We start from the raw sequence: 57,671 nt of genomic DNA on the forward strand, positions 1-57,671 counted from the left end.
TGGAGAAAAGGACAATCGCAGAAGCCAAAATTCTCTCCGTGGATCTCTCCCTAGCTAATTGCTTTTTGTTGTCGGATTTATTGGGAATCTTTTGTGGCACTGTCATCAGCCTTCTTACTAATCTGAATTTCGCAAACACTTTTTGGACCAGTTTCAATGGGAATTAGTTGAGAAATCACTTGGAAGCCATCGCTTGCTTCGAAATCTTGTCAGTATGAGTTCATTTACATCCGTAACAGTACTAAAATCTGCAAATATTTACTATGATGGTAAGGTCACAAGCCGCACCGTTTTATTCCCTAATGGAGAGAAAAAAACCCTTGGGATCATGATGCCTGGAGAGTATGAATTTGGAGCGGACCAGAAAGAGATTATGGAAATCCAATCTGGTAAATTGTCTGTGTTATTACCAGGATCCGAAACATGGCTTCAAATTAACGGTCAAGCTACCTTTGAAGTCCCTGCTGGATCCAAGTTCAAATTAAAAATTGAAACAGTAACAGATTATTGCTGTTCTTACGTTTGATCGTCGATTCCTGCATCTGCGGCATTCTTTTTTACAGAATTAATGCCGTTCTCACATGCTTGTTTCGATGAGTATCCTTCACTAGAAGCTATGATTTCACCATTGGCTGCTTTGAGTCGGAATCGGAATTCCCCTGCTTTGTCTTTGTAGATTTCAAACTTTGCTGACATGTACGTATCTCCTTGGAAAAGCAATGGTATCAGATTTTGAAAAATTCTGGCAATGAAGTTTTATTTCGAATTTTTGAATCATCTCCTGCTAAATTTTTTCATCCAATGTAAAAGGAAAGAGTAAGGGCCATCATATGATCCGAAGGGTTTTGAAAAACAATCTATGGCTATTTCTTGCTTTTGTTTCCATCACAAGTTGTACTGCCAAATTACCAGAAAGGCCAATCATCCAATATAGTTTTCAGAATTTAACCTTAGAGCAAGTGCTAAACGAAGAAGTCGATTGGTCCAAACCAGAGAAAATGAAGTATAACTTTGGTTACTGGAAACGATTTGTTTGGGTTAAGTTTGAGCTGATCAATCGTTCTGAATTTCCTTCTCAGCACATTTTAGATATCGAATCACCATGGGTGGATGAAGTGGTGTTGGCATGGAAGTCCAGCGGTAAAGTGGAAACAACTGTCTTTAAGGGAGCCGATTCTCATACACTCAAAGAAATCCCACACAGAAACCCAGTCTTTTCACTTGATTTGTCACCAAACGAAAAACGGATTGTTTACTTAAAAATATCGAATGTTGGTATCCTATCGGCACCTCTTAGGTTATGGACACGAAATTCATTCCTGGACCGAGTGGAAAGGGATTACATTGCCAATGGAATTTATTTCGGAATCATTTCTGCGCTTTTACTCTATAACCTTCTCATTTTTGTGAGCGTAAGAGAGAAGGCTTATCTCTTCTATTGTCTGTACCTCACAACACTCCTTGTCAATTATGCATTGCTTGGTGGATTCTTCAAACAGCTACTCATTCCAGAAGTCGATCTAAATGTGAAACCTTATTTATATACTTCCGTAAATGCATCTCTCTTGTTTGTTGGCCTCTTTTCTCTTACCTTCCTCAATCTAAAAACAGTCCATCCTAAATTGGATCGATTGATTTTAGGAAGTGCTGTGGTAATAGGAGTGTATTCCGTTTTTTCTTTTTTCATTCCTTACCATTGGATGGAAATTTCCTTCATTTATACATTCCCTTATTTTATGCTATTGTTAGTCTCTTCTGGGATTTACTCCTATTGGAAAGGAGTGAAGTCTTCACTCTTTTTTGTTTCAGCTTGGGTGATGTTGTTTGTGGGAGTGATTGTAGATTCCTTAACAAAGGCTTCCATCCTACCAACCACAACGTTTGGAAGGTATGGTGTTCAAATTGGCACAGCTTTTGAAGTAATTTTGTTTTCCTTAGCTCTCGGGAGAAGGTTACGATTTTTATTAGAGGAAAACTTATCGACTCAAAATCAGTTATCAGCAATTCGTAAAGATTTTGAAATTGCTCGCCGGATCCAAATGCGAATTTTACCTGCAGAAGTACCAAAGTCGGAGTATGTATCTGCAATTATTTCTTATCTTCCTCTCTATGATATCGGAGGTGATTTCTATGATTACTTCGAGACAAATGGAAACGAATTGGGAATTGTCATCGCCGATGTGACTGGCCATGGAGTGAGTGCTGCACTTGATTCTTCGACAGTGAAAATTGCCTTTCGGAACGCAAAAGGATTCATACATTCTCCAAAAGAATTGATGGGTGAGATGAATCAATTTTTATGCACAAGCCTACATGCACGTTTTGTGAGTGCTGCTTACTTTTACTTTGATTTTGAACAGATGAAACTAACGTTTACTTCTGCTGGTAATCCCCCTTTGATTTTCATTCGAGATGGTGAAGTCAAGTCAGCTGAATGCCCTGGACTCCTTTTAGGTGTAAGGCCCGATTTTTTGTATGAACAAAAGGAAGTGTATCTCAAGAAAGGGGATCGGTTATTGATTTTTACAGATGGATTGTATGAAAATTTGAAACCTAACGAAGATTTGTATTCCATCTTATACCCTGAAATTCGACCTATTGTAGGGCTTCCTCAAAATGAGTTTCACCAAAAATTATTAGATAGGCTCTCTTCTATTAGAACAGTTCTAAAGGATGACATTACTTTTATCTCACTCGATATTGTATGATTCCCTAATATATCTGTTTACTTTTTTAGAACATAAGTTTTAAAACTTGAATTTTCGCTAACGATCTGTTAGTATTCACATTTAAAACATGCGTATTTATAACTCATTTCTCGGCTTGAAACAAATCCAATTTTATGGGCTGATCCTGCTTTTTTGTATCGTCCCTATGGCATGTATCTTGTTATTTCCGGATGTATTCTACAAAGAATATCCCCTTGAATCATTTGTTGTATTTCATAATATCACAGAAATCTTTAGTATCATTGTTTCGTTTTCTATTTTTGGACTGGGGTATTCTTCTTACTCCCAAAGCCGAAATACACAAACATACTTTTTGAGTATTGGATTTTTGGTGATTGGGCTCATCGATTTTATGCATACCTTGGGATACAAAGGGATGCCTGATTTTGTGACTCCCAACACAGGTAATAAATCCACTCAATTATGGCTGATCTCAAGGTTTGTCACGGCTCTTGTTTTTATTCTGGCGATTTATGTAAAACCTAACAGGCGATACAGTGCCTTCAGGGCGAACCTCTATGTCGTTGTTGCCTTTGTTCTTGTGGGATTGGTTTACGAGTTAGTGATTTTTAATTCGTATCTCATCCCTGATACATATGTCCATGGTGTTGGTCTCACTCCATTCAAAAAGAATGCAGAGTTAGTGATCATGTTTATGTTGGTTGTGGCCATCATATTGTATTCGTTTTCCAAGTCCTTACACTCCGATAAACAAAAACAATATTTTTTGGGAGCATTTATCATATGCTTTTTTAGTGAACTCGTATTTGCAGTGTATACAAGTGTGTTCGATGTATTCAATGTGTTAGGCCATGTTTTTAAAGTAGTTGCCTTTCAGTTGATTTATCGGGCAGTGTTTGTGTCTGCGATTAACGAACCGTATGAGAAACTGATCCATTCGAATGTTTTACTTTCCAAGGAGATACAAGAAAACGAAGAGTATGCAAAACTAATCAAGAAGTCATTAAAAGAAAAAGAGAATTTAATTGGTGAGATCTTCCATCGAACAAAAAACTCGATGGAACTGGTTAGGTCACTCTTAATGATTCAGTCATCCGATTTTCCCGATGACCAAAATATACGGACAATCGTAGAGAATACATCTCTTAAAATCCAATCCATGTCCCTCGTACATGATCATTTGTACCAAAACAAAGACTTAAGTGAAATCCAAGTATCAGATTACCTTTTATCACTGACGGAAATGGTAAAATCGATGTTTCCAAACTTGGGGAAAGGAGTTGAGATCCAACTCGAAGCGAACCAAGGTGTACTTTTGTTAGATACTGCTGTTCCATTAGGATTAATTTTTACTGAACTTCTCTCCAATAGTTTAAAATATGCATTCAAAGATGTAACCAATGCTAAGATTTCAATCAAGTTTAGAATTGATGGGGACAGGTCTCATTTTGAATACAAAGACAATGGGATTGGTCTGCCTGCTTCGTATGATACAGCTAATCATAAAAAATTGGGTTTGAGTTTGCTTAAGATCATGGCTGAGAAACAAATGGGAGGAAACTTGAAGATTGATGGTAGCCAAGGGTTTTCGATGCAATTTGATTTTCCAAATAATTTGTATAAAAAACGAGTTTAGTTTTTAATCTAAACTCGGTTCCATCCATTTCATTTCAGACTAGAGTTGCATTGATTGATAACAATGTTATGTTATGGAATCTGGATTCCTGTATACCGTTTGCGGAATGATTGTAATCCAAATTCCCATGTTTGGAAATCTCCAAATAGGATTACTCTTTCTTTCGCACGAGTGATCGCTGTGTATAATATCCTTCGGTTGAGAATGGAAAGATTGTTTTCTTTATCTACATCCAATGCTGTTTTGGGAGGAAGGTAAAGGTAAATTGATTTGTATTCAGAACCTTGGCTTTTGTGAATCGTGAGAAAGAATGCTGGTTCATGGTCAGGTAATGTATCCAGTGCAAAGGAATACAAGCGATCTTCGATGGGGAATACTGCTCTTAACTCAGAATTGATGGATACCACAAGGCCAATATCACCATTAAACAATTTTCTCATTTGGTCATTTGATTGGATGATGATGGGCATCCCTTCAAAGTAAAAGGACTTGGATAATTGTCTGTATCTAAGATTCGTTTGGTTTTTAGGGTTTGATATTTGTTTTTTCACATAACTTAAGATTTGGTTTTGGATGGCTTCGATTCCAAAGTATCCATTTCGTAAGATCGTGAGGCATCTGTATTCATTCACGATGGACTCAAAAATCGATTTGTTGGTTGGGTCTTTCAGTGCATTTGGTTCCCAATGGAGTTTGGATGTGGCATTGGCAGTTTGCAGATACAATGTTTCCCACAAAAAGGGAACCAAACTTTCTAAGTTCCAATCGAGAATCTCAAGATGGTTTGCATTTGGTGACTTTGTTTTTTTGTCACCTTGGATCCAAACAAAATCCTTTTCCGAATTGAGTTCTGATTTTGTGATGATGTTTGGTTTTGGGAATGGTTTTGGTCCACTATTTTCACCAAAGGATTGTTTGACGACTTCAGCAAAAATACTAAATTCGGAAACATCTGAAAAACGGTGGTTACTGGTAAGTTCTGATAAAAATTCTTTTTTATTTTTTAACGTAGTGATGAGATCGGTTAACACCTCACCTTGGCCCACAGAAGGGAGTTGGTTTGGATCCCCTAGCAAAATGATATGGGTATCAAAATGGATCGCTGCGAAAAATAAATTCATCAATTTTAAATCCACCATGGACGTTTCATCCATGATGATCAAATCATATGGTAAAGTGCGCTTCTCACCGAATTTGGCTTGGTTCGTTGTTGGGTTGATTTTTAATAAATTGTGAATGGTTTGTCCGCGGAACTTGGAAGACTCAGAAGGATTCTCTGCAAATCTTTCTAAATTCCTTTGGATGGATTCTGTTAATCTTTGTGATGCTCTTCCTGTTGGTGCGACAAGCGCAATCCGTTCTACGTTGGGGAGTAATTCCAATCGATCTAATGCGATTAAGAGAAAGGAAACGACAGTTGTTTTCCCGGTCCCTGGGCCACCAGAGATCACTCGGAAGTTGGATGCGATAACATCTCTGATCGTTTCCCTTTGTTCCTTCGCAAGTGTGATCTTTGATTCTGTTTCTAAACTTATTACGATCTTTGTGATTTGTTCCTCTGTGATCGTTGTATTCTTTTTTTGGTTTGTTTTATGGGTTAAGAATGCCTGTAGTAAGGTTTCAAATTTGATTTTTTCCGAATGGCTTTTCTGCAGATACAACCTGTTTTCTGTTCCCGCTTTCTCGATCACAAACGGGAAGTAGGTTTTCAGTTTGTCGATTGTGTTATCATCCGTGATGGGAATGTACAAATCTCCGCTTTGGGATTGGACCAGTAAACTTGCAATTGTATCCTTAAGTGACGAGTTCCAATCGGGGAAAAGATTGTATAAGGAATTCACAAAGGTTTGGATTTTTTCATCGATCACTTTCATGAATATACCTTTTCCAATTGGTCAGAGGCACTACGGATATAGGCCATTACTTCTTTTTTGATCCCTTCAAACTGCTCGAGAGTCCATTCGGAATCGGAATGTTTTAAATCAGAGTAGATTCCAGTTTGTTTGTCACCTGACATCCCTCTTAAAAACAAATAATAAACTCCGCCAAACTTGTCCAAGGCTACATCGGGTCCAAAGAGAGACTTTAGGTATTCAAATAGAATAAAGGAATACACTGACTTTTGGAAGAGATACCCTTTGTCTCGGACGGCATTGGCGACTGCTTCACTACTATAATCGTTGTTTGGTAATAAATTGGATTTATAATCAACAATATAAAATTTCTGATCCTTTACAAAAACCAAATCGATGGCTCCTTTTAAGTAGTGTTCGAAACCATCAGTCAATGAAGCTCCACTTTCTTTCAGTAAGTTTTGTAAGAATAAATGGAATTTTAATTCTGCAGACTTTTCTTCTTCCTTTAATTCACTTAAGGATATGGAATTGCCAGTTGCAAGGTTGATCTTTGCAGTCATTGCATTTTTTAATAGGGAAGCAACAGTCTCTTCTATTTTAAGTTCCTTACCTTCGACTTCAACGGGATACCGCGAATAGGATTTTTGGTAAGCCCACTTCCATACGGAACTTTGTAGGATCGCTTCCACTTCCAATTGGAAAATAGAGAAATCACATAATTCAAGAATGTTATGTAAAAAATTTCCGATCTTCGCACTGGAAGGCAATTCAAAAGTCGAACTCACTTCCACATCAGGAGTTTCTTCTAATTCTTTTTTCTTTTCTTCTTGGGTGACATTTAAGTTTTTTTCATTGGCTTGCAAACTTGTATAACTATGTTGCAAGAGCACTCTACCAATTTTGATTTCGGATGGGTATAGAATCGGGGATGTTGGTTTCTTCGATTGGGTGTCATTCGCGGGAAGAGAATTTGTTTTTGTTACTTCTGAAATTTCGTTTGGATCTCGGAATACAAAACTCGAGGCAAGTGATGGATTCTGGTTTCGCAACGATTGGATTCTTTCTAATTCTTGGTAGAGGATTTGGCTATACCCAGAATTGGGAAGTTTATTGGCTCCGCCCCAATTGAGTTTGGGAAGGTAAAGCCTAAGGTTAGGCCTTGTGAGAGCAACATATAACAGACGTTTTTGTTCATTCAGGAAATGATTTTGTTCGTCTTCTTTGTCTGGATTTAGATCCCATAAGTCAAGAATCCATTTTCGTTTTTTGCCTTCCGGTGTTTCGATTTCGATTGGGTATTCTTTATTCGTGATACGGTTTCCCCTGTTTCCAAAATAAAATAAGAATACGACTGGCCACTCTAATCCTTTTGATGCATGGATGGTTAAAATTTGCACAGAATCTTCTTCTGTCTCACGATCAAATAACGGCTCTTCTTCGGGGGATTGTTTTCTTTGTTTGAGCTCGCGTAAATGGGAGAGTAACTCTTGCAGGCTACAATTTGACTTCAGTTGTATTTCTAATAATTTTTGAAAGATTTGCCGGAAGTTTGTACGTTTGCGTTCCCATTCGAGTGTGCTTTTGCCTTCTAACCAAAAGAGTTTGGTTTCGTCCATGACAGAACGAAAGAAACTTGCATATCTGTTTTCTTTCACGAGTCTTTGCCATTTGTCGATGAGTGATTTCTCATATGAGTCAATCGAGTGTTCATCAAATTTTTGGATTTCATGTGGGTGGATAGAAAAGATATCAGAGAATAGAATTTTTTTATAACTTTGTGATGAGTTGGAACTCAGTAAACATTCCAAGAGATTTTGAATTTGATCGGCTTCTCTGGATTGGTAAATCCCTCTTTGTTTGTAGATGGAACATGGAATTCCCGCTTTTGAAAGATAAAATTCAACAAGAGCTGATTCTTTTTGATTCCCACAAAGAATGGCTATGTCCTTTAACTTGATCTCTTGGATTTTTCGTTCGCCTTTTTTGTTATAAGAGAGAGTTGTTTCTTTGGTTTGGATTCGTTTGATTTCATTGCGAATTGTTTCCGCCCAAGTATTCCTTACTTTGTATATGTTTTGAAACTGTTCCTTGAAATCAAAAATTTGAATCGCTGACTCATTTGGATTCACATATTGGTACTTGATGGTATCAGGGTCAGGGGAGGATACTTTCTTATATAAGTAGTTTTCTTTACTGGAGCCAGGTTCTTCGATGGGAAAAAAATGTGTTCTACCATATTCTTTTGTTTCATCATGGAAAATGGTATTGAGTCCATGGATTAATTCTTTTGTGGATCGATAATTGGTTTCTAAGGCAGCTTTGGATTCGAAGTCACGAGATGCATCTAGATAAATTCCAATATCGGCTCCGCGAAATCCGTAGATACTTTGTTTCGGGTCTCCAATACAAAAGAGCATTCTTGACTTTGTTTCTTTGTCTAAAAACAAAGTTTTGAAAATTTGGTATTGGTTTTTGTCTGTGTCTTGGAATTCATCTAGGATACAAACTTGGAATCGTTCTTGTAAGGATTGGACCAAGGTTTGGTTGGGGTTACGAACAATCACATCATAGACCTTTAAGATCATTTGATCATACGTCAGGTATTCGCCTTTATCGATAATGGATTTTGTTTTTGAAGTGAGTTCGTTTACTGTATTTTGTAAGAAGATGGATCCTTCATAATCCAATTCATCCAAAGGGAAGATTTCCTTCAGAGAATCGACTACTGATTTTATTTTCCCTTGTAACGCAACGGCGGCTTGGTCTAATTTTTTGACAACTGCATTGCCTTCCAAAAGGAAAAAATCGAATCCTGTAGCGTTGATTCCGTCACCAAGGGAACGTTTTAAATCCGCAAATCGTTGCAATTCTTTGGATAGATATTTTTTATCTTCGTTTCGAATCGCATTTACAAATAACTCGAGTGAGTTCCAATTTTCCATCCACTTTGGGATGCTACCTTTCGCTCCTTGCGCGTAGATGGCTTCACCAGTTGGTCCTTTTAAAGCTTCGCAGATTGTGAGGATGACATCCAAGACATTGTCTTTCTTTGCATTGTGAATACAATCTTCTAAGGATACAAATTTTGGAAATACATAGTCCTTTGTGTCAGCAAGGAGTTTAGAAGTTGTGTTAACAACGAGGTCTTCCTTCGTTTTTAAATTAGAGATAAGAATCTCATTTGCGAGTGACTCTTTGTCTCTACCTTCCCATTGGCTCCTTTTTAATTCGTAAAACGTCTTTCGGATCAATTCTTCATTCGATGTGAGTTTGACATTGGGATTGTTTTGGGTTTCGACTGGGTATTCTGTTAACACCATATTGCAGAAACCATGGATGGTCGAGATCGTAACTTGGTCTAAATCTCGGAGATACTGGTAGTATTCTGGGTGTTTCCCATTCTCATAGAGCTCTAGGATTTTTAATTTTAATCGGGTCTTTAATTCTCCAGCAGCTTTTTCGGTAAAGGTGAGCACTAAAAATTGCAGTAGTCGATTCTCTTTGATATGATGGGTTACATCATGGGCCATCACGTCCCCTAACATTTGCATGATGAGGTGTGTTTTTCCGGTTCCAGCAGATGCTTCGATAAAATTGGGATGGTTACGTAAAGGATGGTCCATGTTTAAAATCCTTTTCTCAGTAGGGGTAAGAGTAGGCGATAGACCTTCTTGAACGAAAACTGGTGCAATAAATCCTTCCCATAAGGCGATAGTTTCATATGCTCAGACTCGAATTCTAAAATTTGGTCTGCCTCTTCTTCCAAAAATTCCTTCCAAGCAGTTTCTAATTCATCAACTTTCTTTTCCGAGTGATCCGTTCCCATCTCCGCAAAAAACAAATTGAGTCCAGGATTTGGTACATACATAGGTGGTGATTCATTGATGAGGTTGACAACGCTACGAATGTAATCTGCCGATTCCTTTTCTGGTAAATGGTCCAATGGAAGGATCATATCCTTTTCTTTTTGTTTTGATAAGATGGGAATGATGACTAATTTTTTTCCAATCGTTCGGAAGAGACAGGCACTGAGGAATAGAAGTATCATCTTACCAAAATAATCTTTTAAGTATTCATTTCCTTTCTCAGGTTTTGGTACAAAACTCCTTGGATAAAACCAATAGTAAGTATCACCGATCGCAATGAGATTCTCCCACTCGCCCGTGATGGATTGGTTTTCATCCAAAGGAAAGGAAGGCAATTGAATTCCGTCACGTAAGCCAGTATCACCAATCGAGAGGGAACTCAAATAGACCATTCCATTCGCATTCGAAAAGAGTTCTGTTTTTAATGTTTTATACACTTCTGCAATGGCAGTGAGTTCCTCTAATAAGGTTTCTGTTGTGACTAAATGAAAAGCACCATAGGGAAACTCAGCTTTTTTCTCTGCGATTTGACTGAACTCATTTATTTTTTGTGCAATCGTATCTTTGTCCCAAGACCAAACTTCTTCCTTTGCCAATGATTCTGTAAAGAGAGGTACAAATTTTGATTTGAATAGGTATGTTTCCAATGCATTGAAATAAAATGGTTCTTCCGCCGACGTTTCCTCTTCATCGTCTATATAACCTAAGTTTTCTTTGATGTAAGGGAGAATCGGATTTTTAAAGGCAGAAGCAATGGATGTAATTGAAATTTCTTTTTTGGATTTTAATTCTGAACTTGGCAAAACCAAATCTTCTAAGGAAGTAAAACTTGGTTTTGGCAATTCTGTCTCTAAACTTCTGTATTGTTTTAAATTTCGAGCATAATCATAAGAATGTAAAATTTCCTTTTCATAAAATCGACTATAGGGTGTTAGCGGGATTTCCGTTGCTCTATCGATCCCAAGTGAATTCATAATCTCAAATAAACTCGAACAAGGCTCAAATTCCTTATCTTCTAATGTGTTTTTTCCAACATAGGAAAAGGTGATGCTATCTTCTGCCGATAGAATGGTTTCCCACAACAAAGATTCTTGGATTTCAACTCGATTCAAATCCCAAGGTTTTGCATCATTTTTTCTAAGATTAAACCTTGATAGATCTTTGGAACCTGGAAACTTCCCTTCACCTAACCCAACGATATAGATATGGGAAAAGGGAATGGGTCGCATCGGTTGCAAAAGAGAAATGGTAATCCCTTCCGTTAGGTAATTTCCTTTCTGAGTCGCAATGTTAGAAAAGATTTCATCTGTTTGTAAAGTTATGAATTGTAAAAAATCATTTACGTTGTTCCATTCGGTATCACACCATTTCGCAATGGTTTCTAACCATGTTGTCAAATAGATCCTTTCGTTTTCTGTTTCCTCACTAAACTTGAAGAATTGATTCCATTTGGATTCGAAAGACTTAAATCGTTCACTGGTAGGCAACTGTAAAAATTCAGATGTAAAAAACGATTGTAAGGATTTGATTTGTTCCCAAACCAAATTCAAATGCAAAACAGAATCTTCTTCTGCCAAAGGATCAGTGATCATACCCATCTTGTCCCAAGTGGTTTTTTCATCACTGATCACAGATAGAACTGCGCGTTTCACTCCAAAGGAAATGGTATACGGGTTCTCTTCTTTGTTTTCCTCATAGAGGGAACCAAGTGAATTGAGTAGTTGGCTTACGGAATTTGTTTGGTCAGAGGATTCGGTTTTATTTTTGCCAGTAACGAGAGGATTTTCAAGCAATTGAATGAAATCCTCTTTTTCAATGCGTTGGTTTAAAAACGATGCGAAGAGAATTGAAAATACTTTGTATAACAAAGAAGAATCTTTTGCCACTAAATCCGAAAGAGAATAATTCAATCGGTGAAGAGTAGGGGTCTCTTCTAACCTTTGTGTTGTATAAATCCCTCCATGGAAAACCCATTCAATCGCTGCTTTGTAATCATTGGTATTCGGAACAAGGATCGCAAAGTCTAATAGGCTTAAGCTACCTTTGCTTGTACTGATTTTATGAAGGATATCATGTGCGATGGATTCCATCTCACGGTATTCGGAAGGTGCATTCCATACCCGAACAGTTTGGTCGTTTAAGTAGTTCTCTTCCTTCACTTGTTCTTCAAGTAAGATCGACTTGAGTTTTGCGAGCATGCCACCACTTGCATATTTGGATTTTTCTTTTTGTTTATTCCCGTTTGAAAATTCTTTTGCTATATAGGATTGTGGTTTTGCAAATTTAGATAAGTAGTTTTTAGTTTTCTCTGGATTTTGTCCAATGACTTTGCCATTATGAAATTGGTAGATAAAGATATTAAAGTTTGGATTTTTCGAAACCGTTTTCAAAAAATCAATATAAGTCCCAGACAAATTGGACAAACAAAAAAAATGTAAATTCCCATGGAGGGATAATTCTTTTCCTTTCTCGAGGTAATAGAATAAGTTTTTTTGATCGCCTTTGTTTATCCCAAGATAAATTTCTTTTTCCAATGCCCAGTATGGATCCTTTGTGAGTTGGTTTGGAATTTGACTCTTCGTATCTCTTAGCCAGTTATGAATCCAATCTGACCTGTTCAATTCATAATCTTTGAAATACTTTGTCAGAAGATCAGATAAATAGTATAACTTTGGTAAATCGGAGATGTATGTTTTGATCTCTGGATGATTTTGGAATAAGGTTGTTTGGTTTTCATACAGGTAACGAAAACAATCCTTCTGAAAGGAATTGTAATCATAAAAGTTTTCCTCTTCTGCCCAAGGAGGAATTTGTAAGGAAGCAAATATCGTTTTTAAAATCGCTTTTTCTAAGAATGTAAATTCAATGTTGATGGAAAGTTGTGAGTCATTGTACTTCGGTATGTTTAGTTTTAACCAAGGAATTAAATTGGTATTCGGCACAACCACAAGTGGCATGCGAAGTGGATTTTCAATTTGTTCCTTCTTGATTTGTTTGGTTAGTTCCGAAGTGATTTCGTGCAGATGAAGTCCTGCAAAATAATGTATTGGCAAAAAAAATCCCTTATTTCAAAAATCAAAGATAGTTTCACCTCGTAGAATTGGAAACGCAATCATTATCTGTTGTTCCTTTTTGAAAAAGAAAAAATTAGGGCGCCATTTCCGGCTATACGCTCCAATCTTTGCCAAGGGCAAAGGATTTCCGCTGCTATCCGGGGCGCTCCTGAATCGAAAATAAAATAAAAAAGGGAGAGAAGGTCTCTCCCAAATGTCCACCTAGCAAATACTAAGTGATCCGAAATTCATTCACTTTCAAACTTAAGTGTGGATGCAGTGTTTGTGCTGTGTTTAAATGTTGTTGTGTAGAGTGAAATTGGTTTTGGAACCGCATACATTGGGTCAATGTTATCAATCGCCAAACCAATGCGAGATCCAGCAGGGAAGTCATGTGCGACTGCTTGGAGGTCTACATTTAGGTCTACGTCTTTTCCTTTCACATTGAAAAGGGTTGCTGTTCCATGGCTGATGAGTTTTCCCGTTCCCCAAAAGTCGACTTCATAGAGGTAAACAACTACATGAGGCGCGTAGTCAGAACTATTGATACGACCTTTGTAAAATGTTCTCCCGCGAAGTTTGAGTGGGGAAGATAAACTATCAGAGAGATACACCATCGCATTTGTTCGATCGATTAAATTCACATTGGTTGTGACAGGAACTGAAGCTGCACCGTCCAATATCTCTGATAAAAGGGGAACTCCAGTTGTGGCAATGGTTCCGCCAGATAAAATGGTATCATTCCCATTACTTGTGTTTGTCGTTGTTGTGATTTTGCCTGGGGTAAAGAGTCCCATTGGTCGTAAGTGGTAAGTCTTTTCAACTTTCGATGGGTTTGGCCAAGTGGAGTAACTCACACGATCACTTGAGAAACGTTTTTGGATTGTCACTTTTGGTTTTGTCATGATTCCATTTTGGATTCCCTTTAACCAATAATCGAACCAATCATAGGCGTTCGTCCAAACATAATTGTTAATTCCGAGAATCCCACCAATCTCTGCTGTTGCATGGATTCCATTGTTTAAATCCAGTTTTTTAGGAACCGTGAGTTGTTCGAAGTAGGGAAGGATTTGGTTTGGTTGGAATAAATTATCTTGTGAGTTATTGGAGATGTAAACTGGTTTGCCAGATGCATTGAGTTCCGCTACAAAATTGTTAGGTGATCTTTCTCTTGCCCATGATAAAACAGTAGCAACGTCTCTTGTATCCAATAGTTTTTGAAAATTCTCTGCAATGATTGGATCCATCCTTCCTGTGATATAACCTGCAGTCACGAGGAGAAGTCCCCAAACAAGTCTTGGTGTTTGGTTGCCATAAAGCGAATCAGGTAAACTTCCCCAACCACTCATAGCAACAGCGGTTTTGATCCTTGGTTCTTTGCTGAGTCCGAGTAAAGAAATTCCAGCTCCATATGAAATCCCCGCAATACCGATGTTTGCTGCATTCACTGGAGCATTCGCTAAAAGAAAATCAATTCCTTTGGAAAGGTCTTCCATATCTTTCGGGCCTGCTACATTGATGAGTCCACCAGATGTTCCAAACCCTCGTGTGTTGTAACTAAAAACAACATATCCTTTTTTTGCGAGTTTCGCTGCAGGGACAATGTATTCGTATTCATTGAGTGCCCAGCTATTGACAAAAATAATCGCTGGGAATGGACCTGTCCCTGATTTTGGGATGAATAAGTTCCCTGTGATTTTCACTCCGTCGTTCCCTAAAAACGAAATGTTATCATTAAAAGTAAAACTTCCATCGTTTTCATTCTGGAATGCCGTTTGTATGTCTCTAGTGTATGCGGCATTACTTTGTTGTAACATTTCTGGTGTTGCACTTGTGTTTTGCGATCCGCCATTTAACACCGACAAGATGGCACTCGTTTCTTTTCCGTTTTGTTTTCCATTCCCCCACACGTGATCAGTAGGAAGTTCCCTACGATGAGGAGGAGAGTGAGATAGTTTTTTTGCTTTTTCATAATTCGCCTCTGAATTGCCTCAAAAATAACATAAACAAGGGGTGTTTGCGTCTAAAATGGGAATCTTGGACGAAAAAGTAGGTCTAAAATTATGATTTTGTACGTTTTATTCGGACACTTACAATTCCAAACAGTTGACGAATCCGTGCATATTGTCCGACTTTTGTCGTATGTCTGAATTTATGGGGTCTTGGCTCCAATTTGGTGCCTGGTATCATTTTGTTTTAGGAATCGGAATCCTTGTGAAAGAGAAAGGTTCCAAAGGATTTCCCTTCGCAATGATTGCGGCTTTTTCCGGTGGGACACTTATCATTTACGCCTATAGATTGTTTGCTGGATTCGAATTTGAATTCCCACTTCTCAATCATGGGTATGTGCCCATCATCTACTTGATTCCAGGGAGTATGCAGTATACCATTGAACAGTTCTTAAGTACAGAGCCAGTCCCAATCGGCAAACTCAAACGATTGTACCCAACATTCGTTGTGATTGTTCTACTTGTTTCCTTACAAGTCTTCTATCCACAATCCTTAGAACAATCCATGAATGATAGTTTCACGGGTCTTCCCTTTTCCATTCCCGAATACTTTGCCTTACTTGGTTGTTTGTATTGGGTGATCAGTTTCTTATGGATGATTTACCAATACCGACATATCCTTTACAACAATCCAAATGAGGAAGCAAAACTTGGTGTCCGAGTTTTGGGGATGATCTTAAAAGGTAATATTACATTTGCTAGTTTTATTTTTATCAGCACTCTATTCCGTTGGAACTCCGGGATTTATTTTACAGCAGGGATCGCCACACTCATGGCAGTCTTTGCTTTTATAGGAACAGAGATCAATCATGAGTTATTTAAAGATATTTTGCCAGGTCTCAGGCAATCTTATCGTACATCTAGAATCCTAAATCTTAATTTGGAAAAATTACAACAAGACTTAGACCATTTATTAAAACAAGAATTCGTTTACCGAGAAGAAACGATCAATCTATCCAATCTCTCGGAACGATTAGGGATTAAGGACTACCAATTGAGTGAGTACATCAATGCGTATTTAAGAATGAACTTCAATCGATTGGTGAATGAATACCGAATTGCTGAAGTTTGCCAACTGATCGAACAAAACCCAAAAGTCAATTTGTTGTCACTCGCATACCAAGTTGGATTCAATTCAAAAGCAAACTTTAATGTAGCATTTAAGTCATTGAAGAAAATGTCGCCGAGTGATTATGCGAAGTTAGTGGGAAAAGGGTAAAGATTATAGAATCCCCAAAACTTAACATAAAAGATGATGAGGATTGTATTTCGATTTTACTTCTTTCCTTTTGGTTTTTTCTTAGAAACTGTATAACCTAAAGTAAATGCCATTTTCCAAATCATCTCTAAATATTCTCCTGTTTTTGTAATGCTAGATTCTGTTTTGGAATCGGGTAATACAGACTGTAAATGAAACTCATTAGTTCCAAACCGAACTACATCAGGAGTCATATGGATCCAAGTATGCCAACCATACTCTCTTTGTTCTGGATAAAAGGTGAGTAAAATACCGGGTTCTTCTATCTTTGGCATTGTTGGAATTTGATTTTCTAATTTACGTCTGGCTGCCATATCCAACATCGTACGTGTCTCTGAATTTGGTTTTGTTTCTTTCCAAAGTTTTTGGATCAAATCGTCTCCTTTTTTCCCAAACCATCGCAGGAGAAGTGGTAGTCGTAGTCCTAAACATTCTTCATAGATACTGGAATCGTATGATTCATGATTTGTCATATCTAATCGATTTTTGATCACTTGCGAAGTAATTTCAAAAGAAGATTCTCCATCTAACAAAAAAAGTCGAGCCGCAAGTAAATCCTGCCATACATACCATTCAGGACTTGGATTTTTCAATTGTGTTTTAATTGTATTTGAATCCATATTTAAAACCTGATTCCATTTGATCGACTCAGGTTCCATAACTCTCATAAACTGTAATAGGTAAGTTTTCCAAGAAGGAGCTACGTAAGGTAGATTGAAAATTTCTATAAAATATGGATACACGGCTCGACCCTGAATGAAAAGGGCTTTGATGGCTTCCCATCGATCGTAAGAACCCGAATATTTATATTCATCCAAGGAATATCTTAGAGATTCAACAAGCCATGGGCCTCCATAACGCACTACATCCTCGTGTTTATAATTGATTTCTCGAATTTTTTCGAATACATGTTGGATGCTATACTTTTCTGGATGGAGGATTGCCTCTGGTAATAAGGTTTTCTTTTTGGAAAGTGCGGAAGCATACTCATCGGAATCATCAAATTTTGGCGCCTCAGAACCAGTGAGTGTTTCCCAAGCACTCCTAGCCTCAACTTCTATATAACTCCACGAATAATCAACCATAGGATTTGGATCAGCATAGATATGATACCAAAGATAATCTTTGAGTTTGACAATTTTTTTCTTTTTAATGCAACGGATGATTCCATAAACTCGTATCTGATCTCCTTTGTTCCCAAGAATCCTTTCCGCAAAGTTCAAATACTCTTTGTTATCTGGTTCCAAAAACAATAGGCCTGCCAGATAACATGCCTTTAGGTCGATCGCTATTCCAGGATGATTAGATTCATCAACGCCTGTGAAAAATTTGGAGAGTTCTAGTTTTGCTTTTTCTGGCTCCATTGTTGCCCAAGCAATGGCAGCTTCGGAGATATTAATGATTAGACTTAATTCCAAATAGGAGTCCCTATCTCTCCCTTTGATTAGAAAACTCTTTTTTAAATATTCCTCGATGATACCAATATGTTCATTTAAACCTAAATGTGCACATACAGCAAAAGCATTCCCTACACTCATTCCAAAGTATTTAAAATGATCACGATAGGTAAAAAGTTTTTTAATTAATTCAACAGAGACTTCATCTAAAGTTAAAATTCTTTCTTGTAAGGCTTCGTTCAAATGAGTGTAGGCGGTGAACATGTTGTTTAATGTAGGGCCTTCTTTTTGAACCTTTTGTTTGATTTCTTTTACATTGTCTAGGGTCTCGAAAGTACGCCATGCAGCATCAGCTAATACGGATCTGGATTCTTTATGATCACTATTGATTAAAGCCTCTACAACGTATTCCATTCTTGGGTCATCTTGTTTGAGTTTATGGACCGCTTCCCTCAGGGAGATCATCGCTTTGTCATCGTCCAACATGCCGATAGTTTTTGTGATTCCACAGAATGCTTTTTTATTGTCTGCATCATACTTCAGTCCTTGTCTAAAGGCAGCATTGATCACAGTAGAAAGTCGTTTTTCTAATTTTTCTGGATTGTAAGGCCAAGTATTATAAGCACTATCCGTTCGTTCTCTAAAATAGTCTTCAATGATTCTTTTTAGATTAGGATCTTTTTTGGATATTTCTTTTAGAATGATATCATGTGTTGCCACATCATCTGGATAATCTTCTATAATTTGAAAAAGGTCTGAATCTGATTTCATTCTAGATTCTAACTCTTTTTTGGAAATGGTTTTGAGGTTCGATAATCCTAAACTATCATTGTATAACTGGATATTTTTTGGTTCAATTTGTTTTGGATCGGCATTACCAAATGTTTGGGTTCTAATATTTTCTACTTTTTCGGATGGTACATTAAATAGAGTATTTAAGTCTCCATCCAAATACCCAAGTATATGTTTGCTAAGTATTGGGATAATTTTCCCCTTCGATTTAGTTGCAAGTTTGATGGTCTCTCTACATGCATCGTCATTTTTGAGATAGAAGTGGTGGATGATCCAATAAGCAGCCAAGTTTGGATATTTTTTGATTTCTGGTTTTTCCTCTTCCCAAGTTGTATAAGAGGGCGCATCTGCTAATTTTTCGGTAAATGCATAGGCGGGGTCACCATAACTATGCCCGAGTAACCATGCTGATCTTTCAAACATATCCAATGAATTATGATAGATCGGTTTGTTCTCATAAATTTTAATCGCTTCCTTCTCGAAAGATCGAATCAAACTATCTTTAATATTGGATGCTATAATTGGTTCTTTTTCTTTTTTATCTGAATTTATTTCTTCAAATTCCTCATCCTCTTCGTCATCATAACTTTCGTTAGTATCGTTTGTCCAATTCTCTGCAATAAAATGGCTGATCGAAAAATACGGCAAATTTTCTAAAACTCCGATTTCATGGTTGTAATGGTTTACTTCTATGGATTCCTTTTCATTTGGTAGTAGGTTGATCCAACAGGTATCACCACTACCATCAGAAGCAAAAAGATACGAACCATTGAATAAAAACATCAATCCACTATAAGTTCCGACTAACCAATTTAATACTTCTTCCGAATCTTTGAATTTAACCAATTTTTCTATAGAAGAAACTGCATAATCAAAACCGCCGTCTTCATCTTCTTCCAATTCGTCTTCTTCGGCAGAGTGATGATCGATCATATTCCAAACATCCGCTACTTCATACATAATGGATTTATAAGCTTTTTTTAAATTTTCCCATTCTAAAATTTCTTTTCCCGGTTTGAAACCATACATAGATTCGAAGTCTTTTAAAAAACTTTGATCGAATTTGTTTTTTTGTTTGGCCACATTTAAAAATTTATCTTTTAAGGATTGGAAAACCAATATCCGATCCATGATGATTTCTTTTAGTTTCCCTGAGTAAAAATCTGCTTTTTGTAAGTTTAGTTTTGTGTTTTGTTTCATGACGCTAATTCTTGATTGATAATATAAAATGATTCCGAATAGTGATTTCCGAAAATTTTAAACCAGAGGTCTCCTGAATTGTCTTTTTCAAATCTTAGAACATTTAAATCAGGGGTGATTTTATGGTATAAGGGGTGTTGTGTTAAGGTTAGTGTATCTAAATTAAAATTTAATAAGTGTTTTTTTGATGGGGTTTTGTTTCGTTCTTTGAGAAGTAAAGTAAGGTTTGAATAGTCATCTATGGAAATATCTAGAAATTCTAAATAAGATCCAAAATACGATTTCATTTTCTCATCATATAAATCTAATAAATGTTTTAATTTGCCATCTTTGTTTCTTACTTCTAACTTTGAATCGGAATATAGAAAAATTTTGTCTGAGTTAATCTTCACATCCATCGGAGCTCCGCTGGTTGAAAATTCCGATATAAAGTTTCCTTCTAAATTTAGAATGTAAGCTGTATCTAGATTATTTTCAGTAACCAAAATTCTGTCGTTACTGATTTGCTTTAGATTCCTCAGGTTTTGAAATTCTAGTTTTGAATTTAATATTTCCCAATGTGTTCCATTCCATTTATGGATTTGTTTCCTTCCGCTTGTGTTGGCAAATATTACATACGTGTATAATCCTATATTTAATATTTGATAAGGTGCAGGATTTGTTAATTTCGGAGAAGGTACGTTAAAAAATTTATCATCATTGAAATAAATCACCGAATTTGAAGTCCCGAATGAAACGGTATCCGGATTGGAGTGGAAAGGATTATCGCTTGCTAAATAAATTCCAACGGGGAATTCATAACGAGTTATTTCTCCACCATCATTTTTATAAAGGATGGGACTTTGATTCCAGGAACCAATCCAGAGATTACCCAAACAATCTCGTTCGAACAGAATTCTTTCGAATCCCGTAATGATAGAATCTCTATTTAGGTTTTTAGTTATGTTGATTTTGATCTCTTGCATTTTGTTTCTTAAAATCTTTTATGCAAATTGAGAACTATACATCTTTAGGCAATTTATTTTTTATTTAAGTGATTTTGAATTCAAACACCATGAATATCACTACAAGAAAAGGTGTTTCGTCTTAAAATCCACATCGAGAATATTAGGAAATATGAATGTACTAAGTCTCATAGAATTCTTTGAGACAAACTGTGAAATTAATTAGCTCTTATTTGAGAAACAATTCATCCGGAATTGTTATTGTTGCGACCTTAAAGGTGAAGGCTATTTTCTTACGATAATGGAAGGCTGAATTCTTGAATAAACCGAGAAAATAAATCCACAAACAGATTAAAAAATTATAGAAAGCGAAGAACTTAAAAAACTTTGCAGAATAAAATTTTTACATCCAAATCTCTCATTTGTCCCAGGTAACACTTATATTCTGTTCTGTTTGCCAATGAATGACAACCGTTACTTTTTTCCAAAAATTGTGACACTTTCTCCGTTGGCCTTACATCCATTTGTATGAAACAGAACAATTCAAAGAAAATAATTCAGAGTATTACAAATGATGTGATGGAGGCTATCCAGTCAGGCAGTCTTCAGGAGTGGGTCAAACCTTGGCAGAGTTTTGGCTTTCCATGGAATGCATTTACATGCAAAGAATATGGTTTTCTGAATGCCTTTTGGCTCACCAATGTCTTAGTGAAGTTTGGGTTTATTTATCCCATTTGGGCAACAGAGAACCAATGGAAAAAACTTGGTTATTCTTTGAAAGTAGGGGAATCTCCAAAAACAGAAGTTGTATACCCTTACCATGTTCAAATTCCTATCATCCCTCAAAAGAATACTACGGTTGAAGAAGGAGAAGATGAACAAGGTGAACTAGAAATTGAATATAAGTCGTGTTTGGTTCATAGGGTATATCCTGTCTTAAACATCTCCCAAGTCAAAATCCCTGATTGTGAATATGAAATGTTTGTCAAGAAGACAGTACAAAATGCTCCGGAAAGCGTTTCTGAGTTTGTGAAATCAATCAAACACAAGAAGGAAGAGATCGGAAATGATCGAGCAGCTTATGTTGTCCAATCAGATACAATTTTGATGCCAAAAAAGGAGTATTTCAAAACTGAAGCTGACTACTGGGCGGTTTACTTACACGAGTTAGGCCATTGGACTGGGGCATTTCACAGATTGAATCGAGATTTAACTGATGGTATTCGGAATTATGCATTTGAAGAATTAGTCGCTGAACTTTGCTCGGCTATCTTTGCTGGTGAATTTGGTTTTAGCGGAGAGTTGCAACATAAAGAATACATTGGGTCTTGGCTTAGGATCTTGGAAAACAATCCACGAGCGATTGTTAAAGCAGGATATCTTGCCATGGAAGCTGTGGAATATCTGAAGAAGGAAGCGAATAAGGGGGTGGGGGCGAGATGAGGCCCTACCTCATTCATCTTTAAATTTTTTGGCTCATCTGGAGTTCAAAGCGAAGCATGAAAGTTGAATTATGCGGATTTGACTAACTTAAAATTTGGTCCAACAAAAGTGGGAAGGTCACTTCTAGTTTACATATCGCTTGCATCAGAAAAAGTGAGTTACCACTCAATTGATATACGGTTAATCAAAAAATAAACGAAATCTATTTTTAATTAAAATATATATAATAAAGTTGAATTGGAACGCAATTTATAACTCCATCTTTCCTTTCAATACAAGCCTACATTGGTTTTTCGAAACGCTTATTTGTTATTAAAGACTGCTAAAATCGGTTTGACAGTAAAACATCTGTTTGTTTTATATATTTGTTTACTGTTAGGTTAAAATTAGTTGATTAAATTTCCTGGATTGATTCTGTTGTGTAAAAATTAGGAAAAACGAATAAATGAAAAAAACAATATGCTTAATCTTGACTCTTCTGAATTCTATTCTTTATGCAGTTGATACACGTGAATCGGCGGTATACATTCGAGGATACGATCTTACAGTAGATTCAGCAACTTTGAAAAATGGGCTAAGTATTCAAAATTCATTGATCATTAATCGATTGATAGGTGGGACGACTAATTTAACGATGCCTGCTACCAATCAATTTAAAGGGAAGGGTGTTGAGTTTGGAATAAATAAGCGTCATAGTGGGCTTTTTGGGACAGATTTTGGAATTTCCTACGCTACATTGTTTGCCGACTCAAATTACACTGGAGTATATGCAACTTCGTCTCTTAGATCTGGTTCAGGCTCTTCTGCAATTAATTTAGCTTCTGAAAGTTTTACTGCGTATGAATTTACTTCCAATAGACTACGGACGGCAAATATCAAAGTAGCAGAAAACATTTATTTGTTTCATGATTCTGGTCAGAAATTTTTAGAAGGTTTGGCTCTGAGATTAGGTGGAGAAATTTATGGAAATGATATCAAGGCTACATCTCCATATAACATCAATAATTCCAGTATTACAATCAACGGATCGAGAACGCAAGGAAGTGGTTTTGCTGTTGCTCCAATAAATGAGACAACTTACAATGAGGTATATTTGAATGCTATTTTGGGTTTGGGTTACAACTTAAAAATAGCCGAAGGCCATAACCTAACCATCGGATATGAATATTTAAAAAGTGTAGCCAATTCCGGAAATTACAAAAACAAAACGAAATCTTTGCTAGCGCTATCTCCCACACTTGCATTCCCTTCAGAGACGAAATTGAAAGGAAAAGTAGAATCTGAAATGGAAGGGAATCGTATAAGTTTAGGATATCGTTTTATGATTTCAGAAAATGTAAGTTTTGGTTTAAATTACTCTCATTCTGAAGCTACCCATAGAATCGTTGATAGTAAAGTCAAAGAGCCTGGCAATTTTTTCACTTTGCTAACGAGTGGTTCAAGTTTCAACCCAATCCCATTTTTACTTGGTAGTCAGCCCGGATTCGGACCATACCCTGAAAACAAAGATATTCGTAGGCAAATTGGAATTGAATTCGCTCTTAGATATTAATATAAGAGGATAATTAATTAATATTTGATTAACTAGAATCTGCAAATAGCTAGTTTTAGTTAATCAAATATTAAAATCATTCAATTAGGCATTCGGTAGTCGTGTCACTTATTTCAAGCTAATATCATCACTTCGGCATATTGGTTTTTAATAACTGCTTAAAAAAAGAATACTCAAAAGCGCTATCTCACCTTTCGCCAGCGCAAGAAAATTCAATGCATATTTCCCAAGCTGGAAAAAATGTAAGAAAAATCCCTATAGTTTAGGAAAATTGCATAAAAAACAAAAGTCTTTTTGTTAGGTGGCAATTTGATTGAATTTTATACTCTCAACTATCTTCGGCTTTATCCAATTTTTATAAAAGATTTACTGCATATTCTAAAATTCGGTTGATGCATTTTCAATTTAATTGAACAAGTGTTTTGTTTTGCTCATGGGACTGAGGGGGCGAAGCTATGTTTAGGTATTCTCGATTTCCAGGGGAAGAAGCGGTATTTCCAGCAGCTTTGGGTGAATTGGTTGGATTTTTTGAATTTCAAACTTAATAAGGTATTGACATTGATTTATGGGTTTGGTTAGAATCAGATTATAAAATTAACACATGTTATGCGACATAATCTATATTATCGGAAGAATCATATTACCTCAAAATAGATGGTATCTGAAATGACAGTAACATACATATTTTGAAGATTAAAATACTAACAAATGCTAGACTCAAATACATTTTATTAATAAAGCATAAAATTGAATAACAATTAAAAATCGTTATGCGACATGAATTAATCTTATGAGACATACAAAAAAAATTACCACTTATACTTTCTTCGCTTTAATCTCCATAATCATCGCAATAATTCTACCAAAGGGATATTGGGATATTTTCTTTGGAGGAGACCAAGCTGAAATATATCTAAATGCCAAAAGAATAGGTAATCTTCATATTGAGTTATTAGGATTACCAAGCGTTTGGGGTTTTTATCACCCAGGACCTGCATTACGATTTTACTTTAATATAATTTATTTATTCTCTTTTGGATCTATATTTCTTTTTTTCTTATTAGATACTTTAATTAAATTATCAATATTATTCATTTCTTTAAAAATAATTAAAGAAAAAATCAAGTTTCAAACACAAGACATATTATTCTCCATCTTGTTCTGTTTTAGCTCTATTTATATTCTAAGTTTATTCAAAACACCTTGGAGCTACGGAATAATAATAATTCTTCTTCTCCTCGGATCAACATACACTCTTCTCAAGCAGTATTTTAAAGCCTTTTTACTTTTTAACATTTCTATACAAGTCAGTATTATATCAATTATTCCCATTACTATTTTAGTAATTATATTTGCTTCTGAAATCTACTTAGACATAAAAAATAGAATTAAACCGTATTTAATAGGATTTCTATCAATTTGGTCTTTTACAATCTATGAAGCGATAAGAAACAAAGGTGGAAATCTTTTTAGAATAATTAGCCTTGATAAACCATTAAATGAAAATAATATTCAATCTGATATTTTAATCTCATCTAATGTACTTTTTAACTTTAAATTTGAATTCATTTTCCTAGCAATATTGCTTATAACATCAATACTCACATTTAAATATCAGCAAAAAACCTTTAAAAAATTTATAATAGCAACTTATTTCATATTTTCAACCTCTATTTTTCTTCCTTTCATTTTAAAGAAAAACGAATTTTACTACTTTGCATATATTGTTCCATTCCTTTTAATTTTATTACTACTTCTCCTGAAAAGTACAGGCATAAAATTAAAACTATTTATTTATGTAACTTTATTTGTTCCAATAATCATTAACCTATTTTCTTCCAGTGACTACTATATTAGTAGAAAATGGAATCCTTTTCCCTTATCTGAAATTATTCAAGTATCTACAGAAATCAAAAAAAATACATCTGGAAAAATTAACCTATACATTACAGGAGAAAAGGAAGGGGCTCTGGCTTTGCCTTTTTTAATAATCCTTGATATACTAAGTGTTCAAGTTGACAATTACAAACCATCTAATGAAAGAATAACAATTTACACAGACGAAATAAATTGCAAAAGAATTCAGAATAGAGGTAAAAATGGCTCAAAATCGATTTGCTATTCTATCGATTAAAAATTCACGTCGTATAACAGCGACTTACCGCTTCGCTCGGCCTGCGGCAAATTCCCTTTCTGGCATTCGCCTTGCTTACGCAAGCTACATGCAAGTCCCTAACGTCCCGTTTCCGGGACTCAGGGTCAGGAAACTTCGGATAGTCTAGTTCGTTATGCGCAAGTTTGCAAATGTATGCCTCAGGACATGGGTAACACTTTTGTAGCAAGACATAGGTAACACTTTCAGGTTATTCGTCTCTTTAGATCACCTTTTTAGGAGGGTTTTAGGGATGCCTTGGAAGGAGTTTAATACCGTGGATTTAAGATTTCAATTTGTTCTGGATTCGTTCCAGACTGGCGTCAATTTTACTCAGCTCTGTGCTCAGTATAGCATCTCTACTAAGTGTGGGTATAAGTGGAAAGAAAGGTTTCTAAGGGAAGGAAAAGAAGGGCTTCTAGATAAGAAGAAAACTCCTAAGAACTCTCCAGCTAAGATCGCTGAAGAAACAATTCTAGAGATCATCAAGATTAAGAACAATAGAAAGTTCTGGGGTACTAAGAAAACCTTACAACTCACAAGACTCAATTCCCTAATCGCAAAGTTCCTAACAGATATACAATTGAGCGCATTCTTAAGAAAGCGGGACTAAAAGATTCTAAGAGAAAAAGAAGACCAACAAACTCAAGTCAAAGAATCTCTATGCCAGAGAAAGCTACCAAACCTAACCATGTTTGGACTGTTGACTTCAAATGTTGGTGGTACACTCCAGAAAGAGAGAAAGTTAATCCGCTCACTGTTCGTGATGATTTTTCCAAATACATACTCTCTATCAAGACTCTTAAGAAAGGTGACATTGCTTCGGTTAAGGCGGAATTTACTAGGTTATTCTCTATCTAAGGCTTACCTGATGTTATCCGCTCCGACATTGGGCCTCCTTTTGCCTCTATGCAGTCCTTTTGGGGACTCACCAAATTATCTGTTTGGTGGCTCTCTATTGGAATCAAGCTTGATCGCATTCAATCTGGAAAACCTTACCAGAATGGTGCTCATGAGCGCATGCATAGGGACATGGCTCGAGAATTACAACATGAATTCGTTGGAAACATCACCCTCTTCCAAAAGCTCTTCGACAAGTGGAGAATCGATTTTAACAGAAACAGACCTCACGAAGCTTTAGGCATGAAGACTCCTGAACAAGTCTACGTGAAGTCTGACAAACCATTCGATACAAATGCTGATTTACTCATTTCTTATCCTTATGGTTTTAAGCAAAGGCATGTCAATGACAGAGATTATATCAATTACAATGGAAACCTCATCATGATCGAGAATCCATTTAACGGATTTAATGTGGGAATCAAAAAAGAAATCGATTCCGTTTCCATTTACTTCAGTTCTAACAAGTTAGGTTCATCAATCAAAATTTATTCTTGATCATTTCTGATCCTAACTCATACAAAGTTCATAAACCAAGAAAGTTATCTAAAAAGTGTTACCCTTCTCCTGATACCTAATTAAAGATTGAACAATTTCGAACTATATAAGAATAATTTGGAATACAAAATGTTTTATTGACGAAACTACTTTTAAACTTAAAATTCGACCGTGAGGAAAAAAATGTTTCGTAAAAATTCTTTTTTATTAACCTATTCAATTTTATTTTTTGCACTAAACTGTGCATCATTCAGAGAAAACAATCTCCCGATTGCTCAAGAAAGTGAATACAAAACGATCAAAACTGAGAAAATAAAAGTCTTTAGTCGTTGGACTTACGATACCAAAGAACCTGATGGTGTATTATGGGCTGCCGCTCATAAAAGTTGGTTTGATAAAGCAATTCTAGAATCTGGTTGTTGCTCTCTTGTTGAAGGTCCCAAAGAAGCTAATCTGGTTGTAGATGGAACCGCTTTTGATCGCGTCAATCACTTGAGAATAATTCCACTTATATTTAGCGCTTCATCTCTAACTCTAATTCCTTATTGGCAAACTATGACTGTTGATATTAAAGTAACAGCTAATAAAGGAAATAAACAAAATAAATATGAACTTAGAGATTCATTTACCATGTTTCAGTGGTTACCAATGATTTTTCTTATGCCTTTCACTGGCACTCCAGTTACAAACAGAGATTTTCTCTTTTTAAATACGTATCAAAATTTGGTAATTCAAATTAAAAAAGACGGTCTTCTGTAGCATACAGTTACAAAAATAATTAAAGTAACAATTATTAAGCGGGAAATTTCATATTTCCCTGCTTTCAAAGAATTGATTCATCCGGTCCATAAATCGAATGATCAAAAAACGTATTGGATATTTCCCAAAAAACACATGAAAATCTTCAATCAATCCGCATTTCCTATTGAATTGTAATCAAATGGCTATACCAAATACTTTACCTATCATTGAATTTTTGTCAGCAGAATCATTCGAAATTTGGCTTGAGAAGAATCATAAGAGCTCCATCGGAATTTGGATCAAGATATTTAAAAAAGAATCAGGAAAGAGGACAATTTTATATCCAGAAGCACTTGATGTGGCACTATGTTATGGCTGGATTGATAGCCAAAAACAATCGATTGACGAACAAGCATGGTTACAAAAATTTTCTCCAAGAACAGCGAAAAGTATTTGGTCAAAAATAAATATAGGACATGTTGAAAGACTGTTCCAAGAAGGGAAAATGAAACCAGAAGGTTTAGAAGCTGTCGAAAAAGCAAAAGCCGATGGTAGATGGGAAAAAGCATATGATTCGCCAAGCAAAATATCTGTTCCTGAAGACTTTCTGAAAGAACTTAGTAAGAACAAAAAAGCAAAAGAGTTTTACAAAGGCCTCAAGAAATCAAATTTATACTCAATTGCATTCCGGCTACAAACTGCGAAAAAAGCTGAGACAAGAGAAAAACGCATAAAGGAAATCATTACAAAGTTGGCAAACGGTGAAAAACTCCACTAAAATTTCAGTTACGGATGTTACTATTCGTTAGAACAATTCATTTAAGGTGTTAAACCGGACATACCGATATAACCTGGTAAATTTTGAATTCGACTCATCCACTCTCGTATCGATTTATATCCTGATAAACTAACATTGCCTTGACGAGAAAGTGCGATGTAAGGATATATGGCAATATCAGCGATGGTAATCTTATTTGTCGCCAACCATTGGAATTCTGATAATTGTTTTTCTAAAACATTCAGAAGACTTGTTGTTACAGCTTTGGCTTCTTCTACATTGATTGGACGTCCTAAAATAAAATGCGCGCGTAGTGCTCCTGGCCCACGGGAAACTTCGTTTGCAGCTATAGATAACCAACTTATAATCTCTGCAGCTTCCGCGGGCTTCTCAGAAAACCAATCGTTACCTCCATAAGCTTTTGCTAAGTATACTAATATAGCTTGGCTATCTCTTAAAACAATATCATTATCTTTTAATACTGGCACTTGGCCAAATGGATTCATCTCCAAGAAGGTAGAAGATTTATGTTCTTTTTCAGGACCGTTAACAATTCGACTTTCATATTTTAAATTCAATAAAGACAACATCAATCTGACTTTGTAACAATTTCCAGACAACTCAAATTCATACAATTCCATCTTAGTCTAAATACTAAAGAAAAGAAGATACAATTGGCAATAATTTCTTCAGTTACATTCAAAGAATTTAACTAGCTGCTTAAATTGCAAAAGGAAGAATTTTTCAATGATTTACAGAATAGATATAAACAAAATAGGCTCAATTCAATTTCAATCAGTAGAAATTATAATGAAAATTACCAACATTATATCTTTTTAGTTATTATCAACGCCTTCCTTTGCTAAACTTAGAACAAAGGAAGGGGTGACTAATATATTTAATATCAATTCATATCATCAATTTTAATATCATTTGGCGAAGCTCTACCAATTCCAGTTTCAAGTAAATTCTTTAAACTCAAAAGAAACGTTGCCCACTTCATACTACAATGCGCGGTAAACTCAGATTCTCGTTTCCAATCATGATGCCGAAAATAAAGGATTGTCATCTCTTCGCCAGTTGTTGCTTTTCCGAAATTTAAATGGAAATCAACATGAGAACCAATCCAATCAATTGGTCCAGAAACACATTCCCATATCACTTGTTTTGGTGAAATCTCCTGTACTTTCATCTCAATTGCATTCCCGTGACCAAACTCAAAAGTAATCACTTCGCCTATAGCAGAAGCACCACTTGCAAAACTTCCCTCGACATCTTTTGTCCACCAATTAGACAAACCTAATTTGGTGGTCAACGCACTCATTACCTCATTTACGGAAGCCTTAACTCCGATTTTGTGATAAATTCCCATACAACACTCCTTATTTAAAAAGTTTTATTTCTTCTTTGTTAAATCTAGTTACGAAACCAAAAATCTAAGGCTTCCAATACATTGGTCCAACCATGATTATGGTTTTTAATTTCGATATTGCTGATTAATTTTTCGTGAACCAAGGTTACTAATGTTCTTGGCTGTATTGCGGAGACATTTACATCACTTGATTTATTCGATACATCTTTTAATGTAACTGTCACTAGTGTTTCCCTATTCTCCGTTGCATGAGAACACCAAGTAAATACTAATTTATGCGGCTCTTCAATGGTTATATATTCGCCTGTATGAGGGAATATTTTTCCATCTAAACTCATGTTAATTGTAAATTTTCCACCAGGTTTTGGATCAATAAAAACAGATTCAATACCAATATCTTCGCCTGACAAAAACCAACGCGAAAGATGATCTGCATTTAACCATGCTTGAAAAATTCGATTTAAATCTGCATTAATTTCTCTTTCTACTTTTATTACTTGTGGGCTCATGCTCATTCTCCTCTAAAAATGCCTCTAAACTTGCTAATTTATTTGTCCAAAACTCTTGGTGATACAGTATCCAATGACTTGCTTCCTCTAAAGTTTGGTTTTCAAGTTCCAATCGATAACTTCGCCCGTCATCTTGTGCGCGAACTTTTCGAACCAATTTTGCGTCAGTCAATACTTCGATGTGTTTTGCAACACCAGCAAACGACATAGCAAATGGTTCAGCAAGCTCCGAAATACTCAAAGAACCTTTTCTAAGCCTTGCCAACATTTGTCTTCTTGAATGGTCAGCAAGCGCAGCAAACACCTTATTTAATATTTGTTCTTTTTTTTTATATTCAACCATTTGGTATAATATCTAATTTGTTTTTTTTTAGTCAATTATTAAACCATAAAGTTGAATATTTATTTTATGTAATCAACCATGGAATTCTAATAAATAAACCAATTTACATTTGAATAAGATCATGATATATCGGTTATAGTGGAGTTTGTGTGAACTGGATATTACTGTTTCTTGCGGGTTTATTTGAAGTTCTATTTGCTTTTTGTTTAGGAAAGGCAAAGGATTCCATTGGATATTTGGTTTATTATTGGTATTTAGGTTTTTTCGTTTCGCTTTGTATCAGTATGGGTTTATTGATTAAAGTTACCAAGACTCTTCCTATTGGAACAAGCTATGCAGTTTGGACTGGAATTGGCGCAGTAGGAACCATAATTATTGGAATTATTTTTTTCAAAGAGCCAGTGGAATTTTGGAGGCTTTTTTTCCTATCCACTTTGGTGGTATCGATCATAGGACTTAAGTTTCTTTCTCACTAATTCACAAGTTTATCTACCACAAACAATTTCACCTACATGTTCCCAAACTTTTTAGTTAACATTCAAAAACATCTTTTGAATCCATTAGAATTGAAAATGGAAAACATCATCATCGAAAAAGAAGGCAAAAACTACAATTCTTGTAGTTTCAATTGTAACAACAAGAAGGTGATTTTTCGAACAGCGAATAACACTCCCAAGAAAAATGGCCTTTTTGTTACTCTATGGAAAAGAAGTAAAAGTGGTACTATCAAACCGTATCAATATAAAGACCTTTTCCATCTATCAATCATTGAGACAATTTATAATGATCATATTGGATATTTTTTATTTAACAAAGAAATTTTAAATGAAAAAGGGATTCTTTTTGGAAAACAGAAAGGAAAATTAGGGTTCAGAGTTTATCCTCGATGGGACAATCCAAATAACAAACAAGGAATTTTAACTCAAAAATGGCAATCGCCTTTTTTCATCGAAATAAAAGATAAAATTATGACTGACCATGATCATGAGTTTTTAACAGAGATTTTTTAAAATAAAATTAAGAAATGAATGGTTGCCATTAGGATTTCTTGATGTGTCAAGCCAACATCGTCAAACCCCAAATAACATAACGATATGATAGTCTACATTAGATTTTTTCTTTACCAATCCATTCAAATGGAAAGAAAGGAGGAATGAATCAAATTTTCCGCAAAACATTATCCACTCGACACTTTGATTTGGATTGGAATCGACATGTCACAAGTCGAACCTATGAAAGGTTTGCTTACGATGCTCGATGCGAAGTTTTAAGAGAATTTGGTTATCCCATTGAACTAATGTTAAATACTAATATTAGTTATGTTCCTGGTTCCACTAATGTAAGATTCCTAAACCAACAATTTGTAAATTCCGAAATGACAGTTGAATCGGAAGTTTATGGTATGAATGATGGAACCCTCTTGTGGAAACAATCCATTGTAGGTTCCAATGGAAAAAAAGCATGTGAAATTGAAACAACCTCAACATTGGTGAAGGATGAAAAAAAAATCAAAATTCCAGATCTTCCCAAATTAAGTGTCACTCCTTATCAATTTACGATCCACCCAAAACCAACAAATCAAAACATTGTGGAACATGATTATTACATTCCTTTCAGTGATATGAATTGTTTTTGGAATTTACCTTCTGATTCCATTTGGAAAATTTTCGAAGAGGGACGTTTCCTGTTTTTTAAAGAAATTGTAGATCTCAATTTGATCAAAGAAACTGACTCTACTACTTTTTTTATGGGCGGCGAAATACAGATCTATAAACCAATAGAACCAGGAACTCATGTGAAAATCTTAAGTTGGATCGAAAGTTTTGAAAAAATCCGTTTTTATTTCAGACAGGATATTTTAGATTCAAAAGGAAACTTACTTGCAAGTATGAAAGACGAACAGTTGTTTGTTTCACTTTCAAATTCAAGACCAAGACGAGCACCTGCTGCATTTTTTGATAAAATAGAAAGATTTATTGAATGATCGGTATTTTTTGTTTGAGCAGGGTTTCTTCTTCTTCCGTTAACTCCCGGTAACTACCTATAGGAATTGAAGGATCTAACTTTAAATTGCCCATTTTCACTCGTTTTAAATACAAAACTTCTTTGCCCAAACTTTGGAACATCCTCCTGATTTGACGATACTTCCCTTCTTTTAACCAAACAGTGACTATACGAGGTTTTGTTTCATCAGGAATAGCCAGACGAGCAGGTATTGTTTTGTATCCATCATCTAACTCAATTCCAGTTTCAAAACTTAATATATCCTCTTTTGTTACTGGTTCTGAAATTTCTGCAAAGTATTCTTTCTCAACTAAATGTTTTGGAGAAGTATAATAATGAGCCAAAGTTCCATCTGTGGTAAAAAGCAATAGTCCTTCTGTTTCTTTATCCAATCTTCCTACGGGAAACAAATTCATGTTTTGATGCCTTTCACTTAAATAATCCATCACAGTCTTTTCTCGAGGGTCTTCCGTAGCAGTGATACAATCGGGAGCTTTATTCATCATAAAATAATAAAAATCTTTGCGAATCAAAGTTTCGTCATAAAAAACAACTACATCATTGATTGTGATTTTAAAACCGGGGTCCTTAACAACGATTCCATTTACTTTGACATTACCTTGGTAAATTTCCTTTTTTACATCGGACCTAGATCCTAATCCAAAATTTCCCAGAACTTTATCCAATCTTTCCTTTGGCATACGAGTAACATCGAATCAAGTGATTTGAAATTCGGAAAGTGGAATTCAATGTTTTCAATGTATTTTATTAAAAAAAGCTATCGAAACATCCCTCCGAAAACAATCTAACCAGTATGTTGGATACTTTTTTCCGTATCGTTCAATCATCCAAAATAGCGTTTCGGCTCGCTTATCATAGTTCCCCTACTTTAACATTACTCATTACGTTTTTGACTATCTTAAATGGATTGTTTCCTTCAACATTAGTTTGGATTGGAAAACTCATCATTGATTCCATCTTACATTCCAAAATTACATCTGGTAATTGGTATGACCTATTTTATTCTGAAACTGCAACTTATGTTTACTTTGAAGGAATTATCACTGTCATCTATTTTGGAGCTCAAAAGTTATACTTTCTTTGCACAACCTTACTAAGGATTAAACTGGGCCAAGAAGTCAATGAAAGGATCCTTTCAAAAGCAATCACCTTAGAACTTTCCCAATTTGAAAATTCAGAAACTTACGATCAGATGACCCAAGCAAGATCAGAGGCATCTTCAAAACCTTTATCAATGGTAAATCGATTCTTTACGATTGCACAATCTTCAATTACGATTGTAAGTTTTTTTGGATTACTTGTAAAACTTTCTCCATTGGCCTCCATCATTTTAATCATAGCGGCTATTCCAACATTCATAGCTGAAACAAAGTTCTCAAATCATAATTTCAGACTCTTCCGATGGAAAGCAAAAGAAACCAGAGAACAAGTTTATCTAGAAACATTAATGGCAAGAGAAGATAACGCAAAGGAAATTTTATTATTTAACTTAGGTAAGGAATTTTTAAATCGTTACAAAAACAATTTTCAAAAAATATATGCAGAAGATAAGAAGCTAACGGTTAAAAAAAGTATAGTGAGTTTTTTCTTAGGACTAATCAGCCAGTTGGCATTTTATGGATCTTACATTTGGATTGTAAGTCTTGCCTTACAAAAACAAATCACTCTTGGTGAAATGACCATGTATTTAGTAATATTTCGCCAAGGACAATCTACATTTGCAAATGCATTATCGGCATTTGGTGGAATTTACGAAGACCATTTGTATATCGAAAACCTTATGGAGTTTTTAAACTTATCAGTTCCGAAAAAAGTTGGCATCCATAAAAGTACAAATACAAAAACTGGCATCGTATTTGATCAAGTATCATTTTTATATCCAGGATCCACAAACGATTCACTAACAGATATTAGTTTCGAAATTCCAGCTGGTGAAAAACTAGCAATTGTTGGAGAAAATGGATCGGGGAAAACTACCTTAATCAAATTATTGACTCGTTTGTATTCACCTACTAAAGGAAATATTTATTTGGATGGAATCAATCTTGTTGATTGGGAAGAAGAATCTTTAAGAGAACGATTTGGAGTTATCTTTCAAAATTTTGTCCAATACCAATTTAAGGTTGGAGACAATATTGGAATGGGAGATGTAAAACAAATTCAATCAGAATCACAATGGATGAGTGCTGCAAAATTGGGCATGGCACACGAATTCGTAACACGTTTGGATTTTGGATACCAAACACGTTTAGGAAAATGGTTCCAAGATGGTAGAGAACTTTCCGGTGGGCAGTGGCAAAAGATAGCTTTGTCGAGAGCATTTATGAGATCCAAGGCAGACATTTTAATCTTAGATGAACCAACTTCTGCTATCGATGCGGAAGCAGAAATGAAAGTATTCGAACACTTTAGGGAACACACGATGGGAAAAACAGTCATTCTGATTTCTCATCGATTTTCAACGGTAAGAATGGCAGATAAAATATTGGTTTTAGAACAAGGTAAAAAAACCGAATGGGGAGATCACGAAACCTTACTTTCGAAAAAGGGAAAATATGAAAAACTATTTCGATTGCAACAAGCTGGATATCAATAAGAATACTGGTAACTCCGATACTCAAAAAAGAACAGAATCTGAATTAAGGATGGCTTAAGGATGGATGACAAATATTCAAATTTGGGTATGAAAAAACTCAAAGAACTGATTGATTCATTTGGCGAAAGATCAAAAGAAATTGGTTCTGTTGCATCCTCCATCCAACAAGTCGCAAAGCAGACCAACTTACTTGCATTAAATGCATCCATTGAAGCGGCAAGAGCGGGTGAACACGGAAGAGGATTTGAAATTGTCGCAAATGAAGTCACAAAATTGTCCTTCCAAACCTCAGAAGCCACTAAAAAAATCTCGGAAATATTATCTAGAATCAATCTAGAAAACTCAGAAGCAAATGCTGATGTACTCGAGATGGAAAAACAATCCGTCATCGAATATGCAGACTTATGGGCCAACAACATAGCTAAAGTATTAGAATCAAAATTCTATATCATGGCTACCTCATTGTATGGCTTAAAATTTTTAATCCAAAGTTTGGTACATGCGAACATAGGTATGAAGCGAGAACACCTTCTACTCATCCTACAAGAATATTTAATCCAAAATGAACAACAGTTAGCGTATGCAATTTGTTGTGAGCCAAATGTGATCGATGAAAAGGATCATGAATACCAAAACAAAGAAGGCCACGATACAAAAGGCCGATTTGTTCCCTATTGCCATCGCCATACTGGTCGGATATCAATTGAACCTTTACAAGGTTATGATGTTCCCGGTGAAAATGAATGGTATGTCTTACCTCGTGATTTGGGTGAAGACGTAATGATGGAACCTTATGACTATCCTATTGAAGGCAAAACAGTAAAAATGACAAGTTTGATGACAAATTTGTTTTTGCATTCGAAATTTGCTGGGATTTTAGGCGCCGACTTTTCACTGGAACAACTTCAAAAAGAATTATCGCCCAAAAAAATCTTTGGGATTGGAACCACCTCACTTGTAACATATGAAGGTAATTTTGCTTCACACCCCGAAATTGGTAAATTAGGCTCGAAAGTAGAGGGACTCAATACCGACGCTTTACTTGCCATCCAAAAAGGAGAGTCCTTCACTCAAATTGACTCTAACCATTTGGTTCGAATTTTGAAACCAGTGAGGATTGGGCAAAGCAAACGTTCCTGGAGTATACTCGTCGAATTCAATATTATTTCTGTTTTGAAAAAGTAATTCGTCTAATGCATAATGGATCCAACATTAGAAGAACATTTAGAATCCCAAATTGTCGCATTGTACAAGGAAAAAGAAGAACTGGAATCAGCATTAGGTTCTTCTGACATCGATACAATCATCCATGAATTCCAAAACCTGGAAAAGGAATTAACCTACCTTTATTCATTTAAAGAAAATTACAGAAAAGTAAACACAAATCGAATCCAGATTGAATCGATTTTGTCAGCTTACATACCGAATCATCGATTCCATAAAAATCCAAACCAATAGAGACACATATGGAATTACAATTTATAAAAGATAAACTTTCTAACCAAAACTTTAAATCTTCTGTCGCCGAAAACATAAATGAATGGATGATTGGATTTGGACAAAACGAGGAACATAAAAACAAAATTCACCTTTGGTTTGATTCTATGATCCATCAATTTTTGGATATATTAGATGATGTCGAAATCAAGGAAGAATTGAGTGTTCTAATTTTCTCAAAATACGTTGAACTCAAATGTTATTGGAAACAACTCAACACACAAATCCAATACCAAAATTTTAATACAGGAGAAGCTGATCCTAATCTAATCATTAAAGCATCTTTAACAACATACATACTAATTGCTTTAGAACCGCTCATTCACGATGAAGACTTAAACGAAATCCAAGAATTTTTAACCAAACCAATTCGAGAATTGATGATTGAAGAAATTTCGACTGACAGCCGGCAAAATATTCATGAGGATACTTTATTAAATCTCTTAGAACAACAGTTACAGGCACTCTACTACGACAAAGAAAAACTATTCACTCAATTACAATGTAACAGTACGGTAGATGTAATTACTCTTATTCAGAATATGAGAGAGCAGGTTAAAAACCTTCATTCCGAAATGGAAAATTCATGCATTTTGGATGGCAATATTCGGTTTACTGGCAGACGTAAGATTAGAATTCAAAAAATCTAATTCCAAAGAGAGTTGATTACCCCAATGTTCCTAAAATTCTGGTTTTATGGACATTGATTCTTTAATACGTGAATTAAAAACTCTATTAGATTCACCAAAAGAACTCGTTACCATACCGGAAGAAAAACGCCTTGAGCTAATGATCCTTTGTGGGAAAATTTCAAGACCGGATCGAAATGAAGTTCGAAAACGGAATCGAACTGTTCGCATCGAAAAAAAAGAAAGTTTAAAAACCCAAGAAAAACAAAAAACAGCTTTGACAGGGATTCGAAGAGCAAGGGAGTCCGCTGTCTTCAAAGCTCCACTACAAATTTCCGATTCTGCTGGATGGTCATGGGATAATGCCACTGAATTATCCCAACCTAAACCTTGTTATATCTGTAAAACTCCCTTCACTAAATTACATTTTTTTTATGACTCCATGTGTCCCAATTGTGCGGAACTCAATTACTCCAAACGTTACCAAACCGCTGATTTAAGAGGCACTGTTGCCGTTATCACTGGTTCGAGATTAAAAATTGGTTACCAAGCCACTTTGTTATTATTACGTGCAGGTGCTCGTGTCATCGCGACAACTAGATTTCCAAACGATTCAGCGATTCGATTCTCCAAGGAATCTGATTTTCACTTATGGAAAGACCGATTACAAATCTTTGGTTTGGATTTAAGGCATACACCAAGTGTGGAGATTTTTTGTAAATTCTTGGAAAACCACTTAGAACGATTGGATATCCTCATCAACAATGCAGCTCAAACAGTCAGAAGACCACCTGGCTTTTATTCTCATTTACTCGAAACAGAAAAAATCCCAATTGTTGACTTACCTTCTGAAGCGCAAAAACTATTAAGTTTTTACCAACACTGTAAAAATGAATTGGATTCCTACCGGTCTGATACGGAAATGAAAGACACAGCAACTGCCTTAGCCGTTAGTTGGAACCATAAAACTCCTGGTGTTGGAATCAGGTCTTCAGCCGCACTTTCACAAATCCCATATTCTCATGACAATTCTCATGAATTGGAATCCGTATTCCCTGACGGTAAATTAGATGCCGATTTACAACAGGTGGACCTCAGAAAAACAAATAGTTGGCGATTGAAACTTGGCGAAATCAATACTTCCGAAATGTTAGAAGTACAACTGGTAAATGCTGTGGCACCTTTTGTTCTTTGCAATCGATTGGTTGGTATTATGCGTAAAGACAACACAGGCAAAAAACACATCATCAATGTTTCTGCCATGGAAGGGAAATTCCATCGATTTAAAAAAGAAGACCGTCACCCTCATACAAACATGGCTAAAGCAGCGTTGAATATGATGACTCATACCTCAGCAGAAGACTTCGCAAAGGATGGCATTTTTATGAATGCTGTTGATACTGGATGGGTGACTGATGAAGATCCAATTGAACTTGCAAAACGAAAACAAGATCTTCATGATTTCCAACCTCCCTTAGATATTGTGGATGGGGCTGCTCGTGTCGTTGATCCGTTGTTTGACGGAGTCAATTCAGGCAAACATTGGATAGGTAAGTTTTTAAAAGACTATTTCCCAATTGACTGGTAAAAATCAAACCCGTTTACTCTGTATTTTTGAATACAATGAAGCAGGCGAATAACTCTTGTAAACGATTGATTGCAAGAATTCGATCCACTTCATGCGATAGGTCACGTTTCCTTTTATCATAGTCGATGTGACCTGTCTGAATCCCCCATTTGGTAGTGTTCAATGACGTAGCGTATATGTTCACCAACACTCGATTCAGAATTATCTTGTTTTTGAAGATACATTCAATCAGAAAGGGAAAAAAGTAAGGAAATTCCTTGTTCCAACAGAATTCCATTATCCTTTCCACATGATGACATGATAACCAATTTAGACTGCATTCCAAAAGAATGAAAAAACTAATTTCTCCCAGTTCTAATTTTTTTCTAAGTTTTCTCTCAATTTTCATTTGGAATCAAAACGATAACTCAGAATTTCAAATCTTAAAAAAGTACCCGTCCAATCTTTCCTTCTATTTTCTATTTCTTTTTTGCAAATTCTTTAGGATTATTATATTGACTGACTAGTCAGTATCTTCGTTTATGTAATTTAATACGATTATGGTTTATCTTCTTTTGGGATTACTTCTCGTGATATTTGGATCCTTACTGGGTGTCCCGGATGCTCCATTCCCTCAAGGGGATGAAATCATGCACATAAGGTCCATTCGTGAGAGTTTAGACCTAGGAAGTTACCTTTTACCTTCCCTATCTGGTTTTCCGAATCCATACAAACCACCGCTGCTTTTTTGGATGGGAATGGTTTCCGATTCTATATTTGGAGTGCATTACCTTTCGGAACGATTGGTCTCTTTTGCATTTGGAATTGGTACAATGGTATTATTATATCGTTTGGTATTTGCCATTAGCAAATCCAAATCTGAGACTTTACTCACTACCCTAATCTTTGGTTTCTCCTTTTTATCTCTGAAATTTTTTGGACTTCTCATGATGGAAGGGCCAATGGTTTTCTTTTTACTTTTTTATTTTCATTCATTTTATTTTTACAAACAAACAAAACATACTTCTTATCTAATTTTTGGAAGTTTGGTCACAGGGATTGGGTATTTACTAAAAGGACCGATCCTGCATGTTTATATCTTAATCATACTCATAAGTTATTTTTACGTTACAGTGATTCGTATTCGAAATGGGAAAATCACATTCCAGTGGAACCAGATCATCCGAGAAAAATTCCTTCTTTTCTCTTATGTTTTGACCTTTATCATTCCACTACTCTGGATCTCTTTTTTGTACTTTCAAATACCATCAGGAAAAGATTTGCTTCGGTTTTTCTTTATCACTGAAAATATAGGAAAGTTTTATTCCTCAAACCAATCAGGATTACGAATTTGGTTGGGTTGGCTCATATACACGATTCCATTTACCATTCCACTTATACAATTGGTTTGGAATTCAATTCGTTTCCCGAAACAAAACAAATACCAGATTTATGTATCTACATTGCTCGTTTTTATTCTATTGGTTACATGTTTACATCTACTTCCAAACCGAAAAGATCCTTACTATGTAACTCCATTTATTAGTTTTTTATTCTTACTTACGTCTATGCAACGAATATCATGGAAATCACTTCTACTTTCAAAGATGAATCGATATAGCATACTCATTGTTTATTTTATCTTATTATTACTTTCCATTGTCTTACGATTGCATACTTTGTTTATTTTTTCTATATTGGGTGTTCTTATCATCGTTAGTTCTCTCTGTTTTTTCCAAAGTGATCAAAATAAATGGAGGGCTGTACTCATTACACAAATCCTTGTGATCCCAATTTTCATTTTTTTCTTATTAAAGCCTCTTTCCGATCCAGACCTACGTGAGGAGGCAAAAGAAGTTGGTGAAAATTCTGTTTGTATTGTGGCAGAGAATCCTTGGACCGCAATGGACGTTCAAAATAAACTTATCAATGCTAAGGTCAAATTTGCATTGCCACTTACAATTGAGGAAAATTGTTCCGAATCAAACTATCTCATCAGTTTTATTGAAACTAAGATTCCGAATGAATTTCATCGAGTGAATTCTTGGTTCCAATGGAAACAACACCTTCAAATGAATACAAAATCACTGATTAGCTCTGTTTTTAAAATGGAAAAACAAAAATTCCAAACGGAAATAGTTTTATGGAAAAAGGGAAGATTGGAATGAAAAAATACGGAATCCTCCTACTAGTCTTATTTTTTGTTTCGATTTGGGATTTTTCCAAAGATAACCTTCCCAAGTTTGGACAAAAAGTAACCAAAATGGAAGCACCTCAATGCAAATACATGTGCGAAAAGCTTAACAACTGTTTGAGTGAAGACCAAAAAAAACAACAAGATCCAAAATTAGTTCAATTTGCCTGTGAAATTCTCTGTTCCAAACAATACCAATTGTTTAATGGATGTTCCAATTCGATTCTAACCTCCTGCCATGCAGGAGAGGTATGTATAAAAAACTTAACCAAGGGGCTTTTTTAAAAGTATAAAGTTGAATGACCGGTCATGAAAGATAAAACAAGCATAATACTTCCAACCTATAACGAAGCAGGTAATATCAAAAATTGTGTTGAAACAATAACGAAAGTCCTAGAAAGAGATGGGCTTCCATTTGAAATCATTATAGTTGATGATAATTCACCTGATGGAACCTTTAAAGTTTCCAAAGTTTTAGCAAAATATGATTCTCGAGTGAAACCATTTGTTAGGCTCACAGAAAAAGGTTTAAGTTCAGCAGTTACCTTTGGTTATAACAAGGCGGAAGGAGACAAATTTGTTGTTGTTGATGCAGATTTCCAACATGATTACACCAAAATTCCAGATGTAATTCGACTTTTAAGAGATAATGATATCGTAGTTGCCACAAGAAGGAGCCAGGATGGCGGATATGGAAATTTCCCCATCTTACGGAAGTTAGCAAGTCTCTTTGCTACAAAAATTTCAGAATGGTTATTTCCTGTGAAGATTTCAGATCCTATGAGTGGATTTTTTGGTATTCGTAAAACAGTCTACTTGGACACAAAAGATAAATTACACCCAAGAGGTTACAAAATTCTATTTGAAATTTTGGGTGTTGTGAAAACAGATAAAATTGCAGAAATTGGTTATACCTTTGGACTTCGCACTTGGGGGCATTCCAAATTAGATTCAGGTGTGATCTTTTATTTCCTTTGGGATTTGGTTTCGATCAAATGGTACCAGTGGAGGCAATCTCATCACTTATTCTTTGGATCAAAAGGAAGGAATTCCCACATCCATCCCTAGACAAACTTTAGTGTTTGGATCGAAAATGTAAGGGAAAAGAAAAAATTTAAAAACTATTTTTTTCGCTTGTACTCTAATGTAATTCGATCGGATTCCGTAGATCTCTCTGTGAGGGACAAAATGGTTTCAGAACTTACAAAAGAAAAAAGTTACCGAATCGAAGTGAGTAGTTTGGATTTGTATTCTGCACAAAGCCTAGAAGAAGACATGACAAAACTCTTTCAAAATGATTTGAGTGTGATTTATATTGATTTCTCCAATGTGGAAGAAGTTTCCTCTGCTGTACTCGGACTACTTTTATACAAAAAAATGATGTTCCAAAAACAAGGTGTGCGACTCTTTCTTACGAATGTAAAACCTCAGATTCAAAAAATCTTAAAAATATTAAACCTGAGTGGCCATTTACTTGTTTGAACTCATTCCAAATTACAAATCAATGATGATCCCAGAATGTTCTGGTAGGTGCATTTTTTTCCCGTCCCATTCCGCTCCACCAAAAGCATAGATTTTTTTTCCTTTCATATCAACATTCAAATCCTTCTGACTTTTACCAAAGTTGAGGAATACTCGAAGTCTTTTTTTCTTAAACCTTCTTTCAAAACTCAAAATAGTTGGTTCGTCTGTATGAATGATTTCCAAACTACCAATTCTTACGACATCAAAATCCTTTCGTATATGAAACATTGTTTGGTAGTGTTTCCACAATGAGTTTGGATCATTTTTTTGTCCCAATACAGTATCACTAACTTGAACGGTTTCGATAGGCAACCATGGTTTAGCATTTGTGAACCCAGCATTTTGAGAATCATCCCATAACATTGGTAGTCGGCAATTATCTCGATTGATGTAGATTCCCAAAAGTTTCGTTAAAAACAAGGGAACAAATCGATTCAATTTGGCAATTGGATCTTTCCCAAAAAAGTTGGAGAGTTTTCCTTCTTTTCTACCAATTTCTTCTCCATAATAAACAATAGGAACTCCTCTTGCCATAAATTGAAAACAAACAAGTAGTTTTGCTTTTCGAATGTCACCACCTAACCGATCAATGTATCTCCTTTGGTCATGGTTACCTAATACATAAGTTGGAGTATAAGGACTTGGGAAAAATTCTTCATTTTTTTGGAGTAGTTTACGAAAAAAATCTGCATTGTAAGAAAAGTGAATTAACTCAAACTGAAACACCAAATTGAGACCATCAGTTTTTTCACCTAAAAAGGATTTTAATACTTGGTCACTTCCACTCACTTCTCCGATGAGGAATGGTTTTTGTTTGTATTTGGAAATGTGTTTCCGAACTTCTTTTGCAAACGAAAATGATTCAGGTAGATTTAGGTTATACTGTTTTTTTTGGAAAAACGCCTCATCATGGTTATCTGGTGTGGGAAAAAATCTAAGACTAAAAGGATTATCTCGAAAACTTTCATCTTTATAAATGGAATTGAAGATATCCAGACGAAACCCATCGACACCTTTTTTTAACCAAAAATCCAGAACGCCAAACATGGTTTTTTTGACTTTTGGATTCCTGTAATTTAAGTCAGGTTGGAAAGATAAAAAATTACTGTAATAGTATTCATCTGTTCCTTTATCATAATTCCATCCCGATTTCCCAACCATTGAAATCCAGTTATTCGGTGGTTCTTTAGTCCCCTTTTTCCAAATGTAAAAATCTCGTTTGGGATTCGATATGGATGATTTTGATTCTAAAAACCATGGGTGTTTGTCAGAAGTATGGTTCATCACCATGTCCAAAACTACTCTCATCTTACGTTTATGGATTTCTCGAATCAATTGTTCACAATCGGTCATCGTCCCAAATCTGGGATCAATGTTTGTATAATCTGCTATATCATAACCAAAATCTTCGCCAGGACTGACATAAAACGGTGAAAACCAAATGGTTTCAACGCCCAAGGATTGGATCTCATCCAAACGTCTGAGGATTCCCTTTAAATCGCCAATTCCATCACCGTTAGAATCCTGGAAGGACCAAGGGTAAATTTGATAAATTGAAGTTTGTTTCCACCATTCCATTTTGTTTTCCATGACTTTTCTAAAACTGACTTGTTATTTCAGTTGCCTCTTACCTAAATACCAAATTTCTGTTCTTTATACAAGCAGGTAGCAATGGATAAAGAAAAAATCAAACTTTCCGGTTTTAACAATCTGACAAAAGTTTTGAGTTTTAACCTCTACGATTTTTGCATCACACTCGATGACGATCAAAAAGGTAGATATGTAACATATATCCACGACAAGTACAATGCGAGTAAAATTACAGAAATCTCCAAAGAGATTGTCAAACGCATTGATGCCAATATCCTCTCTGTATCCGCACAAGATTACGATCCTGTGGGTGCATCTGCTATGGTACTTATGAGTGATGTGAAGGGTGGAGGAAATCCAATCCCATCAACGCAGGTTAGTATGCATTTGGACAAATCGCACATCACTGTCCACACCTACCCTGATGCAGCTGATCCAGATGGGATCTGTTCTTTCCGAGTGGACATTGACATTTCGACTTGTGGAGAGATCATTCCACTTGACTCAATCAATTTCCTATTTGAAGCATTTGAATGTGATGTAGTTTATATAGACTATGTGGTGAGAGGGTATACCCGACTTGCAGATGGTAAAAAGATCTATAACGATCATCACTTCAATTCGATCTTAGATTTTATCAAACCAGAAATCAAAAGAAATTATACTTATCTTTCTGACATCAACATGCCTCAAGATAACACTTGGCAAACTAAATTGATGATCCGAGAACTTGGACCTGAAAATTATTTGTTAAACCCTGAGGACATTTCTCATCCCGATGTTTCGAACAAAATGAAACTTCTAAGAGAGGAAATGAAAGAAGTGTATCATATGATCCACTAATTAGATTTTTTTCACTCTTTACTCATTTCTTTTTGGATTTGGATCCAATCATTTCCACCGAGTTCGGGAAGTGCATAGACAACTTTCCGATTTGGTGGGATGAGAAAAAATTGAGTTCCATGTTCATCTTTTTGTTTGAGAACAGGATATTCCGGTAAATACGCACCGAGCCTTCTATAAAACTGAACTTCTTCTATTGATTTTGGTCGTAGGGCTTGGATTGCCAAAGAAGTTTGGTAATATGCTAAATAATTTTGAATGTCTTCTTCTGTTTCTTTAGGGTCAGTTACCAAAAAGTAATATGAAAATTTTGAATTCGGGAATCGTAACTGAAATTGCCTAAGATTTTCCAAGGCCATAGGACATTTTTTTCCACAACCAACTAACCCAGGATAAATGATGATCCAATTTGATTTTGGTACCGTATCAAATTGAATTTCACAGATCTCACAAGGGATCTTTCGGTATGTACTGGAAAAAAAATGAAGTAAGGAACTAAGTCCTAGTAAGAGTATAATAACAATGACCCAAAGTAGTCTTTGGATCCATTTTTTAAGTGCCATTTCCTGTTTCAATCATCGCAGAAAGTGTTTCGACTGAATCTTTTAAATTTTCAAAGATCACATTTCCTTTGTCGATAAACGAAATCATTTCCGAACTTGTATTCAAGTTGGTTTGTGTTTTCAAATTTAAATCCATAATCGAATCCGATATTTCAAGCATACTAGATGATTGTTCTTTGCTAGAAAGTTGCATTTCCTGTGCAATTTGATCCAGAGTGGTTAAAGCATTTTCTTGTTTCTCAAAAGCAGAGAGTGTTCCCGAAATTTTTTCTGTTAACTCACCCATACCCACTTCTGAAGCCAAAATGGATTTCACAAAACCTTGGACCGTTTGGTTGATTTGGTTTGATTGTTTAAAACTAACTTGGATTGCGGATTTAATTTTACCAGAGATAGTAGAGATATTTTTAGTTGCATCCGCAGTAGAATCGGCAAGTTTTGAAATCTCGGAAGCAACAACTGCAAATCCTCTTCCTGCATCACCTGCTCTTGCCGCCTCAATAGAAGCATTTAATGAAAGTAAGTTGACTTTCTCGGCAATATCCGAAATCAAATCCAAAATTTCTTCCATTTTTTCAGAATCATCTACTGCCACTTCCATAGATTGGTACAAAGTAGAAAATTCTGTTTCCGTTTTTTTGACACTCTCTGCAGACTCTTGGATTTTTGCTCTCATCACTTCCAATGATTTTACAAAACCCTCATTCAAATTGAATAAGTTTCGGTTGAGTTCTTCTACTGTTTTTACTTCGTTGATTTGGCGATTGGATCCTTCTAAAATCAATTGGCTTGATGCAGTGGTTTCTTCTGTTGCTGCTGAAATTGCTTCGATGGAGGAAGATTGGTCTTGGAAAGAAGATTCAAACTTTCTAACGGCGGTTGTGATCAAATTTGAATTTTCAATATAGGATTTTGTCCCTTGAGAAACTTCATCAATTGCGGCAGTGACACCCGCCATTACCGTTTCTAAATTGGTTTGGGTTTCAATTTGTATCCTCAAATCTAATACGGAAAGGTAGGAAAAATAAATGAGAATTCCGGTTTCCATCACAACAAATAGTGCATGAGTGATTACAATTTCCAAACCCGTACCGTAACTATAAACAATCACTTTGGTATTCAAAAATATAACACCAAACTCTTGTAGGTAATTTCCAACTAAGTGATGTATGGCGATTGTCAATGCGGCAACAAGTAATACACGCCAATCTTCATACACAAACAAAACAGCTAGGGCACTGAAAACATGAAAATGCATTTCAATACGACCAAATTGTGCTTGGATGAGAAGGGCACTAAACAACATAAGAGCTGCGCCATTCCAAGCTCTTAAGAAAAAACTTCCACGAAAAAATCGATAGAATAATAGAGAAAGAGTGGCAATGATGACGGCAGAAATTGTGACAACTAAGGTAGCACCATATCCAAGAGAGAGTAAAAGAACAAGGGGAATATGAGCAAAAATTGCCCAAATAAAAAACGTATCTACTTTTTTTTGGCGTTCCAAAAGAACTGCTGCCAATCTTAAATCCATATGCTATGGAACGAATGATTGAGAAAAAATACCAGTCAATAAAAGTATAGAGACTTCTCTTTTTACCTTTTGTTTAATTGATTATATTCTACATTCAGTGAATGTACCGATTGGATTAATGTTTGTTTTTGCTATAGATGGGACTTGTTATGGTCCACAAACTGAGTCGTAGAATCTTTCAAATTCTTTCATTTTCTATCCTTGGTTTTTACTTTCTCTCTTGCCGTTCGGAAAATCCCCTGTAAACTTGTGTCTTAGCAGGTACATTTTGGAACCAATCTCAGATTTCGGTGAAACAGAAAGTTCTCTTTCAAACAATGTTTCAGAACCTTCATACTTTATCTCATTACCAAAAAATATAGCGAGTTATTCCCTTACTTCGCAAGCGATTTTAGAAGAGTTACGTGTACGCCACAGACGATTGGAAATGCATGGAAGTGCAGAAATCACTCCTACCTTATTTCTCACTTTGGATTCCATTCCAGAACTTTTATCCAAACAAGTCCAATTAACCGAAACACACAAAACCAATGTGGCAATCAAAGAAGCACTAAAAGAATTAGCGGGACTCACTGAACACAATAAAGAACCAGTCGTATATTTTTATCCATTTATCTTACTTGTGGATCAAAAATTAGTGTTTCGATTGAGTATTATCTCTCCACAATCCAAGGAAAAAACAGATGTAGTTCCCTTTCGCAGGTCTTGTTTTAAATATAGCATTGATTTGGTGGATATCTTACTAAAGAATCGATCAAATCGTGATCTCATCCTAGAAGAAGAAAATCCAGGGAGTATATTACTAAGAACCGATCAAAAAGGGAATTTATACTTTTTCCCAACAAAACTAAGTTTTGAATCGGAGTTGGAAATGATCCTTCGTTCGAGTATGGAACCGTTTGGACCTTTACCAACAAAAGATTTTATTTTAGATGTTGTTACCAGAGGGAAAGAAACTGCCAAATTGGTTGAGATTGTACCGGGATACCATTTTGTATTACCAAATAGTTCGCATCACCCTGAATACGTAAAACATTTAGCAATACAATTGGATGGACTCAAACAATTCGCCTTTCCTTACCTAAAACGATTCGCAAAAGAAAACAAATATGAAGGTTACTTAGAAAAACTAATTGAACTCGAAACAAAACTTCCTAAAAAAACAGAAGAACTTTTGAATTCAGCACAAAACTACATCCAAGAATTAAGTTCCTTACTGGGAGATTTTCCATTTGATAAAATTACAAACGAAGAATCAATGCGTGTCAAAAATGGAATCCAAGATAGTATCATCATTTTAAACAAACTTTCTCGATTTTTTACCGAACAAAAAAAAGAAGATGCAGAAGACGAATTATTTTCTCTGATCCAATTATTAAGCACAAAAATCGAAGAAAACACAAAAAACACAGTTACTCTCACCAAATTGAACTTAGTCGCCGAAATCAAAACTTTAAATATAAAATCCGATTCAGAAAAAAAAATGGCCATCGATAAAATAGTAAAAACTTTATCTGATACGTATGGTTGTTTGGAAATGAAAGAAGAAGATTTCCATGTCCTCTTTGCACTCGACCAAAAGTATCTAACCAAAGTAGAAGAAAACACTCTACTTTTAGCAAAAACAAATTCCGAATACCGAAACGAACTTCCCATCCTCGACCAAATCCGAATCATCTTAAAAAACAGATCAGACGTATCCATTGACAAAGCAGATATAGAAGATGTATCCAAAGAAGTAGATACAGAAGAAATTGCGGAAACTCCAAAAGAACCAAGGATTTCATTCTCTGCTTTGCAAGAAAAATTCCATGTCCCTATTGGAGTCTTTAGTTTTTTAACATTGGCCTCGATTGTCACTGTCATTTCCCTACTGATTGGAAGTTTGGAATACATAGGCAGTGGATTTTTATTCAGTTTTTTCCTTGGACTGATATTGGGTTATTTGTATAGAAAAGATGGAAAACCAAAACCAAATCTAGAAAAACAAAAAACAGGTGTCCCTAAAGAGAATCGATCACTTACGATTGCTAAGGTGGCAGAAGCTTTTATCTATCCAAAAAAATTCAATAGCATCGCAGAAAAGGTATACGATACAAAACGATTGCGTAACCACATAGAAGAATGTGTAGAAGATATCAAATTGGAACTTTCAGTCGCGGATCAAAAAAAAGACACTAACAAAATTGTCGCTGAAATCGAACATGCGATTTTACAAATCTCTGTGGTGATGAAAATTCCGGAAGCCATCCAATTAAAAAACCGGTCCAAGGAACTCATCCTTTCCAAAGCAGACTTTCGTACGATTTTATTTCGCACACAACTTGCAGAATACTATCGTAAAGAAGCCAGTTTGTATAAATCCGACCGCGACCAAATGGATTACATTCAGTTTATCATCCGCGAATTGGAATTTGGCTATAATAAATATTTAAAGTAAAAATTCTGGTCTTATGAAGTTGAATGTTTTTCCCATTTATTATTTGTTCCTAGCAGTTTTGTTTTCCTTTGGTTGTAAAAAGGAAGTGGTGGATGCAAACATTTGGTTTGAAGAACACAAGGAAGAGCGAGTCCTCAATCTTTCCAATAAAGAAATAGGTGTTTTACCAACTTCGATTGGAAACTTAAACAACGTAGAAGAACTTACCCTCCAATACGATTCACTCACTGGATTACCAAAAGAGATTGGTAACTTAAAACAGCTTAAGATTCTCAATCTTTTTGGAAACCCCCTCACTACTCTTCCGGAAGAACTGGGAAATTTGGAAAACTTGGAAGTATTACTACTTGGCAGAACCGAACTGAAAGAAATCCCCCCAGTCATTTCAAAATTAAAACATCTAAAAACCCTGGCACTAGACGAAACCAAAGTGCAACTAACAGAAGCGGACGTGGAAGTGATCGCAAACCTCCCTTCTTTGGAAATCCTTGACCTAAGCCTAATGAGAGAGTACAAAACTCTCCCTAAAAACTTGGCAAAACTTTCCTTTTTGAAACAACTCATCTTACAAAAAACTCTTTTGGAGAAATCTGATGTTGCACGACTGCGAGACGAGTTACCGAAAGTTCGCGTAAAACTATAAACAATTTGATTATTTTTTCCGTTTTCTCTTTGGCCTAGAGTTCAAACACTGGTCTTACTATGGCCAAACCAGAAACGGAAAATCCTTATTCTAAAACAGTTCTCCTTCCTGAGACCAATTTTCCCATGAAAGCCGACCTGGCAAAACGTGAGCCAGGCCAAATCCAAATTTGGAAAACAGAAAAAGTGTTCCAAAAGATGAGAGAAATTCGAAACAACAAACCATCCTTTGTTTTGCATGACGGGCCACCGTATGCGAATGGGAATTTCCATGTTGGCCACTCTCTCAATAAAATTTTAAAAGACATCATCATTAAATCAAAAACCCTTTCTGGTTTCCAAACGGATATGATCCCTGGTTGGGATTGCCATGGACTTCCCATCGAAGTACAGGTGTTAAAGAATCTTGGAAAAGAAGCAAGGAACACAAGCCCAAGTGATCTTCGAAAAAAATGCAGAGAGTATGCAGCCGAGTTTGTTGGCAAACAAGGAGAAGACTTAAATCGTTTCCTTTGTTTTTGGGATGAGGATCACAAATACCTCACAATGGCTCCTGAATTTGAAGCAAGGATTGTGGAAGTCTTTGGTTCTCTTTTTGAAAAGGGTTACATCTACAAAGGGAAAAAACCTGTATATTGGTGTATTGATTTGGCAACGGCCCATGCGGAAGCAGAGATCGAATACCAAAACCATGTCTCTCCTTCCATCTATGTGAAGTTTCCTGTCAAAGGGGAAACGGATACATATTGCCTGATCTGGACAACAACTCCTTGGACACTCCCAGCAAACCTTGCAATTTGTTTTAACGAAGAACTTCCCTATTCTCTTTTCCAATCAGACAGTCATGGCCGACTCATTCTTGCTGATGGATTAAAAGAAGCAGTGGAACAAAAAACAGGGATCACTCTTACCAAAATCAAATCCCTATCCAATGCCGACTTAAAACAAATGGTATTCCTCCATCCATTTTTAGATCGTGAGTCGATTCCACTTTTTGGAAACCATGTCACACTGGATGCAGGAACAGGTTGTGTACACACTGCTCCTGGACATGGAACAGACGATTATCGTGTGGGAACAGCAGCAGGACTTCCTACCCTTTCCCCAGTAGATGATTACGGCCGTTATACGGACGAATTTGAAATGATGAAGGGTGTAAAAATTTGGGATGCAAATCCAAAGATAGTCGAACTCTTAAAAGAAAAAAATGCCCTAGTCCATTTTTCTGAATTCACTCACTCTTACCCTCATAGTTGGAGGAGTAAAAAACCACTCATCTTCCGTGCCACTCCACAATGGTTTTTTTCCATCGACCATAATGGACTCCGTGAAGAATCACTGAAGGCCATTGACAAAGTGCAATGGATTCCTGATTGGGGGATCACAAGGATTCGTTCCATGGTGGAGTCAAGACCTGACTGGTGTTTGTCGAGACAAAGGAATTGGGGAGTACCGATCCCTTCCTTTACTTGTAAGTCTTGTGGACAGACCCATTTGGATGACAAAACCATCCAACACTTCATTCAAATTGTGAAACAAGAAGGGATCGAAGTTTGGTATGAAAAGGAAGCAAAAGACTTACTTCCACAAGGGACAAAATGTAACAAATGTGGATCAGATGACCTCAAACAAGACAAAGACATCCTAGATGTTTGGTTTGATTCTGGTGTTTCCAGCTTTGCTGTGTTTGGTGATTCCATTGGAAAAGAACCAGCTGATTTGTATTTGGAAGGTTCGGACCAACATAGAGGTTGGTTCCAATCTTCACTTTGGCCATCGATGGCCATTCGTAAAACTCCCCCTTATAAATCCGTTCTCACCCATGGGTATGTGTTGGATGAAAAAGGACATGCGATGTCCAAGTCTCTTGGCAACGTAATCAATCCAACAACCGATATCATCAACCAATATGGTGCAGATATTTTACGTCTTTGGGTGAGCACGCAAGACTTCAGGGATGATGTGAAAATCGGAAAAGATTCGATCAAAACTGTCTCAGAAGCCTATCGTAAAATCCGTAATACCTTCCGGTATTTACTAGGAAATACAAGTGCGACAACACTTGAATGGAATCTGAAAAAAGATGACCTAGAAACCATTGACAGATACTACCTTCACAAACTAGCAAAACTCAATGAAGAAGTGAAAAAACTATATGAAACCTACCAGTTCCACCAAGTGTACCACAAGGTACTTGTGTTTTGTACGGTAGATTTATCACAAGATTACTTTGAAATCATTCGTGATCGTATGTATTGTGATGCAAAAGAATCCAAAACAAGACGTTCTTCTGAATACACACTCGCTGTGATTTTGGAAGTGCTCTCCAAACTCCTTGCACCTATCCTTTCGTTTACAACCGAAGAAGTATGGTCAACCTTTGGGAAAAAAGATTCTGTTTTTTATACTGATTTTTCTGACCTAACAAGATGGGTGGATGAATCCCTTGAATCCGAATTCAAACCTGTGTTTGCAACAAAGGAAGATGTCCAAAAAGCCTTAGAAGAAGCAAGGAAACTCGGAAAACTTGGTAAGTCTCTCGAAGCAGAAGTATTACTTTCTGGTGGATCTTTAAAAGACACAAAGTTTACCAAAGACGACCTGAGTTTATTCTTTGTGGTATCGGAAGTATCCTTTGACCAGAAAGAAATCAGTGAAGTATTTTCGGAATGGAAAGGAGAAACGGGAACCATTCAAATTCGAAAACCTCACCACGAAGAATGCCCAAGATGTTGGCGCCATGTTTCAGAAAAAGAAGGAACTTTGTGCAAACGTTGTGAGGAAGTGGTTTCAAAACTTTCCCCTAAATAAAGTTAGGGGATTGATTTTTAAATATTCAACTTAAGCTCAGATGAGAATAGAACCTGTCGACTGTGATACGGATGGCAGGTTTTTTATTTGTTTTCCTTTTTTTGTTTCCACCTTCGTAAGAACCTACCCATGATGATTTCGGATTCCGAAAGGCCGGTGTAGGTAGCGATTCCAAAATACAAAATAACCGCAGGAACCATCGAAAGAGATAAACTCAATCGACTTAGATTCGCATAACTAAGACTAAGGGTATTGTTTCCCCAATTTTGTAAGTTTGGTTTGATCACCCATTCTGAAAACAAAAGCCAAAAGAAAAGTCCAAAGAGTGCAGGTACCATTTTCAAAATTCGTTTCCCAACAGTCACAAAAGGAATTCTCACTTGGTGTGCTTTTAAATAATACAATAAAAGAGATGAGGTAACAATTGCACTTAGGGCGGATGCAAGGGCAATGGCTGAATGTTTTAGAAAAAACATCAAACTAATACTCACAACCACACTTAAGACAAAAGAAATCAATTGAATACGAAGTGGAGTTTTTGTATCGGAAAAAGCATAATAGGAAGAAACTAACACTTTGTTGATACTATAAAATGGGATCGCAAGTGAATAAAACACGAGTGGGAAAAATGCGGTGAGTGTCGCAAGATGGTCCCAACGTCCCCCGTAATAGATAGAATCCAAAACCGTTTCCCCAAGAACCGCCAAACCAATGCTTGCTGGTAATGTTAAAAAAAATGCAAATGATAATACATCCGCAATTTCTTTCGGTACATTTTCTTCCCTTCCTTCTCTTAAGTCTTTGAGTAGTGAAGGAAGGATGGTAGTCGCAAGAGCAACCCCAATGATCCCTGTGGGGAGTTGGACGAGTCTCTGGGAATAATCTAAACTAACAACAGCACCAAGTCCTGGGTTTTGGTTTTGTATGTAGTTGGCAAGAAAGATATCCACAAGGAGCCCAATTTGGTAAAAACTCCCGCCAAGAGCAGCAGGTAACATGAGTTTAAAAATTTTTTTGATGGCTGGGTGTTTGAAATCCAAACGAAAGATGGGACCAAATCCGTTCTTGTAAACAAACCATCCTTGCACAAGTAATTGTAATACCCCACCACAAACAATCCCGTAGGCAAGGTAAAACACTCTGTCCTTAATTTCATGGTAAAAGGGAAACACAAAGAAAAATACTGCCAAATAACTAAAGTTAAGGATGATCGGGGATAATGAAGGTACGAAATATTTATGATGTGAGTTCGAAATCGACATAAAAATCGAAGATAAACTTGCTGTCATGATGAGAAAAAATAAAACTAACGAAAGTTCTACGACCAGATTCCCATATTCGGGAGTACCACCCACAAGAGTGGGTAAAAACTGAGCGGCAAACAACCAAAAAAAGGCCACAAAGAGTGACAAACAAAGGAAAAGAAAACTAAGGACAGTTCCTGCCATCACACGAGCTTCCATCACACCCATTTTTTCATACTCTGAAAAAATAGGCATAAAGGATTGGCTTAAGGTTCCTTCTGCCAGGAGGTTTCGGAACATATTGGGTAGTCTGTAGGCAACACTAAAGGCAGACGCTACCATTCCTGTTCCGAAACTAACAGCCATAAAGTGGTCACGAATGAGCCCTAAAATTCTTGATAAGAATGTATAAAAAGATAAAGCAAGGGATCGTTTTGTACTCGATTCGTTCCCTGGGACTTTGTTTGTCATACGACCAGATTTTAGATTGGATTTAATTTTTCAAGAAAACGGATAGAACCATTGGGACTCAATTGGAACTGCGTTTTACAACTTGGACATTCATGTTTACCAAATTTAAATAACCTTAGCCTTGTCCCACACACTTCACATTGGATGATCCTTTCGACAGTCTCCAATTGTTTGGTTTTCGATTGGATGTAATTTGGAATTTTATCCAATTGGGTCGACTCAACTACCGAAGTCCCTGATTTATAATGGGAAAATCGTCTTTCCAATTCGGAACTTAATGATTCTTTGATTTCCAATCGGAGTTGGTTTATTTTTTCTTCGAGTACAACTTCCATAGGGGAAGGAGTGGCTTTAGTTTCCACGGGTTCGTCTTTCAAAGATTCTAAGGTTGAAACAGGTTCCTTTCCAAGGTTTGATTTTCTTTCTTCTCTCGACTTCCCTGAAAAATAAAATCGGATTTTGTTAGTTTCTGATTTTGTTTCCTCTCCCGCTTTTTTGTGATCCGAAGGTTGTGAATGGGAAGATGATTCTTTTACACTTGGTTCGATACCAGACACATCCATCTGCAATAAGAAGGATTCAGCCGCATTATGACTTCGAAAGATAGGAAATTTATCAAAAAGACCTACCAATTTTAACACATCTTCTACTTCCGATTTTAATCCATAAATCGCATACACTGCATTTGATTTCACAATCTGTTTGTGAATTTTGACAAGGGTACTAATTCCATTCGATGTGATGAATTCAAGTGATCCTAATTGGAATAAAAATTTTCGATACCCTTTGTTCAATTGTGATTCGAAGTAACGATAAAAATCATCAGCACTACTTCCGTCTAAACCACCTTTTAATTGAATGGAAAATACTTTGTCTTTTGATTCCATAATTTATCCTAAGAAAATTGCATCTCTAACTGTATTTGTTTCATTTGGCCGATCATTCATTTGGTCAATCACCGGTCCACCAGGCAGTACTTCAACATCAGGTGAAGGGATAGTTGCATTACCTTCTATAGATGGATTTTCTTCCTGCAATTCACTCACGGCCTGGATGGAACTTTCCACTGGTTCTAATGTTTTTTTCTGAACAAGAGGCAAGGTTTCCCCTGATTCTTTTTCCGTTAACTGGTCTTTTGTGAGGACTAAGGAATACACAACAAATGCCCCAGTTAGGAGTAAACTCACAACAAGTGCAATCAGTAAGTAGTTCAATACCATCCATTCCACAAGTTTCCATTGGTTTTGAAATAATAAACCTAAGTTCCCACGTTCATACACAAGGATCACAAGTCCCGATACATCCAAAGTACCTGGTTTGTACAATGGTGTTGTCAATCGAACTGTATTTGATTTTGCTAATGGAAGGTAGTTTAAAACCCATTCAAAACCATCCCGAACTTTCGGATCTCGTTTGGAATTAAGAATGGGATTTTCACCATTTTCTGGTTCCGACCATTCCCATTTTTTCATCCGAATGCCTTTACGAAAGAATGTAGATTTAGCTAACTCTTCATCAGGTTTTCGTTTTCGGAGTTCTTCCAATGTATAAATTGTATCAGTGGAAACAAGTAATGTAGCATCAGGAGCATACAAACTTATCTTTAAAAAACGAAACTCTTCTGGATCATTTTTTGATTGTTCTACATAACGGTGGAACATCTTTTCAATTTCCACATAACCATCGTTATTCAATCTTTGCTCGGCACTTTTTGCGAGTGCAAGGCTTAAGTCCCTTGCTCTGTGGTCAGAAATAAACTGTTCTTGGACAAGTGCATTTTGTAAGGACTCATAAAATGTCCAAACCACCCCACTCAGCGCAAGGGTTTCCGAGAGGATAAAAAAGAGTATAAAGGATAGAAAAAAACGTGAATATTTCATGGATCCCCCTTTTACTTTTCGGCCAAATCCATAAAAAGGACATAAGAAATTCGAGGTTATGGGAGAAGGGAAAGGAAGTGTTTTGAGAATCGGTACACAAATTCTTTTCGTTTCTCAGGGTACCCTTCGGAAAGTCCCAAGGCAGATAAGGAAACCATGTCCTCTGACCTTGCCCCACAAGGGTTGATGAGAGAAAAGGTAAAGAGGGAATTGATTCCGTTTAAGGCAAAACCAAAACTTGTAAAATAAGATTTGGCATAAATCCCTTCTGAGATCAGTTTTTTCTTCGTTTCCTTCGTATACAAACCCGGTGACTTTGGATTCTCTTCCACTTCTAAACCCCAGGTATCTTTTACGGCGACCACCAAACTTTCGTTCAAGTTTCGCAAAAAATCTCCTAAACTTAAGCCCCTTTTTTTTAAGTCAATGTGGAGGTAACCGACAATTTGTCCTGGTTCATGGGCGGTAAAATCACCACCTCTTGGCAGACTGACAAAGTCCACACCAAGTTCCGTAAGTCTCACCTCTGGTACCAAAAGATTTTCCGCTTTCGCACCTATGCCCCCTGTCAAACATGGACTGTGTTCTAAAAAGAGCATGGATTCTCTTCGATTTTTCCTGGCATTTTCCTG

48 protein-coding genes (2 of these 48 cut by a window edge) are annotated in these 57,671 nt (G+C 36.1%); 28 read left to right on the forward strand and 20 right to left on the reverse strand.

Annotation, left to right across the window (positions count from 1 at the left end; all coding sequences use genetic code 11):
• Positions 1-106, reverse strand: the 5' portion of a protein-coding gene (locus tag ND812_RS13850) for a TetR/AcrR family transcriptional regulator (RefSeq protein ID WP_265359712.1). The gene continues 503 nt to the left of window position 1, outside the view; 106 of the gene's 609 nt are visible here — the first part of the coding sequence; it begins with the start codon at positions 104-106; its stop codon lies beyond the left edge, outside the window.
• Positions 107-214: 108 nt separating this feature from the next.
• On the opposite strand from ND812_RS13850, the gene ppnP reads away from it, so the two are divergent.
• A complete protein-coding gene (gene ppnP, locus ND812_RS13855; protein WP_100718568.1) occupies positions 215-526 on the forward strand; it encodes a pyrimidine/purine nucleoside phosphorylase in 312 nt (103 codons plus the stop codon).
• Here ppnP and ND812_RS13860 read toward each other — a convergent pair.
• The gene (locus ND812_RS13860; RefSeq protein WP_135687099.1) at positions 517-696 is read right to left on the reverse strand and encodes a YegP family protein; all 180 of its coding nucleotides are present in this window, start codon (positions 694-696) and stop codon (positions 517-519) included. The two genes, ppnP and ND812_RS13860, sit on opposite strands and share 10 nt — an antisense overlap.
• Before the next feature lie 134 nt (positions 697-830).
• Between ND812_RS13860 and ND812_RS13865 the strand changes: the two genes are divergently transcribed.
• Positions 831-2,708, forward strand: a complete 1,878-nt coding sequence (locus tag ND812_RS13865; RefSeq protein ID WP_265376012.1) for a 7TM diverse intracellular signaling domain-containing protein — start codon at positions 831-833, stop codon at positions 2,706-2,708.
• A 178-nt stretch (positions 2,709-2,886) separates the two neighbouring features.
• Positions 2,887-4,326, forward strand: a complete 1,440-nt coding sequence (locus ND812_RS13870) for an MASE3 domain-containing protein (protein WP_265376013.1) — start codon at positions 2,887-2,889, stop codon at positions 4,324-4,326.
• 71 nt (positions 4,327-4,397) lie between these two features.
• Here the strand turns inward: ND812_RS13870 and recD are convergent, their stop codons facing one another.
• From recD to ND812_RS13890, 4 genes are all read right to left on the reverse strand, one after another.
• Complete coding sequence (gene recD, locus ND812_RS13875; RefSeq protein WP_265376014.1) at positions 4,398-6,200, reverse strand: exodeoxyribonuclease V subunit alpha; 1,803 nt, start codon at positions 6,198-6,200, stop codon at positions 4,398-4,400.
• The gene (locus ND812_RS13880) at positions 6,197-9,805 is read right to left on the reverse strand and encodes a UvrD-helicase domain-containing protein (protein ID WP_265376015.1); all 3,609 of its coding nucleotides are present in this window, start codon (positions 9,803-9,805) and stop codon (positions 6,197-6,199) included. Before ND812_RS13880 ends, recD begins: the two co-directional genes overlap by 4 nt.
• A 2-nt stretch (positions 9,806-9,807) precedes the next feature.
• A complete protein-coding gene (locus ND812_RS13885) occupies positions 9,808-13,101 on the reverse strand; it encodes an exodeoxyribonuclease V subunit gamma (protein ID WP_265376016.1) in 3,294 nt (1,097 codons plus the stop codon).
• 248 nt (positions 13,102-13,349) lie between these two features.
• Positions 13,350-15,011 (reverse strand): alpha/beta fold hydrolase, encoded by a 1,662-nt coding sequence (locus ND812_RS13890; RefSeq protein WP_265376017.1) that lies wholly within the window; start codon positions 15,009-15,011, stop codon positions 13,350-13,352.
• 232 nt (positions 15,012-15,243) lie between these two features.
• Here ND812_RS13890 and ND812_RS13895 point away from each other — a divergent pair, with 232 nt between their 5' ends.
• A complete protein-coding gene (locus ND812_RS13895) occupies positions 15,244-16,329 on the forward strand; it encodes a helix-turn-helix domain-containing protein (RefSeq protein ID WP_265376213.1) in 1,086 nt (361 codons plus the stop codon).
• A gap of 56 nt (positions 16,330-16,385) precedes the next feature.
• On the opposite strand, the gene ND812_RS13900 is transcribed toward ND812_RS13895, so the two are convergent.
• The gene (locus ND812_RS13900; RefSeq protein WP_265376018.1) at positions 16,386-19,757 is read right to left on the reverse strand and encodes a hypothetical protein; all 3,372 of its coding nucleotides are present in this window, start codon (positions 19,755-19,757) and stop codon (positions 16,386-16,388) included.
• The gene (locus tag ND812_RS13905) at positions 19,754-20,722 is read right to left on the reverse strand and encodes a hypothetical protein (RefSeq protein ID WP_265376019.1); all 969 of its coding nucleotides are present in this window, start codon (positions 20,720-20,722) and stop codon (positions 19,754-19,756) included. The genes ND812_RS13900 and ND812_RS13905 overlap by 4 nt, the downstream gene beginning before the upstream one ends.
• Positions 20,723-21,229: 507 nt before the next feature.
• Between ND812_RS13905 and ND812_RS13910 the strand changes: the two genes are divergently transcribed.
• From ND812_RS13910 to ND812_RS13945, 8 genes are all read left to right on the forward strand, one after another.
• Positions 21,230-22,144, forward strand: coding sequence for an ArdC family protein (locus ND812_RS13910; RefSeq protein WP_265376020.1), 915 nt, complete (start codon positions 21,230-21,232; stop codon positions 22,142-22,144).
• Positions 22,145-22,589: 445 nt separating this feature from the next.
• Entirely contained in the window at positions 22,590-23,696 is a 1,107-nt protein-coding gene (locus ND812_RS13915) for a hypothetical protein (RefSeq protein ID WP_265376021.1), read from the forward strand.
• Positions 23,697-24,486: 790 nt separating this feature from the next.
• Entirely contained in the window at positions 24,487-25,830 is a 1,344-nt protein-coding gene (locus ND812_RS13920; RefSeq protein WP_265376022.1) for a hypothetical protein, read from the forward strand.
• 271 nt (positions 25,831-26,101) lie between these two features.
• Entirely contained in the window at positions 26,102-26,461 is a 360-nt protein-coding gene (locus ND812_RS13925; RefSeq protein ID WP_265376023.1) for a helix-turn-helix domain containing protein, read from the forward strand.
• Positions 26,462-26,511: 50 nt separating this feature from the next.
• The gene (locus tag ND812_RS13930) at positions 26,512-26,709 is read left to right on the forward strand and encodes a hypothetical protein (RefSeq protein ID WP_265376024.1); all 198 of its coding nucleotides are present in this window, start codon (positions 26,512-26,514) and stop codon (positions 26,707-26,709) included.
• A 48-nt stretch (positions 26,710-26,757) separates the two neighbouring features.
• Positions 26,758-27,246, forward strand: coding sequence for an integrase core domain-containing protein (locus ND812_RS13935; protein ID WP_265376025.1), 489 nt, complete (start codon positions 26,758-26,760; stop codon positions 27,244-27,246).
• 183 nt (positions 27,247-27,429) lie between these two features.
• Positions 27,430-28,005: a hypothetical protein gene (locus ND812_RS13940; protein WP_265376026.1), complete on the forward strand. Its 576-nt coding sequence runs from the start codon at positions 27,430-27,432 to the stop codon at positions 28,003-28,005.
• Positions 28,006-28,186: 181 nt separating this feature from the next.
• Positions 28,187-28,765 carry a YdeI/OmpD-associated family protein gene (locus tag ND812_RS13945; RefSeq protein WP_265376027.1) on the forward strand — a complete coding sequence of 193 codons (579 nt, stop codon included), beginning with the start codon at positions 28,187-28,189 and terminating at the stop codon, positions 28,763-28,765.
• 41 nt (positions 28,766-28,806) lie between these two features.
• Here ND812_RS13945 and ND812_RS13950 read toward each other — a convergent pair whose 3' ends face one another.
• From ND812_RS13950 to ND812_RS13965, 4 genes are all read right to left on the reverse strand, one after another.
• A complete protein-coding gene (locus tag ND812_RS13950; RefSeq protein ID WP_265376028.1) occupies positions 28,807-29,406 on the reverse strand; it encodes a glutathione S-transferase family protein in 600 nt (199 codons plus the stop codon).
• A 263-nt stretch (positions 29,407-29,669) separates the two neighbouring features.
• A complete protein-coding gene (locus tag ND812_RS13955; RefSeq protein WP_265376029.1) occupies positions 29,670-30,137 on the reverse strand; it encodes an SRPBCC family protein in 468 nt (155 codons plus the stop codon).
• Between the two features lie 44 nt (positions 30,138-30,181).
• Positions 30,182-30,646 (reverse strand): SRPBCC family protein, encoded by a 465-nt coding sequence (locus ND812_RS13960; RefSeq protein WP_265376030.1) that lies wholly within the window; start codon positions 30,644-30,646, stop codon positions 30,182-30,184.
• Positions 30,609-30,989: an ArsR/SmtB family transcription factor gene (locus ND812_RS13965; protein WP_265376031.1), complete on the reverse strand. Its 381-nt coding sequence runs from the start codon at positions 30,987-30,989 to the stop codon at positions 30,609-30,611. The genes ND812_RS13960 and ND812_RS13965 overlap by 38 nt, the downstream gene beginning before the upstream one ends.
• A 149-nt stretch (positions 30,990-31,138) precedes the next feature.
• On the opposite strand from ND812_RS13965, the gene ND812_RS13970 reads away from it, so the two are divergent.
• The 3 genes from ND812_RS13970 (at position 31,139) to ND812_RS13980 (ending at position 32,973) form a co-directional block, all read left to right on the forward strand.
• Positions 31,139-31,465, forward strand: a complete 327-nt coding sequence (locus ND812_RS13970) for a DMT family transporter (RefSeq protein WP_265376032.1) — start codon at positions 31,139-31,141, stop codon at positions 31,463-31,465.
• Positions 31,466-31,561: 96 nt separating this feature from the next.
• Entirely contained in the window at positions 31,562-31,999 is a 438-nt protein-coding gene (locus ND812_RS13975; RefSeq protein WP_265376033.1) for a MepB family protein, read from the forward strand.
• A 143-nt stretch (positions 32,000-32,142) separates the two neighbouring features.
• On the forward strand, positions 32,143-32,973 hold the full coding sequence (locus ND812_RS13980) for an acyl-CoA thioesterase (protein ID WP_265376034.1): 831 nt from the start codon (positions 32,143-32,145) through the stop codon (positions 32,971-32,973).
• Here ND812_RS13980 and ND812_RS13985 read toward each other — a convergent pair.
• Positions 32,963-33,694, reverse strand: coding sequence for a pseudouridine synthase (locus tag ND812_RS13985; RefSeq protein ID WP_322113695.1), 732 nt, complete (start codon positions 33,692-33,694; stop codon positions 32,963-32,965). The genes ND812_RS13980 and ND812_RS13985 overlap by 11 nt on opposite strands.
• Before the next feature lie 113 nt (positions 33,695-33,807).
• Here ND812_RS13985 and ND812_RS13990 point away from each other — a divergent pair, with 113 nt between their 5' ends.
• From ND812_RS13990 to ND812_RS14030, 9 genes are all read left to right on the forward strand, one after another.
• Positions 33,808-35,610, forward strand: a complete 1,803-nt coding sequence (locus ND812_RS13990; RefSeq protein WP_265376036.1) for an ABC transporter ATP-binding protein — start codon at positions 33,808-33,810, stop codon at positions 35,608-35,610.
• A gap of 60 nt (positions 35,611-35,670) precedes the next feature.
• A complete protein-coding gene (locus tag ND812_RS13995; protein WP_265376037.1) occupies positions 35,671-36,795 on the forward strand; it encodes a methyl-accepting chemotaxis protein in 1,125 nt (374 codons plus the stop codon).
• A gap of 15 nt (positions 36,796-36,810) precedes the next feature.
• The gene (locus ND812_RS14000; RefSeq protein ID WP_265376038.1) at positions 36,811-37,068 is read left to right on the forward strand and encodes a hypothetical protein; all 258 of its coding nucleotides are present in this window, start codon (positions 36,811-36,813) and stop codon (positions 37,066-37,068) included.
• 8 nt (positions 37,069-37,076) lie between these two features.
• Positions 37,077-37,757, forward strand: a complete 681-nt coding sequence (locus tag ND812_RS14005) for a hypothetical protein (RefSeq protein ID WP_265376039.1) — start codon at positions 37,077-37,079, stop codon at positions 37,755-37,757.
• 46 nt (positions 37,758-37,803) lie between these two features.
• On the forward strand, positions 37,804-39,324 hold the full coding sequence (locus ND812_RS14010; protein WP_265376040.1) for an SDR family oxidoreductase: 1,521 nt from the start codon (positions 37,804-37,806) through the stop codon (positions 39,322-39,324).
• A gap of 539 nt (positions 39,325-39,863) precedes the next feature.
• The gene (locus ND812_RS14015) at positions 39,864-41,471 is read left to right on the forward strand and encodes an ArnT family glycosyltransferase (RefSeq protein ID WP_265376041.1); all 1,608 of its coding nucleotides are present in this window, start codon (positions 39,864-39,866) and stop codon (positions 41,469-41,471) included.
• Complete coding sequence (locus ND812_RS14020; protein WP_265376042.1) at positions 41,468-41,782, forward strand: hypothetical protein; 315 nt, start codon at positions 41,468-41,470, stop codon at positions 41,780-41,782. The genes ND812_RS14015 and ND812_RS14020 overlap by 4 nt, the downstream gene beginning before the upstream one ends.
• A gap of 24 nt (positions 41,783-41,806) precedes the next feature.
• The gene (locus tag ND812_RS14025) at positions 41,807-42,565 is read left to right on the forward strand and encodes a polyprenol monophosphomannose synthase (RefSeq protein ID WP_265376043.1); all 759 of its coding nucleotides are present in this window, start codon (positions 41,807-41,809) and stop codon (positions 42,563-42,565) included.
• 120 nt (positions 42,566-42,685) lie between these two features.
• Complete coding sequence (locus ND812_RS14030; protein WP_167396506.1) at positions 42,686-42,979, forward strand: STAS domain-containing protein; 294 nt, start codon at positions 42,686-42,688, stop codon at positions 42,977-42,979.
• 12 nt (positions 42,980-42,991) lie between these two features.
• Here ND812_RS14030 and ND812_RS14035 read toward each other — a convergent pair whose 3' ends face one another.
• Positions 42,992-44,611 carry a glycoside hydrolase family 13 protein gene (locus tag ND812_RS14035; RefSeq protein ID WP_265376044.1) on the reverse strand — a complete coding sequence of 540 codons (1,620 nt, stop codon included), beginning with the start codon at positions 44,609-44,611 and terminating at the stop codon, positions 42,992-42,994.
• 81 nt (positions 44,612-44,692) lie between these two features.
• On the opposite strand from ND812_RS14035, the gene speD reads away from it, so the two are divergent.
• Complete coding sequence (gene speD / locus ND812_RS14040) at positions 44,693-45,454, forward strand: adenosylmethionine decarboxylase (RefSeq protein ID WP_265376045.1); 762 nt, start codon at positions 44,693-44,695, stop codon at positions 45,452-45,454.
• An 11-nt stretch (positions 45,455-45,465) separates the two neighbouring features.
• Here speD and ND812_RS14045 read toward each other — a convergent pair whose 3' ends face one another.
• Both ND812_RS14045 and ND812_RS14050 read right to left on the reverse strand, forming a co-directional pair.
• Complete coding sequence (locus tag ND812_RS14045) at positions 45,466-46,017, reverse strand: SCO family protein (protein ID WP_265376046.1); 552 nt, start codon at positions 46,015-46,017, stop codon at positions 45,466-45,468.
• Positions 46,007-47,539: a methyl-accepting chemotaxis protein gene (locus ND812_RS14050; RefSeq protein WP_265376047.1), complete on the reverse strand. Its 1,533-nt coding sequence runs from the start codon at positions 47,537-47,539 to the stop codon at positions 46,007-46,009. Before ND812_RS14050 ends, ND812_RS14045 begins: the two co-directional genes overlap by 11 nt.
• A 280-nt stretch (positions 47,540-47,819) precedes the next feature.
• On the opposite strand from ND812_RS14050, the gene ND812_RS14055 reads away from it, so the two are divergent.
• Genes ND812_RS14055 through ileS form a run of 3 tightly spaced genes read left to right on the forward strand, consistent with a single transcriptional unit; the run spans position 47,820 to position 53,444 of the window.
• Positions 47,820-49,991 carry a hypothetical protein gene (locus tag ND812_RS14055; protein WP_265376048.1) on the forward strand — a complete coding sequence of 724 codons (2,172 nt, stop codon included), beginning with the start codon at positions 47,820-47,822 and terminating at the stop codon, positions 49,989-49,991.
• Between the two features lie 13 nt (positions 49,992-50,004).
• On the forward strand, positions 50,005-50,634 hold the full coding sequence (locus tag ND812_RS14060) for a leucine-rich repeat domain-containing protein (RefSeq protein WP_265376049.1): 630 nt from the start codon (positions 50,005-50,007) through the stop codon (positions 50,632-50,634).
• A 59-nt stretch (positions 50,635-50,693) separates the two neighbouring features.
• Complete coding sequence (ileS, locus tag ND812_RS14065) at positions 50,694-53,444, forward strand: isoleucine--tRNA ligase (RefSeq protein WP_265376050.1); 2,751 nt, start codon at positions 50,694-50,696, stop codon at positions 53,442-53,444.
• A gap of 83 nt (positions 53,445-53,527) precedes the next feature.
• Here the strand turns inward: ileS and murJ are convergent, their stop codons facing one another.
• The 4 genes in view from murJ to lipB are tightly spaced (at most 56 nt apart) and all read right to left on the reverse strand, a layout consistent with a single transcriptional unit that may run on beyond the window.
• On the reverse strand, positions 53,528-55,159 hold the full coding sequence (murJ, locus tag ND812_RS14070; RefSeq protein ID WP_265376051.1) for a murein biosynthesis integral membrane protein MurJ: 1,632 nt from the start codon (positions 55,157-55,159) through the stop codon (positions 53,528-53,530).
• 11 nt (positions 55,160-55,170) lie between these two features.
• On the reverse strand, positions 55,171-56,046 hold the full coding sequence (locus tag ND812_RS14075) for an STAS domain-containing protein (RefSeq protein WP_265376052.1): 876 nt from the start codon (positions 56,044-56,046) through the stop codon (positions 55,171-55,173).
• A gap of 3 nt (positions 56,047-56,049) precedes the next feature.
• Positions 56,050-57,039: an LIC_12071 family protein gene (locus ND812_RS14080; RefSeq protein ID WP_265376053.1), complete on the reverse strand. Its 990-nt coding sequence runs from the start codon at positions 57,037-57,039 to the stop codon at positions 56,050-56,052.
• A 56-nt stretch (positions 57,040-57,095) separates the two neighbouring features.
• On the reverse strand, positions 57,096-57,671 hold the 3' portion of the coding sequence (lipB, locus tag ND812_RS14085) for a lipoyl(octanoyl) transferase LipB (RefSeq protein WP_265376054.1). It continues 81 nt past the right edge of the window; 576 of the gene's 657 nt are visible here — the last part of the coding sequence; its start codon lies off the right edge, out of view; the stop codon is at positions 57,096-57,098.

Origin of the sequence: Leptospira limi, assembly GCF_026151395.1 — a bacterium.
Lineage (GTDB): Bacteria > Spirochaetota > Leptospiria > Leptospirales > Leptospiraceae > Leptospira_A > Leptospira_A limi.

What these genes read in the sequence shown, in the direction of transcription:
- ppnP (WP_100718568.1), top strand. Translation starts at nt 215, where the DNA reads ATGAGTTCATTTACATCCGTAACAGTACTAAAATCTGCAAATATTTAC.
- ND812_RS13980 (WP_265376034.1), top strand. Translation starts at nt 32,143, where the DNA reads ATGAATCAAATTTTCCGCAAAACATTATCCACTCGACACTTTGATTTG.
- ND812_RS13975 (WP_265376033.1), top strand. Translation starts at nt 31,562, where the DNA reads ATGGAAAACATCATCATCGAAAAAGAAGGCAAAAACTACAATTCTTGT.
- ND812_RS13985 (WP_322113695.1), bottom strand. Translation starts at nt 33,694, where the DNA reads ATGCCAAAGGAAAGATTGGATAAAGTTCTGGGAAATTTTGGATTAGGA.
- ND812_RS14000 (WP_265376038.1), top strand. Translation starts at nt 36,811, where the DNA reads ATGGATCCAACATTAGAAGAACATTTAGAATCCCAAATTGTCGCATTG.
- ND812_RS13915 (WP_265376021.1), top strand. Translation starts at nt 22,590, where the DNA reads ATGAAAAAAACAATATGCTTAATCTTGACTCTTCTGAATTCTATTCTT.
- murJ (WP_265376051.1), bottom strand. Translation starts at nt 55,159, where the DNA reads ATGACAAACAAAGTCCCAGGGAACGAATCGAGTACAAAACGATCCCTT.
- ND812_RS13950 (WP_265376028.1), bottom strand. Translation starts at nt 29,406, where the DNA reads ATGGAATTGTATGAATTTGAGTTGTCTGGAAATTGTTACAAAGTCAGA.
- ND812_RS13955 (WP_265376029.1), bottom strand. Translation starts at nt 30,137, where the DNA reads ATGGGAATTTATCACAAAATCGGAGTTAAGGCTTCCGTAAATGAGGTA.
- ND812_RS14080 (WP_265376053.1), bottom strand. Translation starts at nt 57,039, where the DNA reads ATGAAATATTCACGTTTTTTTCTATCCTTTATACTCTTTTTTATCCTC.
- ND812_RS13895 (WP_265376213.1), top strand. Translation starts at nt 15,244, where the DNA reads ATGTCTGAATTTATGGGGTCTTGGCTCCAATTTGGTGCCTGGTATCAT.
- ND812_RS13945 (WP_265376027.1), top strand. Translation starts at nt 28,187, where the DNA reads ATGGCTATACCAAATACTTTACCTATCATTGAATTTTTGTCAGCAGAA.
- ND812_RS13960 (WP_265376030.1), bottom strand. Translation starts at nt 30,646, where the DNA reads ATGAGCCCACAAGTAATAAAAGTAGAAAGAGAAATTAATGCAGATTTA.
- ND812_RS13935 (WP_265376025.1), top strand. Translation starts at nt 26,758, where the DNA reads ATGCAGTCCTTTTGGGGACTCACCAAATTATCTGTTTGGTGGCTCTCT.
- ND812_RS14010 (WP_265376040.1), top strand. Translation starts at nt 37,804, where the DNA reads ATGGACATTGATTCTTTAATACGTGAATTAAAAACTCTATTAGATTCA.
- ND812_RS14030 (WP_167396506.1), top strand. Translation starts at nt 42,686, where the DNA reads ATGGTTTCAGAACTTACAAAAGAAAAAAGTTACCGAATCGAAGTGAGT.
- speD (WP_265376045.1), top strand. Translation starts at nt 44,693, where the DNA reads ATGGATAAAGAAAAAATCAAACTTTCCGGTTTTAACAATCTGACAAAA.
- ND812_RS13940 (WP_265376026.1), top strand. Translation starts at nt 27,430, where the DNA reads ATGTTTCGTAAAAATTCTTTTTTATTAACCTATTCAATTTTATTTTTT.
- recD (WP_265376014.1), bottom strand. Translation starts at nt 6,200, where the DNA reads ATGAAAGTGATCGATGAAAAAATCCAAACCTTTGTGAATTCCTTATAC.
- ND812_RS14060 (WP_265376049.1), top strand. Translation starts at nt 50,005, where the DNA reads ATGAAGTTGAATGTTTTTCCCATTTATTATTTGTTCCTAGCAGTTTTG.
- ND812_RS13990 (WP_265376036.1), top strand. Translation starts at nt 33,808, where the DNA reads ATGTTGGATACTTTTTTCCGTATCGTTCAATCATCCAAAATAGCGTTT.
- ND812_RS13860 (WP_135687099.1), bottom strand. Translation starts at nt 696, where the DNA reads ATGTCAGCAAAGTTTGAAATCTACAAAGACAAAGCAGGGGAATTCCGA.
- ileS (WP_265376050.1), top strand. Translation starts at nt 50,694, where the DNA reads ATGGCCAAACCAGAAACGGAAAATCCTTATTCTAAAACAGTTCTCCTT.
- ND812_RS13905 (WP_265376019.1), bottom strand. Translation starts at nt 20,722, where the DNA reads ATGCAAGAGATCAAAATCAACATAACTAAAAACCTAAATAGAGATTCT.
- ND812_RS13995 (WP_265376037.1), top strand. Translation starts at nt 35,671, where the DNA reads ATGGATGACAAATATTCAAATTTGGGTATGAAAAAACTCAAAGAACTG.
- ND812_RS14015 (WP_265376041.1), top strand. Translation starts at nt 39,864, where the DNA reads ATGGTTTATCTTCTTTTGGGATTACTTCTCGTGATATTTGGATCCTTA.
- ND812_RS13900 (WP_265376018.1), bottom strand. Translation starts at nt 19,757, where the DNA reads ATGAAACAAAACACAAAACTAAACTTACAAAAAGCAGATTTTTACTCA.
- ND812_RS14005 (WP_265376039.1), top strand. Translation starts at nt 37,077, where the DNA reads ATGGAATTACAATTTATAAAAGATAAACTTTCTAACCAAAACTTTAAA.
- ND812_RS14035 (WP_265376044.1), bottom strand. Translation starts at nt 44,611, where the DNA reads ATGGAAAACAAAATGGAATGGTGGAAACAAACTTCAATTTATCAAATT.
- ND812_RS13965 (WP_265376031.1), bottom strand. Translation starts at nt 30,989, where the DNA reads ATGGTTGAATATAAAAAAAAAGAACAAATATTAAATAAGGTGTTTGCT.
- ND812_RS14025 (WP_265376043.1), top strand. Translation starts at nt 41,807, where the DNA reads ATGAAAGATAAAACAAGCATAATACTTCCAACCTATAACGAAGCAGGT.
- ND812_RS13925 (WP_265376023.1), top strand. Translation starts at nt 26,102, where the DNA reads ATGCCTTGGAAGGAGTTTAATACCGTGGATTTAAGATTTCAATTTGTT.
- ND812_RS14045 (WP_265376046.1), bottom strand. Translation starts at nt 46,017, where the DNA reads ATGGCACTTAAAAAATGGATCCAAAGACTACTTTGGGTCATTGTTATT.
- ND812_RS13865 (WP_265376012.1), top strand. Translation starts at nt 831, where the DNA reads ATGATCCGAAGGGTTTTGAAAAACAATCTATGGCTATTTCTTGCTTTT.
- ND812_RS13910 (WP_265376020.1), top strand. Translation starts at nt 21,230, where the DNA reads ATGAAACAGAACAATTCAAAGAAAATAATTCAGAGTATTACAAATGAT.
- ND812_RS13880 (WP_265376015.1), bottom strand. Translation starts at nt 9,805, where the DNA reads ATGGACCATCCTTTACGTAACCATCCCAATTTTATCGAAGCATCTGCT.
- ND812_RS13930 (WP_265376024.1), top strand. Translation starts at nt 26,512, where the DNA reads ATGCCAGAGAAAGCTACCAAACCTAACCATGTTTGGACTGTTGACTTC.
- ND812_RS13920 (WP_265376022.1), top strand. Translation starts at nt 24,487, where the DNA reads ATGAGACATACAAAAAAAATTACCACTTATACTTTCTTCGCTTTAATC.
- ND812_RS14075 (WP_265376052.1), bottom strand. Translation starts at nt 56,046, where the DNA reads ATGGAATCAAAAGACAAAGTATTTTCCATTCAATTAAAAGGTGGTTTA.
- ND812_RS14020 (WP_265376042.1), top strand. Translation starts at nt 41,468, where the DNA reads ATGAAAAAATACGGAATCCTCCTACTAGTCTTATTTTTTGTTTCGATT.